Genomic DNA, 56,031 nt, shown 5'->3' with positions numbered 1-56,031 from the left:
CGTCCTCAACAATCCGCCGTTCCACTCCCACCAGGCGACGACCGACGCCACGGCCCGGCGGATGTTCACCGGGGCGCGGCGGGCGCTGCGGCCGGGCGGTGAGCTGTGGGTGGTCGGGAATCGCCATCTGGGCTATCACGTCACCCTGCGGCGGCTCTTCGGCAACAGTGAAGTCGTGGCGAGCGATGCGAAGTTCGTGGTGCTGAAGGCGGTCAAGCGGGCTTCCTGATCCCCGGGGTCAGGACGCGGCCCCGCGCAGGGCTCGTGGTGAGGCGCCCAGTTCCCGGCGGCAGGCCTTGTTGAAGGCCTGGAGGTCGGGGATGCCGACGGAGGCGGCCACGGCGGGGATGGAGAGGGTCGTGGCGCGGAGCAGATGGTGGGCGCGCTCGAGTCTGCGGCGGCGGATGTAGGCGACGACCGTGCCACCCGTCTCGGCGCGGAACAGCCGGGTCAGATGGTTGTGGGAGACGCCGGCCACGCGGGCCACCTCCGGGATGGTGAGCGGGGCGGCGAGGTGGGCCTCGATATGGGCTATGGCGGTGGTGACGGCGGGGTGCGGGCCCGGGTCGGCCGCGCCCGGCGGGGTCAGATGGGCGACGCGCCACAGGGTGGTCCAGATCTCGGCCCGGGTGCGGTCGGGCTCGCTCGGGGCGGCGGCCACCGCCTGGAGCAACAGGCCGGTCAGCGTGGGGAGTTCGGGGCCCGCGTCCTGGACGACCGGAACCGTGCGGGGCGGCCCGGCAGGGGCGATGCGCAGATGGGCGAAGAGGTGTTCGGAGCGGCCCCGATAGCGGTAGCGGACCGTGGTGCCGGGCGGTACGAGGCTGACCCGGCCCGGGCGGATGGTGTGGGCCGTGCCGTCGACGGTCAGGTCGGCCTCGTACTGGTAGAGGTGCAGCTGCCACAGCTCGGGAAGCCGGAACACGTCCGTGCGCCCCGCGACGCCGTGTACGCCGACGCCGATGAGGGCGACGACAGGCGGCTCACCGAGGTGGATCTCCGTCTCCCGCATGACCGAAAAATATCAGTGACGGGCGTCACACTCCGATCCCGGCTGCCGCGCTCGGCGAGACGGTCACATTCCCAAACCGGACGGACTCGTACGGACTGCCGACGCGGACGGAAGGGCCTCTTCCACGCGCAGGACGCGGATGAGCCGGGCCACCGACTCCGCCATCGCCTCCCGGCCCCGCCGCGAGGTACTCGCGCGGGTCCACCACCTCGGGGTGGGCGGCCGGGAAGCCACGGATCGCGCCGGTCAGGGCGATGGTGAGCGCGGTGCCGATGTCGACCATGGCGCGGCGGCGCACGACGAGGTGGAGGCCGCCGTCAACCGGCTGCGGTGCGAGCGCGCCGAGCGGGTCGTCGTCGCGGCCGACTCCAGCAAGCCGGGGCGGCGGGCGTTCGCGCGGATCTGCGCGGCCGAGTCGGTGGACACGCTGGTCACGGACACGGACACGGACACGGCCGCGGAACCGGAGACGGTACGGCGGTTCGAGGAGGCCGGGGTACGGGTCGTCGCCGTCTGAGGCCGGGGTACGTACGGGTCGTCGCCGTCTGAGGCCTGCGAGGCGTGCGGTCAGTCCCGCAGCCAAGGGGCCGGCAGACCGCCGCGTTTCAAGGTGGTGAGGACGAGGTTGACGTCGATCGACGCCACCTCGTGGAGCCACGGGGAACGGGTGACGAAGTCGTGGAGGGCGGTCTCGTCGGGGAACGCGGTGAGGATCAGGAGCTGGCGTTCGCCGGTGACGAAACTGGTGTAGCGGACGTGCGCGGACTCGGCGAGGGCCGCTGTCACGGAGTCGACCTTGGCCGGGGGTGTGCGGACCCAGAGGACCGCCTCGACCGGCAGCCCGAGCACCGCGGGTTCGATCACGGCGCGGATACGGACCTTGCCCTCGCGCCGTAACGCGCCGAGGCGGCGTCTCGCGGTGGCCTCCGAGACGCCCGCGATGCGCGCGAGTTCGTCGTAGGTGCGGCGCCCGTCCTCGGCGAGGGCGTGCAGCAACAGCCGGTCGACGCGGGAGAGTTCGGAGGACGTCTCGCCGGTCGGCAGCGGATCGGTGATCGGCGGGGACGCGGCGTCGGAGGGAGCCGTGCCCTTCAGCGCGGCGATCTCGGCCTCGGTGAGCAGACCGGCGTGCCACTCGCGGATCGTGCGGACATGGCGCAGTACGGGCAGGGTGTGGGTCTCCGTCACGCCCGGCAGCCCGGCGAGTTCGTCCAGGACGAGGCCCGCCAGTCGCTCCCGGGGCCAGCGCAGTTCCGCGACGCAGTCCGGGGTGCCGGTCAGGACGTGGACGAAGACGCAGTCGGGCCGGCGGGCCAGCGCGGTCGCCGTGACTCGTGCCCGGCCGGGGGCGCAGCGGACGCCGACCACCACGCTGCGGCCGCGCATCGCCATGGCCCCGATCCGTACGAGGCCGGACTCCAGGAGCCGGGTGCCCCGGCGGACGACCGTGCGTTCGGGCTCGCCGAGGGCCGCCGCGATGCGGTGCCAGGCGGCCCGGCCGTCGATCTGCAGCGCGCTGATGATGCGCCGGTCCAGCGAATCCGTCACGGGGCCGGTCTGCGGTGCGTCCATCGGACCCAGCCTATGGCGGATTCCGTCAACTCCCCAGGGCTTCTTGTTCCCTTCCGTCGCCGTGGCCCAGCCTGCCGGGAAGTGGAATCGCATGTCCCGCACGGTCTCCCCGCCGTGCGGGCGCGTCCACCGTCCCCCTCGGCCCGCACGCCGCACGAACCCATGACTCCCGTAACTCCCCGATGTACGGAGATGGTTGACGTGACCGTGACTCCCGGCAGTCCCCCACGTTCCCCGGCCGCCGACTCCACCGCCCCGGCGCCGTTCCGGCCCGCGGGTACCCGGCGCGGCCGGCTGGCCCTGCTGGGCCCCGGTCTGGTGCTGGCCGCCGCGAGTGTGGGCGCGGGCGACATGGTGACGTCGCTCGCGGGCGCGGCCGGGTACGGAATGGCGCTGATGTGGGCGATCGTCATCGGTGTCGTCCTGAAGTACGCGCTCACCGAGGCGGTGGGCCGGCTGTACCTGGCCACCGGGCAGACCGTGATCGTGAGCCTGAAGTCGGCCGCCCGCTGGCTGCCGTTGGTGTTCATGCTGTTCGTGCTGGTCATCGGGCTGCTCTACGGGGCCGCGCTCAGCTCGGTGGCGTCGTTGGCGCTGTCGACGCTGTTCCCCGTGCTGCCGGTCAGGCCGGTCGCCGTGGCGATCGCGCTGGCGGCGGCCGTGATCGTGTACGTCGGGCGGTACGCGCTGTTCGAGCGGGTGATGAGCGTCTTCATGCTCGCCAAGTTCCTCGGCATGGCCGTCCTGGCGGTGGCCATGCTCGCCACCGCCGACGATCTGCCCGGCCTGCTGGGCACGTTGCGCCCACGGCTGCCGGAGGGTGACGTGGTGACGGTGCTGGCGCTGATCGGCGGGGTGGGCGGTACGGCCGGGATCGCCTCGTACAGCTACTGGGTGCGGGAGAAGGGCTGGGCGGACCGGAGCCGGCTGCGGCTCATGCGGGCCGATTCGGCGGTGAGTTACGGCCTCACCTTCCTGTTCGTGCTGTGCACGACGGTGGTGGGCACGGGTCTGCTGTACGGCACCGGCGGGAGCATCACCGGCAGCGAGGGTCTGGCCGCGCTCGCCGATCCGCTCGGCGCCGATCTGGGGTCGGTGGCGCGGGTGCTGTTCCTGGGGACGTTCTTCCTGGTGACGCTGAGCGCGCTCGTCGGCGGCTTCAACGGCCTGTGCTACATGATGGCCGACTCGCTGCGGGCGCTGCGCGGCATCCCGGACGCCGAGGCGGAGCCCCACATCGCGCAGAACGGCCGCCCGTTCCGGGCCTTCGTCCTCTACTGCGCCGTCACCGCGGTCGTCGTCACCTTCCTGGGACGGCCGGTGTCCCTCGTCCTCACCTACGCCGCCGTCGGCTCGCTGATCCTGCCGCTGCTCTCCGGCGCGCTGCTCGTGCTGCTCAACCGCCGGAGCGTGGAACCGGCGCTGCGTAACCGCATCACCTCGAACGTACTGCTGGGCGGCTCCTTCGTGCTCTTCGGAAGTCTCGCGGTCGTCCAGCTCAAGGACTCCCTGGGAGGGGCGTGAACCACCTCGTGAACCACCTCGTCGACCACCCCACGCAGTACCCCGTGAACCCGACGGGCGACGCGGACCCGACGGACGACCTGTGCTTGCGGACCGCGTACGAACTCTCCGTCGCGCTCACGCGCCGCGAGGTGTCCGCGCGGGAGGTGGTGACCGCCCACCTGGAACGGATCGAGCGGGTCAATCCGACGGTGAACGCGATCGTGACGCTGGTGGCCGACCGGGCGCTGGAACAGGCGGCCGAGGCGGACGACCGGATGGCGGCCGGGGAGCCGGTCGGCCCGCTGCACGGGCTGCCCGTCGCGCACAAGGATCTGCACGACACGGCGGGCATCCGGACGACGTCCGGTTCGCCGATCTTCACCGACCGCGTCCCCGACCACGACCACCTGGTCGTCGAGCGGCTGCGGAAGGCGGGGGCGATCACCCTCGGCAAGACCAACGTGCCCGAACTCGGCCTGGGTTCGCACACCGTCAACCCCGTCTTCGGGGCCACCCGCAACCCGTACGACCTCTCCCGCAGCGCGGGCGGCAGCAGCGGCGGCGCGGGGGCGGCCCTCGCCTGCGGGATGCAGCCCATCGCCGACGGCAGCGACACCGGCGGCTCACTGCGCAATCCCGCCTCCTTCAACAACGTCGTCGGTCTGCGCCCGTCGCCGGGCCGGGTGCCGTCCTGGCCCGACAAGGCGCCGTGGGGCCAGCTGTCGGTGAAGGGGCCGATGGCCCGGACGGTGGCGGACGTCGCCCTGACCCTGTCCGTACTGGCGGGTCCCGACCCCCGCGACCCGCGCTCCCTCCAGACGCCCGGCTCCACTTTCGCCTGGCAACTCGACGGCAACCTACGGGGGTTGCGGGTCGCCTGGTCGCCCGATCTCGGCGGGGCCGTGCCCGTGGATCCGGAGGTACGGGAGGCGCTGCGCCCGGCGCCGGAGGTGTTCTCCGCGCTGGGCTGCGAGGTCGAGGAGGCCTGCCCGGACCTCAGGGGCGCGGACGAGGTGTTCCTCGCCCAGCGCGCCTGGCAGGTGGAGCTCTCCTACGGGCCGCTGCTGGACGAGCACCGCGACCGGCTGGCCCCGGACGTGATCTGGAACATCGAGGAGGGCCGCAGGCTCGGCGGCCCCGACCTGGGGCGGGCGCAGGCGCTGCACGGCGCGCTCTTCCACCGGGTCCGCGAGTTCTTCGAGCGGTACGACCTGCTGTTGCTGCCGGTCAGCCAGGTCGCGCCCTTCGACATCGACCTGCCGTACCCGACGGTCGTCGACGGCACCCCCATGGAGACGTATCTCGACTGGATGCGCTCGGCGTACCTGATCTCCGTCACGGGCTGCCCCGCCCTGTCCGTCCCGGCCGGTTTCACCCCGGAGGGCCTGCCGGTCGGGCTGCAGATCGTCGGCCCGCACCGCCGGGACTGGTCGGTCCTGAAGGCCGGCCACGCCTTCGAACGGGCGACGCGGGTGGGTGAGCGCCGGCCGCCGGTGGTGAACGCTCCGCTGCGGGCGCGGTGATTCAGCTGCGGGTGATTCGTGGTTGCTCGCGCGGTGCACCCGCGCCCCTGACGGGGCGCGGGTGCACCGTCAGTGCGCGTGATCAACCGAAGGTGGCTCCGACTCTTCCGCTGCCGCCGCTCCTCCGGTCCCGACCGTGAACGCCGCCGTGTGGACGCTCCCTTGGTGCTTGAAGTCGAGGAAGAGGCGGTAGGTGCCGGTGCTGGGGGCGGTGGCCGTGAAGGAGATGTCCGGGCCGGGTTCGGTCTTTCCGTCTCCCGGTTCACCGTTGGGGTGGACGTGCAGGTAGGCGAGGTCGCCGGAGCGCAGGGCGACCAGGTGGCCGTAGGCGCCGAGGTAGGGCTGGAGGTCGGTGACGGGCCGGCCGTCGCGGGAGACCTTGAGCTTGAGTTCGCTCGCCGCGCCCGGCCGCAGGCCGCCGTCCAGCTCGACCTCGTAGCCGTTGACCTCGGCGGTGTCGCTCGCCGCCGGGAGCTTCTCCGGCTTGAACGTGCCCGAGGCGGCCAGGTCCGCGCCGAGGGTGAGGTTCTCGGTGTTCTTCCCGGCCGGGGTGAAGTCGGCGAAGACGCGGTAGCCGCCCGCCCGGGGCAGGTCGACGGGGATGCTCCAGGTGCCGTCTGCGGCGCGGGTGGGGTGCAGATGGCGGTAGGTGACCAGGTCGCGTGAGGCGAGGATGAGGTGGAGTTCCTTGTCGTGCTCGCGCTGGTACGCCGTGACGGCACGGCCGTCCTCGTCCCGGATGACGAAGCGCAGGTCGGCGCGGCGCCCGGCGGTGACGCTCGGGGTCCGGAGGTCGAGCGTGTAGCCGCCCTCGGAGATCTGCAGCCCGCCGGCCGGGGCCGATGCGTGCTCCTCCGCGTGGCCGCCGCCTCCGTCGGGTTCCGGTGACGTTTCCCCGCCGTGGCTGTCGTGGCGTGCGGGCGCGCTCTCCGGGGTGTCCGAGACGACGGGTTCGACGCCCTTGCCCACGCCGTAGGCGGCGCCGAACGTCGCGGCCAGCGCGGCGGCGAACGCGGTGATCCTCAGTCCGGTGTCCATGGCCGTCTCCTTCGGGGTCGGGGGTCTCCACACACAGCTCACAATACCCCGGGGGGGTATAGAGTCAAGCACTGCCGGCGACTTGGAGTCTGTATACCCCTCGGGGGTATACAGACTGTGGGAACGAAGATTACCCCCACCCCGTACCTGACCGCCGCCCACCACGCACGAGGAGCAGCCATGACCACCACCAGGACCGGCACCGCCGCCGAGGTTGAGCTCTCCATCGGCGGCATGACCTGCGCCTCCTGCGCGGCCCGTGTCGAGAAGAAGCTGAACCGCATGGAGGGCGTCACCGCGACGGTCAACTACGCCACCGAGAAGGCGAAGGTCAGCTACGCCGATGACGTCTCCGTGCGGGACCTGATCGCCACCGTCGAGGCGACGGGTTACACGGCCCGGGAGCCCGCGCCACCCGTACCGGCCGAGCCCGAGGGCGACGGTGAGGCGGCGGACGACGAGCTGCGGCCGCTCAGGGAGCGCTTGATCACGGCGGTGGCCCTGGCCGTCCCGGTCGTCGCGATGGCCATGATCCCGGCGTTGCAGTTCGAGTACTGGCAGTGGCTCTCCCTGACGCTGGCGGCGCCCGTGGTGACGTACGCGGGATGGCCCTTCCATCGGGCCGCCTGGACGAACGCCCGGCACGGTGCCGCCACCATGGACACGCTGATCTCCATCGGCACACTGGCCGCGTTCAGCTGGTCGCTGTGGGCGCTGTTCTTCGGTACGGCGGGCACGCCGGGCATGAAGCACCCCTTCGAGCTGACCATCGTCCGAGGTGACGGCGCCGGGAGCATCTATCTGGAGGCGGCGGCCGGAGTGACCGCCTTCATCCTGGCCGGGCGGTATTTCGAGGCCCGCTCCAAGCGCAAGGCGGGTGCGGCGCTGCGGGCGCTGCTGGAGCTGGGTGCCAAGGACGTCACCGTGCTGCGGCCCGACGGCGGCGAACAGAGTGTTCCCGTCGCCGAGTTGAAGGTCGGCGACCGCTTCCTGGTGCGGCCCGGCGAGAAGATCGCCACCGACGGCACGGTCGTCGAGGGCTCGTCCGCCGTGGACGCGTCCATGCTCACCGGCGAGTCCGTGCCCGTGGAGGTCGCGGCCGGCGACCCGGTCACCGGTGCCACGGTCAACGCGGGCGGCCGGCTCGTCGTCGAGGCCACCCGCGTCGGCGCCGACACCCAACTGGCCCGGATGGCGAGGCTGGTGGAGGACGCGCAGAACGGGAAGGCCGCGGCGCAGCGGCTCGCGGACCGGATCTCCGCCGTCTTCGTGCCGATCGTGATCGCCCTTGCCCTGGGCACCCTCGGCTTCTGGCTCGGTAACGGCGCCGGCCTGACGGCCGCGTTCACCGCCGCGGTCGCCGTACTGATCATCGCCTGCCCCTGTGCCCTGGGACTGGCCACCCCGACCGCGCTGCTGGTCGGCACCGGGCGCGGCGCCCAGCTCGGCATCCTGATCAAGGGCCCGGAGGTCCTGGAGTCCACGCGCAAGGTCGACACGGTCGTCCTCGACAAGACGGGCACCGTCACCACCGGCCGTATGACCCTGCTCGCCGTGCACACCGCCGACAACACCGACGAGGCCGAAGTCCTGCGGCTGGCGGGCGCGTTGGAGCACGCCTCCGAGCACCCGGTCGCCCGGGCCGTCGCCGAGGGGGCGTTGGCGAAGGTCGGTGCGCTCCCCACGCCGGAGGACTTCGCGAACGTACCCGGGCTCGGTGTGCAGGGGATCGTCGACGGCCACGCGGTCCTCGTCGGCCGCGAGCGGCTCCTCGCCGACTGGGCCATGGAACTGCCCTCGGAACTCCGGCGGGCCAGGTCCGAGGCCGAAGCGTCCGGACGTACGGCCATCGCGGTCGCCTGGGACGGCGAGGCGCGTGCGGTCCTCGAGGTCGCCGACGCGGTGAAGGCGACCAGCGCGGAGGCGATCACCCGGCTGCGCGCACTGGGCCTCACGCCGATCCTGCTGACCGGCGACAACCGGGCCGTCGCCGAGTCCGTCGCCCGCGAGGTCGGTATCGCGCCCGAGGACGTGATCGCTGAGGTCCTGCCGCAGGACAAGGTCGACGTCGTCAAGCGGCTGCAGGACGAGGGCCGTTCGGTCGCGATGGTCGGCGACGGCGTCAACGACGCGGCCGCGCTCGCGCAGGCCGACCTGGGCCTGGCGATGGGGACCGGCACGGACGCCGCGATCGAGGCCGGCGACCTGACCCTCGTACGAGGCGACCTGCGCGCGGCGGCCGACGCCATCCGCCTCGCCCGCCGGACCCTCGGCACCATCCGGTCCAACCTGTTCTGGGCCTTCGCCTACAACGTGGCCGCCCTGCCACTCGCCGCGGCCGGCCTTCTCAACCCGATGATCGCCGGAGCGGCCATGGCCTTCTCCTCGGTCTTCGTCGTGGGCAATTCCCTGCGGCTGCGCACGTTCCGAACCGCCGACTGATTACCCCGCGGGCATGGCGCCGCTGCCCCTGGAGCGAAAATCGTGTCGAATGCCAGGGATCGATTTTCCGACCTGGGCACTCCCGCCGAAAACGATGAGTGCGTCCCTGGGCCATTCCACGGAGACATCTCGGAGGTTGTGCCGACGGACCGTTACGGGCCAAATCGGCGAATTCCATTGCCCACGCCCGCGAGAATCTCGTCGAGGACGGCAAGGGGAAATTCGATGCGATCGTTCAGCGGTCGTGGTGTTCACCGAGGTGGGCGAGGAGCAGGTTCGGGTCCTCCATGGTGAAGAAGGCGCCGCTGGGTACGTGGACCGTCCGGTGGCGTACGGCCACGGGGGCTCTCCTTGGACGGGCTGGAGAGGTCAGGGAGCGCCGGGTGCGGCGCCACTCGAACACGGCGGTGCGTCAGCCGATGGCGGTGGCAGTCACGGCCTGTGGAGGGCCACGACCTCCGGCCCCGGCATCCGGTCCGGAGCCCTGGAGGGCCGGCGGCGATCGGCGGAACGGCCGTCCTCAGCATAGGCGGGATCCGACGACCGTCGTGGGTCATGTCGTGGGTCACGTCGACGAGGGCTTCGTGCTGAAGGGCGTGATCGGGCGTTCCTGGAGTTCGCCGTCGACGGTGATGTCGACCTCCTCGTTGTAGAAGGCGAGGAGTCCCTTGATCGCGCCCACGGCGGGCAGCGGGTCCGGATAGCTCCAGACGATGTTCGGCGGTACGTCGGCCTCGCCGCGCCACGACCAGTACTCGGCGGTGCCCTTGTACGGGCAGCCGGTGCGGCGGTCGGTGGGGGCGAACAGGTCCAGGCGGACGTCCTCGCGCGGGATGTAGTACCGCGTGGGCAGACCGGTCTCGAAAAGCAGTACCGGGCGGCGCGTGTCGGCGACGACGGTGCCGTTGATCTCGACCCGGACATGGCGGCTGCCGGCGATGGCGTCGACGCGTTTGTGCGGGTCACGGGGGTGGATGAAGATCTCTTCCTCTTCCTCGTACCAGTGGTCGAGGCCCCGGCCGACGCGCCGGAACCACTCGAAGGCGATGTGGTCGGCCAGGTCCGCGGCGGGGAACGTCCAGGCCGCGTTCTCGGTACGCTCGCCGGCGACTTCGAGGTCGTAGAAGACCCGTGACCCGGTGTGGGCGTCCGTCGGTGGGTTCTTCGCCGGGCGGAGCAGATCCTCGCGGACCTCCTCGCGCGGGAACGCGTACAGCGGTACGGGCACGCCGGGCTCCCACACGAGTACGGGGTGGCGGCTGTCGACGACCGTCACATCGCCCTTGGCTCCGCGTACCCAGCGCTCGCTGGGCTCCCACAGCAGCCCTTCGGGGGTGGTCCGCACGGCGTGCTCGGTGGGGAACATCGGCATGAGCGGCTCTCCTTCGGCGTCCTACAGCCACCTTGCCCCAGCCGTTCGCTCGCGCCTAGCCTCTGTTTTGTGCCGCGAATAAACAAAGCCCGACCGCACAACGCCGTGCCGGGCCACGACAGCGACCTCTCCCACCTCCGTGTCCTTCGTGTTCTCCGTATCGCCATCACCGCCTTCTTCGCCCTCGACGGCTTCGTCTTCGCCGGCTGGGTGGTCAGGATCCCCGCGATCAAGGAGCAGACCGGCGCGTCGCCCGGCGCGCTGGGGCTCGCACTGCTGGGCGTGTCCGCCGGAGCGGTGGTCACGATGATGCTCACCGGCCGGCTCTGCCGCCGTTTCGGCAGCCATCCGGTGACGGTCGTGTGCGCCGTTCTGCTGTCGCTCAGCGTGGCGCTGCCCCCGCTCACCCACTCGGCGCTCGCGCTGGGCGGGGTACTGCTGATCTTCGGCGCGGCTTTCGGCGGGATCAATGTCGCTTTCAACAGCGCCGCCGTCGACCTCGTGGCCGCGCTGGGGCGGCCGATCATGCCCGGTTTCCACGCCGCGTTCAGCCTCGGCGGCATGGTCGGGGCGGGAGCCGGCAGCCTGGTCGCGGACTCCCTGTCCCCCACCCACCATCTGCTCGGCATCACCGTGCTCGGCCTACTGGTGACCGCCGTCGCCGCGCCCACCCTGCTGCGCCACGAGCCCCCGGCACCGCCGGACCGCCCCCTCGCTCGGAACGACCTGGAGTCCCGCCAGGACGACGACCGGGAGGCCGGTCCCCGCCGCCTCGACGGCCGTACCCGCGGACTGGTGGTCGTCCTCGGCCTGATCGCCGGGTGCACGGCGTACGGCGAGGGGGCGCTGGCCGACTGGAGCGCCCTGCATCTGGAGGAGGACCTGGACACCTCCTCGGGTGTCGCGGCGATCGGTTACACGTGTTTCGCGCTCGCCATGACGATCGGCCGGCTCACCGGGACGACCCTGCTCGAACGTCTGGGCAGGACCACCGTGCTCGTGGCCGGCGGCGCGACCGCGGCGGCCGGCATGCTGCTCGGCTCCCTCGCCCCCTCGGTCTGGGCGACCCTGCTCGGCTTCGCGGTCACCGGTCTGGGCCTCGCCAACATCTTCCCCGTCGCCATCGAACGCGCCGGCGCGCTGGCCGGTCCCAGCGGCGTGGCCACCGCCTCCACCCTCGGCTATCTCGGCATGCTCCTCGGTCCGCCCGCGATCGGTTTCATGGCCGAATGGTTCTCCCTGCCCACCGCCCTCACCAGCGTCGCGGTGCTCGCCGCGTTCGCCTCCGCCATCGCGTTCGCCACCCGTCACTCGGCCGCGAAATGACCACTCACCGTTGCCCCGTGACACCTCGTGGTGCATGAAGTCAGCCCGCCGAGAACATGAGGCAACCATTCAGTCGTTCGATTCGTATAACTCCCTGGAGGCACTGCGACCCGGCCGAACAGAGGACGGCCGGAGCGTCACCATCCGGTTTTCCGGATGGTCCCGAACAAGGAGAAACGATGCGACTGTTCGTGCTCAACTACGCTCGCGCCGCTGAGCAGTTGGAGTTCAGCGCTCCGTACACCTACGACTCCGGGCTGCAGTTGAACGTGCTCGCCGACGGGCGGATAGCCGCTCATGACCAAGGTCTGATGAGGGAATTGGGGGCGACGACGTCCACCGCGGGCTCGAAGACCCATTTCGACGACTGAACACGGACCGGCGACGATGACCGTGCTGATCCTGACCTGCGAACAGGATGTGACGGCGGACCTGGTGGTGGCACAACTGAACAGGACCGGCGTACCGGTGGTCCGGCTCGACCCCGCCGACCTGCCCGGCGAGGTGGCGCTCTCCGGCGAGTACGTGCACGGCGCCTTCCACGGGCATCTGTCCGCCGGGGGGCGCCTGGTGAGCATGAGCGGGCTGCGGTCCGTCTGGCTGCGCCGGCCGGGGGTTCCGGCCGGCCGGGTCGCCGAGCCGTCCGCCTGGCTGACCGAGGAGTCCTCGCAGGCCCTGTACGGCATGCTGCGCGGCACGGACGTCCGCTGGATGAACGACCCCGACGCGGCCCGGCGGGCCCGCCACAAGCCCTGGCAGCTCCGGCACGCCCAGCGCTGCGGGCTCCCCGTACCGGCCACGCTGATCACCACGTTCCCGCAGGCCGCCCGCGACTTCGCGCAGCGCTTCCCCGACCTGGTGGTGAAGCCGGTCTCCGGCACGCATCCGCAGGAACCGCCCAGGACGGTCCCCACCAGCCGGATCGCGCCCGGCACCGATTTCACCGCCGTCGCGTTCGGCCCGACGCTGCTGCAGCGCCGGATCGCCAAGACCGCCGACATCCGGCTCACCGTCGTCGGCGACCGCATGCTGGCCGCCCGCAAGGCGGTCGCCCCGGACGCGCACCCCGACGAGGTGGATGTCCGCTTCGCCACCTCCACCGCGCCCTGGCAGCCGGTCGACGTCCCGGCGCGCACCGCCACCGCCGTACGCGTCTATCTGCGGGATGCCGAACTCTCCTACGGGGCCTTCGACTTCGCGGAGGACGCGGACGGGATCTGGTGGTTCCTGGAGTGCAACCAGTCGGGACAGTTCGGATTCGTGGAGATGGACACCGGCCAGCCGATCGCCCGCAGCGTCGCCGACTGGCTGGCGCGCGAGGAGCCGGGGGCGGGGACCCGCGGCGACGGCCGGATACGGGCGACACCCTGACGAGCCGAAGCGCCCGCCCGCTGCCCGGGCGGGCGCTTCGAGCGCACTTCATCCGGCAGACTCACCCCATGGAGACTGCCGAGCACATCAGAGCCCTGGACGAGGAGGGCCGACTGCTGGCCGCGGCCGCCCGGAAGGCCGGTACGGACGCCGAGGTGCCGACCTGCCCCGACTGGCGGATACGGGACCTCGTGCGGCACACAGGCGTGGTGCACCGCTGGGCCACGGCCTTCGTCTCCGAGGGCCATCCCTCGCCCCGCCCCATCGGGACCGGCCCCGACCTGGACGGTGACGCCCTGCTGACCTGGTTCGAGGAGGGGCACCGGCGCCTCGTCGACACCCTGCGCGCCGCCCCGGCCGATGTCGACTGCTGGACCTTCCTGCCCGCCCCCTCCCCGCTGGCGTTCTGGGCGCGCCGCCAGGCCCACGAGACGGCCGTGCACCGCGCCGACGCGGACGCCGCGCTCGGCGGCCCGCCCGGCGAGCCCCCCATGGAGCTCGCGGTCGACGGCATCGACGAACTGCTGCTCGGCTTCCACGCGCGCGGCAGGAGCCGGGTGCGCACCGAGACGCCGCGTGTCCTGCGGGTGCGGGCGACGGACACCGGCGCCGTCTGGACCGTACAACTGTCGTCGGAGCCGCCCGTGGCGCAGCGGGCCGAAGCGTCGGACACCAAGGGCGCCAAGGGCGCCAAGGGCAGCGAGGATGCCGAGGACGCCGAGGACGCCGACTGCGAGATCTCGGGCCCGGCGCACCGGCTGTACCTGTCCCTGTGGAACCGGCTCCCCTTCCCCGCCGTCACGGGCGACCCCTCGCTCGCGGAGCTGTGGCGGGAGACCTCGGGCATCGTCTGAAACCGGGTCCGGCCCGCACGCCGATTGCCTTGTCCGGTGCGCCCACCGCCCCCACACTCGACCCATGGGGAGACGAACGCAGGCCGAGCGGGACGCGATGACCACGGAGATCGGTTTCGCGCTCTTCGCGGGGGCGGTGCTGGCGGGCGCGGCCTACTTCGGCGTGACGGAATTCCTGCCGAGCGTCTTCGGCTCCCTGCGCGGCCGGTGGAACCTGCTCGGCCCGATCGCGCTCTCGGTGACCGTGGTGGTGTTCGTGGCGGTCGTCACGGCGGTGCTGACCCGTTTCCGGCGCGCCGCCCGGTCCGACCGACAGCAGCCCGCCCGACCAAGCCCCGCTCAACCCAGCCAGCCCGGCCGCACCAACCCCGACTCGTAGGCCAGCACGACGAGTTGGGCCCGGTCGCGGGCGCCCAGCTTCACCATCGTGCGGCTCACATGCGTCTTGGCGGTCAGCGGGCTGACGACGAGCCGACGGGCGATCTCGTCGTTGGTCAGACCGATGCCGACGAGGGCCATCACCTCCCGCTCCCGCTCGGTGAGTTCGGCGAGGGAGGCGACGGCCGTCGGCTCCTTCGAACGGGCCGCGAACTCGGAGATCAGCCGCCGGGTCACGCTCGGCGACAGCAGCGCGTCGCCCTCCACCACCGCCCGTACCGCGCGCACGAGTTCCTCCGGCTCGGTGTCCTTCACCAGGAAGCCCGACGCCCCGGCGCGGATGGCCTCGAAGACGTACTCGTCGAGCTCGAAGGTGGTCAGCATGACGACCTTGACCTCTTCGAGATCCGGGTCGTCGGTGATACGCCGGGTCGCGGCGAGACCGTCGAGCAGGGGCATGCGGATGTCCATCAGGACGACATCGGGGCGGAGTTCGCGCACCTTGCCGAGCGCCTCCTCCCCCTCAGCCGCCTCCCCGGCGACCTCGATGTCGGGCTGTGCGTCGAGCAGCGCCTTGAACCCCGCCCTCACCAGAGACTGGTCGTCAGCGAGCAGTACGCGGATCACCGGTCCTCCTTGACCTCGCGGGACGCCCGTACCGGCAGTACGGCGAGCACCCGGAACCCCCCGTCGGCGCGCGGGCCCGCCTCGATCGTGCCACCCAGCGCGGCGGCCCGCTCCCGCATTCCGACGAGTCCGCTGCCGCTGCCGCCCGCGTCGGCGGAGGTCGCGGGCCCGTCGTCGTCGATCCGCAGCCGCAGCTCACGCCCGTCGTGCTCGAGGGCCACGCGCGCGTGCCGTGACCCCGAATGCCGTACGACGTTGGTGAGGGCCTCCTGGACGATGCGGAAGGCGGCGAGATCCGTGCCCGGCGGCAGCTCGGGCGCCCGGCCCTCGATGGCGACGGTCAGGCCCGCGCCCGCCGCCTGCTCGACGAGTTCGGGGAGCCGGGCGAGCCCCGGGGCCGGGGCGCGCGGGGCGTCGCCGGGCGTCCGGAGGGTGTCGAGGACCTGGCGGACCTCGCCCAGGGCCTCCTTGCTGGCCGACTTGATGACGGTGAGCGCGGTGCGCGCCTGTTCCGGGTCGGAGTCGAGGAGTGCGAGGCCGACGCCCGCCTGGACGTTGATCACCGAGATGCTGTGCGCGAGGACGTCGTGCAGTTCGCGGGCGATCCGCAGCCGTTCCTCGTCGGCCCGCCGCCGGGCGGCCTGCGCGCGCTCGGCCCGCTCCCGGGCCCACTGTTCACGCCGGGCCCGGGCCAGCTCCGAGACCGCGACGATCGCCACGCCCCAGGTCACGACGACGATCTCCTGCCCCCAGCTCGCGGCGTCGTCCCCACCCGGCGGCAGCCACCGGTACAGCCAGTGCGCCACCAGCACATGCCCCGCCCACAGCGCGCCCATGGCCGTCCAGGCGGCCTTGCGGTGCCCGGCGACGATCGCACTGAAGCAGCCGGCGGCGACGGTGAGGAACACCGGCCCGTACGGATATCCGGCACCCAGATACACGAGGGCCGTCACGGCCGTCCCGAAGGCGACCAGCACAGGCCTCCGCCATCGCCACAGCAGCAGCAGGGCACCCACGAGCAGCAGGACGCGCGCGAAGGGGTCGAGCGAGGCGCGTTCGTCCTTCTGGAACTCGGCGGCCGCGTTCGAGCCGACCATGACGAAGACGGTGAACGCCGCGGTGGAGCGCCACGGCCAGCGAGGACCCGCCTCGTCGCCGTCCGGCCGGTTCCACCACGGCGGCCCACCCCCGCCCCACCGCCGCCAGGGCGGCCCGCCCCACATCGGGGGGCCACCCGCCTGCGCACCCTGCTCCGCCATACCGGCCACGCTAGACGCCGACCACCGAGCACGACGTCACCCGAGCGAGGTGATCACCGCTACTCCCGCCGAAGTACGCCCCGCCGGTCCTGAGGACTTCAGCGCACCGCGGTCTCGGACCGCGGGAACACCAGACCGACGTGGTGAGCGAGTTGGCCCGCCGCGTGCCGGAAGAACACCCCTCGGTCCTCGACCACCCGGTTGAACTGCCCGAACACCTCGAAGCTGACCAGCCCGAACAGCTGCGCCCACGCCCCGACCAGCACCGCGACCACCTCCGGCGGCAGATCGGGCGCGAATTCCTCGGCCATCCGCCGCGCCTCGGGCCGCACCTCGGCGGGCAGTTTCCACTGGGCCACGCCCTTGTCCTGGTAGGCGCCGCGCACGATCCGGATCAGCAGCTGTCCGACCCGGGAGGCGGCCGGCACGGTCGTGTCGGGCGCGGTGTACCCGGGCACGGGCGAACCGTAGATCAACGCGTACTCCTGCGGCCGCGCCAGCGCCCACTCCCGCACCCCTTCACACACCGCGACCCACTGCCGAGCCGGGCTCTCACCGGCGGCCTTCGCATACGCGGCCTCGGCGGCCTCGCCCAGGGAGTCGAAGGCGTCGATGATCAGCGCGGTGAGCAGCTCGTCGCGGCTGGGGAAGTACCGGTACAGCGCGGAGGAGACCATGCCGAGCTCGCGCGCCACAGCACGCAGTGACAGCTTGGCGGCGCCCTCGGCGGCGAGCTGTCTACGCGCCTCATCCTTGATGGCGGCGGTGACCTCGATGCGGGCCCGGGCGCGAGCCCCTCGTGCTGTGCTCATGCGAAGCAGTGTGCCACAGGCGCAGAGCACTGCACACAATTCAGAGCAGCGCTCTCCAAGCAGAGCACCACCCACAAGCGAGAGCACCGCTCTTGCTTTGGAGCACCGATCTCGTGCACACTGCCCTCAGGCGAGAGCAGTGCTCTCTGATCCACTCGGCGAGCCGCTCCACCACAACGGGAGGAACCCATGTCGTCGTCGCCCCACTACATCAAGGCCAACCCCTTCGACCGCGCGCTGAACGGCTTCATCGGCTGGCTCGCCCGCCGCGGCGTCAGCCTCCTCGGCACGGCCGAGCTCTCCGTGCGCGGCCGCAAGAGCGGCGAGTGGCGACGGCTGCCGGTCAATCCGTTGCCGTACGAGGGCGGCCCCTACCTCGTCTCGGCGCGCGGCCACTCCGAGTGGGTGCGCAACATGCGCGCGGCGGGCGGCGGACGGCTTCAGGTGGGCCGCCGGGTGCAGGAGTTCACGGCGGTCGAGCTGCCCGACGAGGAGAAGCCCGTCGTGCTGCGCACCTACCTGAAGAAGTGGGGCTGGGAGGTGGGCCGGTTCTTCGGCGACGTCAACGCCGACTCCAGCGACGAGGAGTTGCTCGCCGCCGCGCCGAAGCACCCCGTCTTCCGGATCACCGTCACGCGGTGACCGGCCGGGGTACCGGCGGACCGGCCTGAGTGCCGGGAAACCGGGGCGGGGCGGTCGGCAGCCTGGGCGTCGGCGGGCCGGCCGGCCGGGGCGGGCCGACGCGACCTGTCGAACGGGCCCGCGCCTACCTGTCGAATCTGGTCAGCGCGCGCTGGGCCATCGGGTGCGTGCGGACCATCTCTCCCAGGGAGGTCGAGCCGCGCGTGATGTCGACGAAGGCCCGCCAGGCGGGACGGAAGCCGGTGATCGCCGCGTGGAAGAGCCCGGGCCGCCGCTCGAACGCGATCAGCAGCCGCTTGCCGACGCTCATCTCGACGCCGAGCCCCGCCTTCACGGCGAACGCGTAGTTCAGAGCCTGCCGGCGCGCGTCCACCGCGTCGTGCGCCTCGGCGATCCGCACCGCCCACTCCCCCGCCAGCCGCCCCGACCGCAGCGCGAAGGAGATGCCCTCCCGAGTCCACGGCTCCAACAGCCCCGCCGCGTCCCCGCACACCAGCACCCGACCCCGCGAGAGCGGCGAGTCGTCGGCGCGGCAGCGCGTCAGGTGCCCGGAGGAGATGCTCGGTTCGAAGCCGGCGAGGCCGAGCCGACCGATGAAGTCCTCCAAGTACCGCTTGGTGGCGGCGCCTTCACCGCGCGCGGAGATCACGCCGACGGTCAGCGTGTCGCCCTTGGGGAAGACCCACCCGTAACTGCCGGGCATCGGGCCCCAGTCGATGAGGACGCGGCCCTTCCAGTCCTCGGCGACGGTCTCCGGCACGGGGATCTCCGCCTCCAGGCCGAGGTCGACCTGTTCCAGCTTCACCCCGACGTGCGCTCCTATGCGGCTGGCGCTGCCGTCGGCGCCGACGACGGCCCGCGCGAGCAGCGTCTCGCCGCCCTGCAGGACCACGGCGACCGTACGCCGGTCCGGCACGGCCGAGCCGTGCTGCTCGACCCGGGTGACCGTGACGCCCGTACGCAGCTCCGCACCCGCCTTCTGGGCGTGCTCGACGAGTTGCTGGTCGAACTCGGGCCGGTTGATCAGCCCGAACAGCATCTGCTTGGACTTGCGCGTCCGGGCGTAGCGGCCGTCGAGGGAGAAGGTGACCGCGTGCACCCGGTCCTTCAAGGGCAGTTCGAAACCGGGGGGCAGCGCGTCGCGCGAGGGGCCGATGATGCCGCCGCCGCACGTCTTGTACCGCGGCAGTTCCGCCTTCTCCAGCAACAGGACGCTGCGTCCCGCGACCGCCGCCGCGTAGGCGGCCGAAGCCCCCGCGGGGCCCGCCCCCACCACGACGACGTCCCACACCCGCTGCACGTCGTCCGCCGAAGAGTTCTCGCTGCTCACGATGGTCTACTGCTCCCGATCCAGCCGCCTGCCGCACCTGTCCCACGCATCCTACGGCGGGTGACGCCGAGCCCTGCTGTGGGAGGATCGGCAGCGCGTGCGCCCTACACCGACACACCGGGCAAGGGCGTACGCGGCCCCCTACCCAATAGGACAACGTCGCACCCACGAGGAGCGTGCCCATGCCGTCGAACCCGGTCGCCGAGACCGTCGCCTCACTGATCCCCCGGGCGAGGGCGGAGCTCACCGAACTGGTGGCCTTCAAGTCGGTGGCGGATTTCGACCAGTACCCGAAGAGCGAGAGCGAAGGCGCCGCGCACTGGGTCGCCGACGCGCTGCGCGCCGAGGGTTTCCAGGACGTGGCCCTGCTCGACACCCCCGACGGCACCCAGTCCGTGTACGGCTACCTGCCGGGGCCCGAGGGCGCGAAGACGGTCCTCCTCTACGCCCACTACGACGTGCAGCCGCCGCTGGACGAGACGGCCTGGCTGTCGCCGCCGTTCGAGCTGACCGAGCGCGACGGCCGCTGGTACGGACGCGGCGCGGCCGACTGCAAGGGCGGCGTGATCATGCACCTGCTGGCGCTGCGGGCCCTGAAGGCGAACGGCGGGATCCCCGTCCACATCAAGGTGATCGCCGAGGGATCCGAGGAGATGGGCACCGGCGGTCTCCAGCAGTACGCCGAGGCGCACCCGGAGTTGCTCGCCGCCGACACCGTCGTCATCGGCGACGCCGGCAACTTCCGCGCCGGGCTGCCGACGGTCACCTCCTCCCTGCGCGGCATGATCCTCATGCGCGTGAGCATCGACGCCCTCGAAGGCAACCTGCACTCGGGCCAGTTCGGCGGCGCGGCCCCCGACGCGCTGGCCGCGCTGATCCGCGTACTGGACTCACTGCGCGCCGAGGACGGCACGACGACGGTCGACGGACTCGCGAGCGACGGCGCGTGGGACGGCCTTCAGTACGACGACGAGCAGTTCCGCAAGGACGCCAAGGTCCTCGACGGCGTGGACCTGGTCGGCTCCGACACGGTCGCCGACCGCGTCTGGGCCCGCCCGGCCGCCACCGTGCTCGGCATCGACGCTCCGCCGGTCGTCGGCGCGACCCCGTCGATCCAGGCGAGCGCCCGCGCCCTGATCGGGCTGCGCGTCCCGCCCGGCGTCGACGTCACGGACGCCATCAAGCTCCTCGAAGCCCACCTGGTGGCGCACACCCCGTGGGGCGCCCGGGTGAGCTGCGAACCGATCGGCCACGGCCAGGCGTTCCGCGCCGACACCACCAGCCCGGCCTACGAGGCGATGGCCTCCGCCATGGCCGTCGCCTACCCGGGCCAGGAGATGCAGTACGCGGGCCACGGCGGCTCCATCCCCCTGTGCAACGCCCTCGCCGCCCTCTACCCGAACGCCGAGATCCTCCTCATCGGCCTCAGCGAACCCGAGGCCCAGATCCACGCGGTCAACGAGAGCGTGTCCCCGGAGGAACTGGAGCGCATGTCGGTGGCGGAGGCGCTGTTCCTGCGCAACTACGCGGCAAACTGACCGAACATGTCGACGCCGGTGCGGTACCGCGCCCCGTCAGGGGCGCGGGGCTGTTACATGTGCGGCTCCGCCGCGTGGGCGCGAGCAACCACGAACAACCCGCAGTCGCCCCACGGCCTCCCCGAGACGCGACGGCGAACCGTCACACCGGCACCCCAGCCTCCAAGTACAACGCAGCGCCCCTCTCCCGTGCCCGCAACGCCCACCGCAACCTTTCATACCGAACCGGCGGCAGCAGATCCTCGGCCTCCTCCTCCGTGACGAATCGCCAGCCGCGCAGCTCGGGCCCGGGCAGAACGGGCCGCTGAGCACCGCTGGTATCGATTCGACCCCCGTCGAAAAGGAGGCGCAGTCCGCCGTATCTGGGCGGCGCGGGTGCCTCCCAGTCCACGACCAGCATCCGGGGCACGTCGGCCAGCCGTATCCCGGTCTCCTCAAGAACCTCACGCACCCCCGCACGCGCCGGCGCCTCACCGGCCTCCACGACCCCACCGGGGAACTCCCATCCGGCCTTGTAGGTCGGATCGACGAGCAGAACCCGGTCGTCCTCGTCGAACAGCAGGACCCCCGCGGCGACCGTCTCGGCGGTCGGCTCGGGGGTCTGCACGATGTCGCACACGGGTACGTCGTCGGCGGCCACGGCATCGGCGATGCGCCGCGCGGTCTCGTACGGGGTGAGGGCGCCGGTGTCGACGAGGTGGGCATCGGCGGTGAGCCAGCCGCCCAGGGCGGCGCGGTAGGGCGCGATGTGGTCGTACGCCCATTGGCGCAGCCGCATCTCACCGTCGGGGAGGTCGGGCGGTACCTCCCGCCCGGCTATTCGCTCTCGCAGTATCGTTTCGGCCGGGGCCAGGAGCAGATGCCGGACGGTGATGCGGCGGGCGGCGAGGCCGCCGAAGATCTCGTCGCGGTACTCCTGGCGGAGCAGCGTCATGGGGACCACGAGGGTGCCGCCCAGCTCGGCGAGCAGGGCGGCGGCGGTGTCGACCACGAGCCGTCGCCAGCTCGGCAGGTCCTGGAAGTCGCCGACCTCGGCGAGGCGTTTGGCCGGCAGCATGTGTGTCAGTGCGCCGCCGATGACCTCGGGGTCGAAGAGTGTGCTGTTCGGGATCAGTTCGATCAGTTCCCGTGCGGTGGTGGTCTTCCCCGCACCGAACGCGCCGTTGATCCAAACGACGGTCACGGTTCCCCCTCTTCTGTTGACCCCCTGAGGCTTGCCCTCCACTCCGCCACGGAAACCAGCCGCTGATAAGGAGCCGAAATACGACGACGGCGGGTCCCCCACCGAGTGGGGGACCCGCCACCTGCGATGCGATGGGGAACGAAAGGGAATCCGCTGCCCGCTGCCAGGCCGTCAGCCCTCCTTGCCGCCCTTGGCGCCCTTGCCTTCCTGACCCTCCTGGCCCGCCTTGCCGCCCAACGCGTCCTCGTCGACGGCCAGGCTGTCGCTGGAGACCGTCTTGCCGACCTTGCCGAGCGTGCCCTCGACGTCCAGTTTGCTCAGTGCGTCGGTCTTCCCGAGCGTGTCCGCGGCGTCGAGGCCGTGCGACGGCGTGATGGCCGCGACGACGAACCCGGTGGCGAGGGAGGCGATGGCGAGCATGCTGCGCTTCTTCATGCCCCGCTCAACTGCGGAACCGGGCGAGGGGTCACGCCCCGATTTCCGGCTCTTCCGCGGCCACCCCCGGCGGCGGCTGTCACCCTCCGGCCACCGGCGTGCTGGGCCGACGCGCCAGCGCCGCCGCGGCCGCGCCCACCAGGCCGGCGTCCGTGCCCATGACGGCCGGGGCGATGGTCAGGTCCTGCACGAAGGACAGCGTGGCGTAGTCCTTGAGGGCAGTGCGCAGGGGGGCGAACAGGATGTCGCCGGCGCCCGCGACACCGCCGCCGATGACGGCTATGTCGATCTCGACGAGGGTGGCGGTGGCGGCGATACCGGCGGCGAGGGCCTGCGCGGCGCGTTCGAAGGAGGCGACCGCCACGGGATCCCCGGCACGGGCGGCGGTGGCGACCGCGGCGGCGGAGGTGTCGCCGTCGGGGCCGGGCCGCCAGCCGTTGTCCAGCGCGCGGCGGGCGATGTTGGGGCCGCTGGCGATGCGCTCGACGCAGCCACGGGCACCGCAGGGGCAGCGGTCACCGTCGAGGTCGACGCTGATGTGACCGATGTGGCCGGCGTTGCCCGTGGGCCCGGCGTGCAGCTTCCCGCCGAGGACCAGGCCACCGCCGACACCCGTCGACACCACCATGCACAGCGCGTTGTCGTGGCCGCGGGCCGCGCCCTGCCAGTGCTCGGCCGCCGTGATGGCCACGCCGTCGCCGATCAGCTCGACGGGGAGCCCGCCGGTCACGGCCCGCACCCGCTCGACCAGGGGGAAGCCGCGCCAGCCGGGTACGTTCACGGGGCTGACCGTGCCGGCCGAGGCGTCGACCGGGCCCGCGCTGCCGATCCCGACGGCCGTGGCCCCGCCCCACAGCGGGGCGGCGGTGAGTTCGCCGAGGACCTCCTCGACGGCCCGCATCACGGTGTCGCCGTCCTGCTGGGCGGGCGTCGGGCGCTGGGCGCGCACCAGGATCCGGCCGTGGCCGTCCACCAGCGCCCCGGCGATCTTGGTGCCGCCGATGTCGAGCGCGGCCACGAGGTCGGTCTGCATCAGTGTCAGTTCTCCCGCTGCGAGTCTCCTACCGGGCGCCCGAATCCAGCGGCACCCGGATCTCCGGCCGGAAAACTGGCAGCACGACGCTCGCCTGGTGGGGGGCGCCGGCCAGAGAATGCGATAGACAGTCTCTCCCGGCTGTGACAACGTTGTCCAGGCTCTATGCTCGACGCCACATCCTCAATAACCGCACCATTCCGACACGGCACCACCGACCACACCCCGTGGACGACAGGACAGGACAGCGCACAGTGCCCGAGACCGCCAACGGCATCGCCCGCCGCCCCGAGAACCGCTACGGCAACCGTCCCACGATGAAGGACGTCGCGGCGCGGGCCGGTGTGGGTCTGAAGACGGTCTCCCGGGTGGTGAACGGCGAGGCGGGCGTCACCCCCGACACCGAGCGCCGCGTCCAGGAGGCGATCGAGGCACTCGGCTTCCGGCGCAACGACAGCGCGCGGGTGCTGCGCAAGGGCCGTACGGCCAGCATCGGCCTGGTCCTGGAGGACCTCGCCGACCCGTTCTACGGCCCCCTCAGCCGGGCGGTGGAGGAGGTGTCCCGCGCCCACGGCTCGCTGCTGATCAACGGGTCCAGCGCGGAGGACCCGGACCGTGAGCAGGAGCTGGCGCTGGCGCTGTGCGCGCGCCGGGTGGACGGGCTGGTCGTCATCCCGGCGGGGGACGACCACCGCTATCTGGAGCCCGAGATCAGGGCGGGTGTCGCCACGGTGTTCGTGGACCGCCCGGCCGGGCGGATCGACGCGGACGTGGTGCTCTCGGACAGCTTCGGCGGCGCCCGTGACGGCGTGGCCCACCTCATCGCCCACGGCCACCGCCGGATCGGCTTCATCGGCGACATGCCCCGCATCCACACCGCCGCCGAACGGCTGCGCGGTTACCGGACCGCCATGGAGGACGCGGGCATAGCGGTCGAGGACGCCTGGATGTCCCTCGGCGTCACCGACCCGGAGCGGGTCCGCAGGGCGGCCGAGGAGATGCTGTCCGGCCCGGCGCCCGTCACGGCGGTCTTCGCGGGCAACAACCGGGTGACGGTCACGGTCGTGCGGGTCCTCGCCGAGCACTCCCGCCAGGTCGCCCTCGTCGGCTTCGACGACTTCGAGCTGGCCGATCTGCTCCGGCCGGGCATCACCGTGGTCGCCCAGGACCCCGCCCTGCTGGGACGCACCGCCGCCGAGCGCCTCTTCCGGCAGCTGGACGGCTCCCTCCTCACGCCGGAGCGCATCGAGCTGCCGACCCGGCTGATCGCCCGCGGCTCGGGCGAACTGCCGCCCGCGGACTGACCGTTGGAAGCCCCCGATCCCCGTACGCTCGAAGCGCTCGACCTCGCCGTGGCGCCGCGCGAGGACCCGCTGAGCTATCCGGGTAGGTGGCCCCCGGAGTCCGCGCTCCTTGACGGCAACCGGATACTGCCGCTGGACACGCTCGTCTTCGAGGACCGTGTCCCCGTCCTCTCGGTCGGCTCCAACGCCTGCCCCGCGCAGCTCGTGCACAAGATGGCGGAGCACGGCGTGGAGTGCCGGATCCCCATGGTCAGGGCCAGGGTCACCGACATCGGGGTCGGCGTCTCGGCCCATGTCAGCCTGCTCGGCTACATGTCCGCGTCTCCCTTCCACTCCCCCGGCTCCACCCGCGAACTGTTCCTCACCTGGCTCAACGAGGCACAGCTCGCCGTGGTCGACACGAGCGAGGGCGTCGACTCACCGACCGGCAACTTCCACCGGGCCGTCCTCCCCGCCGCCGACTTCCGGATCGAGCTGGAGTCGGGCGACGTCCTCGACCAGGCCTGGATCTACGTCAACCGGTGGGGTGTTCTGCACAACGGCGGCCCGGGCCCGCGTCCCCATCCGGGCCGGCAGCGCCCGCTGATCAGCGAACTCCTCGCCGCGTCGGCGGAGTTGCGCGAACTGTTCGGCACCACACCGGACGAGTTCTGCGCCCGGGCGCGCGGCAATCGCGGTCTGTGCGTGCGGGGCCGGGAGGTGTTCGCCGAGAAGAGGTGGACGACGGTGTCCGGTCTGGAGCAGTACGTACGGCCGCATCCGCGGTCGCAGGCCCGACTGGGCACCGCCCGGGCTCAGCAGACCGGGAGGCCGGGCACCGGGGCGTCGTTGTCGCCGCCCTGGATATAGACGTCGCTGACGAAGACGTTCGTGTTGCCCCTGTCGTCGTCGGTCTTGGCCCACCAGACGTTGGTCCACTCGCCGTAGGTCTCGCGGCGGCCGAGGTTCTGCTGGCAGTAGAAGTAGTTGGTGCCCTGGTTGAGGACGCCGACCTTGGTGCCGGAGGCGGTGTAGGAGTCGGCGGTGCGCCAGACCGTGCAGTTGTACTTGCCTCCGCCGATCGAGACGCAGGACGGTTCCGGCGTGGACTCGCCTCCGCCGGGTGCACCGCCGGTGGTCGTACCACCGCTGGTGGAGCCGCCCGAGCCTGCCGAACCGCCGCCCGTGGTACCGCCGTCGGCGTTCTTCGACGGGGAGGCGGACGCCTCGGTCTCCTTCTCCTTCTTCTCGGCCTCCTCGGTCGGGCTCGGGGACACCTTGTCGTCCTTCCCCTTCCCCTTCTCCTTGGCGTCGGAGTCGTCGGAGAGATCGACGGTGCCCTGGCTGGGGCCCTTGGAGGGGGTGGCGGTGGTCGAGTCGGTGGGCGAGGGCTGGGCGCCCGTCTCGGTGTCGTCGTTCCCGTTGAGCAGCGCGACCGTGACGCCGGTGGCGGCGAGGACGACGGCGACGGCCACGGCGGCGAGCAGCGCGCGGCCCTTGCCGGGGCGGTCGCCGGTCGGGGCCACCGTGGTGGCGGGTCCCGACGCGGGGCCGGCTGTCTGTGGGGCGCCGGCACCGTGGCCGACGATCTCGGAGGACGCCCCGGTGCCGGGCCCGGCGACCGGCTGGGGCGGCCCGAAGCCGGGGGTCGGGACCGTCGAACCGAACCCGGATGCCGCGCCCGTCCCGCCGGATGCCGCGCCCGCCGTCGGCGGCCCGAACCCCGGCGGCACCGAAGGAACGATCCGCGTGGTCTCCGCTCTCGGCCCGTTCGACCCGGCCGTCGGGGAGTCGAGCGGGCCCCCGGCGGCCACCGTCTCCAGCAGTTCCCGGGCCGCGTCGGCGTCCGGGCGGTGCTCCGGGCGCTTGTCCATCAGCTGTTGCAGGACGGGTTCGAGCGGTCCCGACCGCTGTGATTCGGGCAGCGGGTCGCCCACGATCGCGGTGAGCGTCGACCAGGTGGACGTACGCCGGAACGGGGACGAGCCCTCGACGGCCGCGTACAGGGTGGCGCCGAGTGCCCAGATGTCGGAGGCGGGGCCGGGGTCGTGGCCCTGGGCGCGCTCGGGGGCCAGATAGTCGAGGGAGCCGACGAGTTCGCCGCTGCGGGTGAGGTGGGTGGCGGAGCCGTCGCCCGGGTCCTCCATGGTGGCGATGCCGAAGTCGGTGAGGACGACCCGGCCGGAGCGGTCCAGGAGGATGTTGCCGGGCTTGACGTCACGGTGCAGTACGCCGACCCGGTGGGCGGCGGCCAGGGCGTCCATGACCTTGGCGCCGATGGCGGCGGCCTCGCGGGGGTCGAGGAGACCCCGGTCGCGCAGGACGTCGTCCAGGGACGGGCCGTCGACGAGTTCCATGACGATCAGCGGGCGCCCGTCGACCTCGGCCACGTCGTGCACGGCGACGACTCCGGGGTGCCGGACGCGGGCGGCGGCCCGGGCCTCGCGCTGCATCCGCAGGCTCAGGTCGGCCAGTTCGGGCCCGGCCGCGTCCGTGTAGGTGCGCAGTTCCTTGAGGGCGACCTCGCGGTGGAGCACCTCGTCCACGGCCCGCCAGACGACGCCCATGCCGCCGCGTCCGAGTTGCTCCACGACCCGGTACCGCCCGACGAGCAACCGCCCGGCACCGTCCGCCTGTTGGTTCGCCCCCGAAGACACCTACGCCCCGTTCCTGTGACCGACCGATGAGTGGGCGTACAGCGTACGACGCGGGGCGGGGCGCCTCGGACCGGCCGCGACGGCTGTCACAGGACCACCACGTACCCGCCGCCGTCCGACCCGCCCGCCTACTGGCCGGAGATCGTCGGATCCGCCCGCCGGGGTGCCGCGAAGCCCTCCAGGCCGGCGCGGTCCAGGCCGGTCGCCTTCGCCACCTCGTCGAGGTCGAGCGCGCCGCAGTCGAGGCCCCGCAGCAGGTAGCCGCTGAGCGCCTTGGCCGTCGCGGGCTCGTCCATCACATCGCCGCCGGCGCGGTTGGCGTACCGGGAGAGGCGGGCGGCGGCCTGTTCGTAGCCCTCGCGGTAGAAGGCGAAGACGGCCGCGTAGCGGGTGGGGAGGTGGCCGGGGTGCATGTCCCAGCCCTGGTAGTAGGCGCGGGCCAGGGCGCGGCGGGTGAGGCCGTGGTGCAGCCGCCAGGCGTCGTGGACCTTCTCCGTGGGCCCGACCGGCAGGACGTTGGTGGAGCCGTCGCAGACGCGTACGCCGGTGCCCGCCGCGGCGACCTGCATGATCGCCTTGGCGTGGTCGGCGGCGGGGTGGTCGCTGGCCTGATAGGCGGCGGAGACGCCGAGGCAGGCGCTGTAGTCGAAGGTGCCGTAGTGCAGGCCGGTGGCGCGGCCCTCGGCGGCGTCGATCATACGGGCGACGGTGGCGGTGCCGTCGGCGGCGAGGATGGACTGGCTGGTCTCGATCTGGATCTCGAAGCCGATCCGGCCGGGCTCCAGGCCGCGCGCCTTCTCGAAGGCCTCGAGGAGCCGGACCATGGCGGTGACCTGCTCGGCGTAGGTGACCTTGGGCAGGGTCAGGACCAGCCCGTCGGGCAGGCCGCCGGCCTCCAGCAGGCCGGTGAGGAAGATGTCGAGGGTGCGGATGCCCCGGTCGCGTACCGGCGCCTCCATGCACTTCATACGGATGCCCATGTACGGGGCTGCCGTGCCCTTGGCGTAGGCGTCGGCGATCAGCCGGGCGGCGCGGGCGGCGGTCTCGTCCTCCTCGGCGTCGGGGCGCGGCCCGTAGCCGTCCTCGAAGTCCACGCGCAGGTCCTCGATGGGCTCGCGCTCCAGCTTGGCGCGAACGCGGTCGTACACGGGGCCGGCGAGGTCGTCGCTCAGACCGAGGACGGCGGCGAAGGAGGCGGCGTCCGGGGCGTGTTCGTCGAGGGCGGTGAGTGCCCGGTCGCCCCAGGTGCGGAGGGTGTCGGCGGCGAAGACGTCACCGGGCACGTAGACGGTGTGCACGGGCTGACGGGTGCCGGGGTCGCCCGGGTAGCGGCGCGCCAGCTCCGCGTCGACGGGGGCGAGGGAGGCGCTGATCTCCTCGCTGACGGCGCCCGCGAGACTCGTCGCCACGTTCTCCTGCCGGCCCTGCCCCATTCCACATCCTCCATTTTCCGCACTGCGGAATCATCAATCCGTATAACGAAGCTAGCTGTCGATCTTCGCCTCGGTCAACACTGTCTCGAAGTGCGATTCCCCATCTCTTCCCCCTGATCACTGCCGACCCGGCGTCTTCTTCCGTATTCAGTGGGCAAGGTTCATCCTGACTCCCAAGGGGAGGAGATCGCGTGCCGAAAGAGGTCGGAGTGACGCGCCGCCAAGGACTCAAGTCCGCGGCGGCCGCCGCCATCGCCGTGCCGCTGCTGACCACGGCGGGCTCGTCGCAACCGGCGTCCGCCGGCGAGTACGCGGGCGCCCTGAACGTCATGACGTTCAACGTGCGCTTCGCGACCGTCGTCGACAAGACACCGCGCTGGTCCGTGCGCCGCCCGGTGATGCGGGAGCTGTTGCGCCGCGAGCGCCCCCATGTCATCGGCACCCAAGAGGGCCTCTACCAGCAGCTGCGCATGATCGAGAAGGATCTCGGCGGGCACTACGACTGGATCGGCACCGGCCGAGGGGGCGGCAGCAAGGACGAGTTCATGGCGATCTTCTACGACACGCGCAGACTCGACCCGATCGAGTTCGATCACTTCTGGCTGTCCGACACCCCGTACACGATCGCCTCCAATACCTGGGACGCGGACTGGCTGCGCATGGTGACCTGGGTCAGATTCGCCGATCTCGCCGACGGGGGGCGGGAGTTCTACGTGCTCAACACCCATCTGGACAGCGTCAGCCAGTACGCCCGGGAGCGCTCCGCGGGGCTCATCGGCGAGACGATCGCCGGGTGGGACCGCTCTCTACCGGTCATCGTCACCGGCGACTTCAACGCGACCGCCCACGACAACCGGGTGTACGACCTGATGCTGGAGGGCGGGCTGGTCGACGCGTGGGACGAGGCGGCCACACGCAGCCCGGCGTACTCGACGTACCACGGCTACCGGGGGCTCAGGCCCGGCGGCCGGCGCATCGACTGGATCCTCACCTCGCCCGGGGTGACCACGCACTGGGCGGCGATGAACACCTTCTCCATGGACGGGGTGTACCCGAGCGACCATCTGCCGGTGCAGGCCTCGCTGACCCTGGGATGAGCCGAGGCCCCCGTGACCGTTCGTGCGGTCGCGGGGGCCTCGGGCGGACTGGAGCCTCAGCCCTTGCGGGTGTTGATCTCCTCGGTGAGCTGGGGGACGACGTCGAAGAGGTCGCCGACGACGCCGTAGTCGACGAGGTCGAAGATCGGGGCCTCGGCGTCCTTGTTGACGGCGACGATGGTCTTGGAGGTCTGCATGCCGGCGCGGTGCTGGATGGCGCCGGAGATGCCGGAGGCGATGTACAGCTGCGGCGAGACGGACTTGCCGGTCTGGCCGACCTGGTTGGTGTGGGGGTACCAGCCGGCGTCGACGGCGGCGCGGGAGGCACCGACGGCCGCGCCGAGGGAGTCGGCGAGGGCCTCGATGACGCCGAAGTTCTCAGCGCCGTTGACGCCACGGCCGCCGGAGACCACGATCGCGGCCTCGGTCAGCTCCGGGCGGCCGGTCGACTCGCGCGGGGTGCGGCCGGTGACCTTGGTGCCGGTGGCCAGCGCGCCGAACGTCACCTCCAGTGCCTCGACCGCGCCGGCGGCCGGGGCGGCCTCGACGGCGGCGGAGTTGGGCTTGACGGTGATGACCGGGGTGCCCTTGGCGGCACGGGACTTGGTGGTGAAGGAGGCGGCGAACACCGACTGGGTGGCCACCGGGCCCTCGTCGCCGGCTTCGAGGTCGACGGCGTCGGTGATGATGCCGGAGCCGATGCGCAGCGCGAGGCGGGCGGCGATCTCCTTGCCCTCGGCGGAGGAGGGGACGAGAACGGCGGCCGGGGAGACGGCCTCGTACGCGGCCTGGAGGGCGTCGACCTTGGGGACGACGAGGTAGTCGGCGTACTCGGCGGCGTCGTGGGTGAGGACCCTGACCGCGCCGTGCTCGGCGAGCGCGGCGGCGGTGTCGGCGGCGCCGTTGCCCAGCGCGACGGCGACGGGCTCGCCGATACGGCGGGCCAGGGTCAGCAGTTCGAGGGTGGGCTTGCGGACGGCACCGTCCACGTGGTCGACGTAAACAAGAACTTCAGCCATTACTACTCCTGGGCGAGAACCCCGAACTTCGGCCGGGGGAAGACATGTTGACTGCTACGCTCGGCGCGTGCCGTTCGGCATCGGGCAGGGCTTGTCCGTCGTGAGGCCGTCTCGGTCGAGCGAGAAGCCCCTTCGGGCGGAGTCACGGGAATGCTCTCCTGCGATGAGCAATCCACCGGGGCGCGGGTCGTGTTGCAACCGGCCCGCGCCACCGACCCCTAGATGAACTTCTGGCCCGCGAGGAACTCAGCGAGCTGCTTGCCGCCCTCGCCCTCGTCCTTGACGATCGTGCCGGCGGTACGCGCCGGGCGCTCGGTCGCGGAGTCGACGACCGTGAAGGCGCCCTCCAGACCGACTTCCTCGGCCTCGATGTCGAGGTCGGACAGGTCCCAGGACTGAACCGGCTTCTTCTTCGCCGCCATGATGCCCTTGAAGGACGGGTAACGCGCCTCACCCGACTGGTCGGTGACGGAGACCACCGCCGGAAGCGAGGCCTGAAGCTGCTCGGAGGCGGCATCGCCGTCACGGCGGCCCTTGACCACACCGTCCTCGACGGAGACCTCGGACAGCAGGGTCACCTGCGGGACACCCAGACGCTCGGCGACCAGCGCCGGGACGACACCCATCGTGCCGTCGGTGGACGCCATGCCGGAGATCACCAGGTCGTATCCGGCCTTCTCGATCGCCTTCGCCAGCACCAGCGAGGTGCCGATGGCGTCGGTGCCGTGCAGGTCGTCGTCCTCGACGTGGATCGCCTTGTCCGCACCCATCGACAGCGCCTTGCGCAGCGCGTCCTTGGCGTCCTCCGGACCCACGGTCAGCACGGTGATCTCGGCGTCGTCGGCCTCGTCGGCGATCTGCAGCGCCTGCTCCACCGCGTACTCGTCCAGCTCGGAGAGCAGACCGTCCACATCGTCACGGTCGACGGTCAGGTCATCGGCGAAGTGCCGGTCGCCAGTGGCGTCGGGCACGTACTTCACAGTGACAACGATCCTCAAGCTCACGCCGGCTCTCCTACTGCATCGTCTTTTCCGGGCTGCCTTCTTGCAGGCAGCATAGGCGCCTGAAGCGGCCGATCCCGAGCGGGGCGACCTGCGCTCCGTCGAAATATTACTCGCCAGTACGACGCCTACGTTCCCGCATTCCGTTCCCGCTGAGCAAGCGCTTTGAACTGTGAGGTAGGCAACCCTGCGTAATCGTGCGGGAATCAGTCTCGCAGACCGTTGAAGGCGCCCTGGTGGTACAGCAGCGGCCGGCCGGCGCCCGACGGGTCACCCATGACCACCTCGGCGAGGACGATCCGGTGTTCGCCCGCCGGAACGCGTGCCACCACCCGGCAGACCAGCCAGGCGAGCACGTCGTCGAGGACGGGAACTCCCTCCGGGCCGCTACGCCATCCGGTGGGCGCCCCGAACCGGTCGGCGCCACTGCGGGCGAAGGTCGCGGCCAGGTCCCGCTGATGCTCCCCGAGTATGTGCACGCCCACGTGCTCCGCCTCGGAGATCACCGGCCAGCTGGAGGCGCCGGTGCCGATGCCGAACGAGAGCAGCGGGGGCTCGGCGGAGACAGAGGTGAGCGAGGTGGCGGTGAAGCCGACCGGGCCGGCGCCGTCCTGCGCGGTGATCACGGCGACGCCGGCGGCGTGACGCCGGAAGACGGAGCGCAGGAGATCGGGGGAGGCGAGCTGGGGCGAACCGAGGCCGGGGGTGGCCGTCATGGAGTTGTCCTTCTGCTGGAGTCGAGGGGCTGGTCCGTGGCTGCTCAGGATCCCGGACAGCGCGAACTCGCCGTGCGGACCAGGAACGCCCTAGACATGGCGACACGCTCGAAGAGAAGGAGTTCTCGGGGCATACGGTCAGGTTGACGATAGGTGAGGCGTACAGTCAAGTGCGTCCCGGAATCCGGAAGACACGTCACAAGTCGCCCCGTGCACTGCCCTTCGGCTCCGCCGCGTGCCACCGCTGCTTCACACGGCCTCGCCGAGCGCGGCGATCACATCCGCCTTGCGCGGCTGCCCGGTGGCCCGGCGCACGATCCGGCCGTCCGCGTCGAGCACGAGCACGGTCGGCGTCTTGAGGATGTCGAGGCGTCGTACGAGATCGAGGTGATCCTCGGCGTCGATCTCGACGTGGGCGACGCCGGGGACCATCCCGGCCACTTCGGCGAGCACCCTGCGGGTCGCCCGGCAGGGGGAGCAGAAGGCGCTGGAGAACTGGACGAGCGTGGCCCGTTCGCCGAGCCCCTCCCCCAACTCAGCCGCGCCGATCCGCTTGTCGCCGTCCCGCCCGCGCACCCTTACTCTCCCGCTCCGCCGCTGATGCAGCACTCCGTAGGCGCTCGCCGCCGCGAGCACCAGCCCACACACCACAAGTCCGGTCACAGCGTGCTTCAGCGTTCACGAGACCGCAAAGATTCCCGGTTCCCCACCGGGGTTGGCCTGCGGAATGCTTGACGCATGGACATTGATGTGAGGGGACCGCGCTTCGGGGCGGTCGTGACGACCGTCGTACTGGCGGTCGCGCTGATCACCGGCAGCGCCTGGCTGCTGGCCTGGCAGACGTTCGCGTTCGCGCTGGGCGCGGCGGGTGGAGTGGGGCGTTCGCCGTACGGCTGGGTCTTCCGCACGCTGCTGCGGCCGCGGCTCGGTCCGCCGACGGAGTTCGAGGCGCCGGAGCCGCCGCGCTTCGCGCAGGGCGTCGGGCTGGTCTTCGCGGCGGTGGGCCTGGTCGGTTTCGCGGTGGGGCCCGAGTGGCTGGGCCTGGCGGCGACCGGCGCGGCGCTCGCAGCGGCCTTCCTCAACGCGGCGTTCGGGTACTGCCTGGGGTGTGAGATGTACCTGCTCGTCCGTCGGGTGACCGTACGAGCGGAGTAAAGGCGGGGTGAAGTCCAGCCGTGGAACACATGACCGACGTGACGAGAATCTCGCCCGCGCCCTGCGTAGGGACTGGCTACTCATGCGTTCTTGGGGCACGATCTGCGGGATGCCGTAAACCTACGGCTGCGTAACTTTCCCGCCGGGAGCCTCCTTCCCAGGCAGAGAGAAGGGTCCACTCCGCCCATGGCAGAGCTCGTCTACCCTCCCGCAGTCGGTCTCGCCCGCACGCTGTTCAAGGCGTGGGACCTGAAGATCGACTGCAAGGGGTCGGAGAACATCCCGCGCTCGGGCGGCGCCGTACTGGTGAGCAATCACATCAGCTATCTGGACTTCATCTTCGACGGCCTGGCGGCGCTGCCGCAGAAGCGGCTGGTGCGCTTCATGGCCAAGGAGTCGGTGTTCCGGCACAAGATCTCCGGTCCGCTGATGCGGAACATGCGGCACATCCCGGTGGACCGCAAGCAGGGCGAGGCGGCCTACGCGCACGCGTTGGACTCACTGCGCTCCGGCGAGATCATCGGAGTCTTCCCCGAGGCCACGATCTCGCAGTCGTTCACCCTGAAGACCTTCAAGTCGGGCGCCGCCCGGCTGGCCCAGGAGGCGGGCGTCCCGCTGATCCCGATGGCCGTGTGGGGCACGCAGCGGCTGTGGACCAAGGGCCACCCGCGCAACTTCAAGCGCAGCCACATCCCGATCACCATCCGGGTCGGCGAGGCGATAGAGGCTTCCAAGGACAAGTACGCGGGCGCCATCACCCGTCAACTGCGCGAGCGTGTCCAGGAGTTGCTGGAGGCCGCGCAGCGCGCCTACCCCGTCCGCCCCAAGGGCCCGGACGACACCTGGTGGATGCCCGCCCACCTCGGCGGCACGGCCCCGACCCCGGAGCAGGTCCGCGAGGCCGAGGCTCGCTGATCCGCCCCTAGAGCGCCACGGGGAGCGTCTTCCAGAGGTACGGCCGGTCCGGGGCGGCCTGGAGGGCGCCGAGCACGGCCGGGTGCGGTTCGGCGTACAGAGTCGGATAGTCCAGCTCGTCGACGCGGGGGTCGGGCACCCAGGCCAGCCGCTCCCCGGTCAGGGAGAACTGGGCGTTCACGCCGGGCTTGTTGCCGCGCGGGTCCTGGCGGTGCCAGTCCCCGTTGAAGCGCACCGCGACCAGGCCGTGCACGGCGTGTCCGTCGCCGTCGTCGTGCGCCAGCCGCTGGTAGCAGAGCGCCGTCGGGATGTCCTCGGCACGCAACAGCGCGGCCAGGGCATGGGCCTTGGCATAGCAGATGCCTGTGCCCTGTTCCAGGACGTCGGAGGCGCGCCAGGTGACGCGCGGATCGCCCGAGTCCGCCGAGTGGGGAATGGTGTCGCGCACGAACTCGTACGCCGCTCGCGCATAGTCATACGAGTCGGTTGCACCCTTGGCGAGATGGGCGGCCACCTCCCGCACTTGGGGGTGGCCATGGTTGATGACCTCGTCGGCCGCCAGATACGCGGACAGGTCAGGGGTTTGCTGGATCAGCTCCATGCCCGTAGAGCATAGGAAAACGATCACCCGAGAGTCAATGACTTTTCGGGTGACCGTATATGTATGCAGCCAGTCAGCGCGCCATTTCCTCCTTGAGGGCCGCCACGAACCCGTCCACGTCGTCCTCGGTCGTGTCGAAGGCGCACATCCAGCGGACGTCGCCCGCGGCCTCGTCCCAGAAGTAGAAGCGGTAGCGCTTCTGGAGGCGTTCGCTCACGTCGTGCGGGAGGCGGGCGAAGACGGCGTTGGACTGCACGGGGTGAAGGATCTCCACCCCGTGGACCGCGCGGACGCCCTCGGCGAGCCGCTGGGCCATCTCGTTGGCGTGCCGGGCGTTGCGCAGCCAGAGGTCCTTCGCCAGCAGGGCCTCCAACTGCACGGACACGAAGCGCATCTTGGAGGCGAGCTGCATGGACAGCTTGCGCAGATGCTTCAGGTGGCTGACGGCGTCCTGGTTGATGACGACGACCGCCTCCCCGAACATCGCGCCGTTCTTGGTGCCGCCCAGGGAGAGCAGGTCCACGCCGACCGCGTTGGTGAACGTCCGCATCGGGACGTCGAGCGCGGCGGCCGCGTTGGCTATCCGGGAGCCGTCCAGGTGCACCTTCATGCCGTGCGCGTGGGCGTGGTCGCAGATCGCTCGGATCTCCTCGGGCGTGTAGAGGGTGCCGAGTTCGGTGCTCTGGGTGATCGAGACGACCTGCGGCATCGCCCGGTGCTCGTCGTCCCAGCCGTACGCCTGGCGGTCGATCAGCTCGGGGGTGAGCTTGCCGTCGGGCGTGGGCACGGTGAGCAGTTTCAGGCCGCCGACCCGCTCGGGCGCCCCGCACTCGTCGACGTGGATGTGCGCGCTCTCGGCGCAGATCACCGCGCCCCAGCGGTCGGTGACCGCCTGGAGGGCGACGACGTTGGCGCCGGTGCCGTTGAAGACGGGGAACGCCTCGGCCGTGGCGCCGAAGTGGCTGCGGACGATCCGCTGGAGGTTCTCGGTGTACTCGTCCTCGCCGTACGCGACCTGGTGCCCGCCGTTGGCCAGGGCCAGGGCGGCGAGCACCTCGGGGTGGACCCCCGCGTAGTTGTCGCTGGCGAAGCCGCGGATCTCCGGGTCGTGATGGCGTCGGGCGTCGGTCTTCGGAGGGTTCACGGCTTGTCGGTCAGCCACAGACGTTTTCCGTTCACTTCGGCGGCGGGCTGCTCCCAGACACCGGCGATGGCCTCGGCCAGCTCCTTGACGTCGGTGAAGCCCGCGAACTTCGCGTTGGGGCGCTCGGCGCGCATCGCGTCGTGCACCAACGCCTTCACGACCAGGATGGCAGCCGCGGAGGTCGGCCCCTGCGGCCCGCCCGCCTTGCGGAAGTAGTCCGCCGTGGCCAGCGTCCACGCCTCGGCGGCGGCCTTGGCGGCGGCGTAGGCGGCGTTGCCGGCGGTGGGCTTGCTGGCGCCGGCCGCGCTGATCAGGACGTACCGGCCGCGCTCGCTGCGCTGCAGGGCCTCGTGGAAGGCGAGGGAGGTGTGCTGCACGGTGCGGATGAGCAGCATCTCCAGGAAGTCCCAGTCGTCGAGGCTGGTCCTGGTGAAGGTCTCGCTGCCGCGCCAGCCGCCGACGAGGTGGACGAGGCCGTCGACCCGGCCGAAGTCCTTCTCGACGCGGGTGGCCCAGTCGCGGGTCGACCGGAGGTCCAGCAGGTCGACCGTGTCGCCCACGACGGTGGCGCCGCCGTGCGCGTAGCGGGCCGCGTCCACGGCCTCGGAGAGCCGCTCGGGGTCGTTGTCGGAGCCGACGACGATCGCCCCCGCGTCGGCCAGCCGCAGCAGCGTCGCCCGGCCCGCGGGTCCGCCCGCGCCCGCCACCGCGATCACCGCGCCGCTCAGTGCACCGTTGCCGTTCTGCATGGTCTTCGCCTCCTGAGCAGCATGTACGACTCGGGCGCTCACGCGGCGGCCCGCTCGGCGTTCGCCGCGGTGATGCCCTTGGTGGAGGCGATCACGGTCTTCAGCTTCTTGGCGAGCGCCTCATAGAACATGCTGAGCGGAAACTCGTCCGGAAGCACGTCGTCGACGAGCTTGCGCGGCGGCTGCGTCAGATCCAGCGCGTCCGGGCCCTTGGCCCAGCGGGAGCCGGGGTGCGGGGCGAGGTAGGTCGCGACCAGCTCGTACCCGGCGAACCAGTGGACGAGTTTGGGGCGGTCGATGCCGTCGCGGTAGAGCTTCTCGATGTCGGCGCAGAGCTGGTTGGTGACCCGCGGGGCGCGCTGCCAGTCGATGAACAGCTTGTTGTCGGTCCAGCGGACGACATCGTGCTTGTGCAGGTAGGCGAAGAGGAGCTGGCCGCCGAGGCCGTCGTAGTTGCGGACGCGCTCGCCGGTGACCGGGAAGCGGAACATGCGGTCGAAGAGCACGGCGTACTGCACGTCACGGGCTTGCGGGACGCCGTCGGCCTCCAGTTTCACGGCCTCCTTGAAGGCGGTGAGGTCGCAGCGCAGCTCTTCGAGGCCGTACATCCAGAACGGCTGGCGCTGTTTGATCATGAAGGGGTCGAAGGGCAGGTCGCCGTGGCTGTGGGTGCGGTCGTGGACCATGTCCCACAGGACGAAGGCCTCCTCGCAGCGCTTCTGGTCGTGGATCATCGCGGCGACGTCCTCGGGCAGGTCGAGGCCGAGGATGTCGACGGCGGCCTCGGTGACGCGGCGGAAGCGGGCGGCCTCGCGGTCGCAGAAGATGCCGCCCCAGGAGAAGCGGGAGGGGGCCTCGCGCACGGCGATGGTCTCCGGGAAGAGGACGGCCGAGTTGGTGTCGTAGCCGGCGGTGAAGTCCTCGAAGGTGATGCCGCAGAACAGCGGGTTGTCGTAGCGGGTGCGCTCCAGCTCGGCCAGCCAGTCGGGCCAGACCATGCGCAGCACGACCGCTTCGAGGTTGCGGTCGGGGTTTCCGTTCTGCGTGTACATCGGGAAGACGACCAGGTGCTGGAGGCCGTCCGCGCGGCCCGCGGCGGGCTGGAAGGCCAGCAGCGAGTCGAGGAAGTCGGGCACCTTGAAGCCGTCGTCGGCCCAGCGGCGCAGGTCCTTGACGAGCGCCTCGTGGTACGCGGCGTCGTGCGGCAGCAGCGGGGAGAGCGTCTGGACGGCCGCCATGACGTCCTGGACGGCCAGCTCGGCGTCCGACGGATCGGGGGCGTGCTCGGCGTCGAAGTCGATGGAGCCGTCCTTCGACTGCCACGGCCGGATCCGCTCCACGGCATCCTTGAGCACGGGCCAGGCCGGGTGCTCCACCACCCTACCGACCGGAGGAACTCCGCCCTCCGTACCCACCTGCACAAGAATTTCCGTCATGACCCATCCTCCACGGGAGAACCTTTCGTAGGGACACCGTATGTAGGGGAGGTTCCCTCTCGCAAGGCCGATCAAGAGCGTTCCGCCGGAAATCCTCCCGCCACTCCCTCTACCTAACCGATGAATCTCCTGTCACACGTCGGGTGAATCACAGTTCATGCGTCGCCGTGTGCGCGAGGAAGCCGCCGGGGTCAACGCGCGCCGGACTCGCCCACTCAGGGATGACCCGATTCACCCGGGCAGGTGCGGAAACGGTCCTGTTCTCCGACGTGACACGGCATGAAACGGCTCGAAAGGGCTCCTGCACGTACGGATGCATCGCACGGCGGGAGGACTACGCTGCGCCCCAGCCGCGTGCCGCCCCCTCCCGGTCACGCGGGCCGAGCCGCCGTCGACGGAAGCGAGTCAACCTTGAACTTCCTCACCATCGGTCACCGCGGAGTCATGGGCGTCGAGCCCGAGAACACGCTCCGTTCCTTCATCGCCGCCGATCGCGCGGGCCTCGACGTCATCGAACTCGATCTGCATCTGAGCAAGGACGGCGCCCTCGTCGTCATGCACGACGCGGACGTGGACCGGACGACGGACGGCACCGGCCCGATCGCCGACAAGACCCTCGCCGAGCTGCGCGCCCTGGACGCGGGCCGCGGAGAGCGCGTCCCGACCTTCGAGGAGGTCCTGGACGCGGTACGGGCACCGCTCCAGGCCGAGATCAAGGACACGGCGGCGGCCCGCGCCCTCGCCGAGATCCTGCACCGGCGCGACCTGGTGGGACGGGTCGAGGTGCTGTCCTTCCACGACGAGGCGGTCGCCGAGATCGCCCGGCTCGTACCCGGCGTCCGCACCGCGCTGGTCGCCAGCCGCTACGGCACCGACGTCGTGGACCGGGCGGTGGCGGTGGGCGCCACCACTCTCGTCCTGAACATCCGGCGGCTGACGCTGGAGGTCGTGGAGAAGGCCCGCAAGGCGAACCTGAGGATCATCGGCTGGGTGGTGAACACCCAGGACCATCTGCGGCTGGTCCGCGCGCTGCAGCTGGACGGCGCGACGACCGACTACCCGGACATCAAACGCACGGGCCGCTTCACGGCGTGACTCAGCCGAGCTCCTTGACCAGCAGCTCGAACCGCAGGTCGTCCCGCTGCGGAATACCGAAGCGCTCGTCGCCGTACGGGAACGGGGTCATCCGGCCCGTACGGCGGTAGCCGCGCCGCTCGTACCAGGCGATGAGGTCGTTCCGTACGGAGATCACGGTCATGTGCATCTCCTTGGCGCCCCAGGTCTCGCGCACGATCCGCTCGGCCTCGGCGATGATCACCTTGCCGAGGCCGCCGCCCTGGAGGGCCGGACTCACCGCGAACATCCCGAAGTAGGCGTGCTCGCCACGGTGTTCGAGCTGACAGCAGGCGACGACCGTGCCGTCGCGCTCGACCGTGAGCAGTCGGCTGTCGGGCGACTTGATGACCTCCAGGACGCCCTCGGGGTCGGTGCGCTGCCCCTCGAGGATGTCCGCCTCCGTGGTCCAGCCGGCCCGGCTGGCGTCCCCTCGGTACGCCGACTCGATCAGCGCGACGAGGGCATCCACGTCGCCGTCGGTGGCGTCACGGAAGGTCAGGCCGGTGGCGGCGGTCTCCATGGGCTGCTCCTGACGGATGTCTACGCGGCTCGAACACGCAAGAGGGTAAGGGCAACCACGCCCCGCGAGGGGCGCGGTGAACCGCGCGAGAAGCCCCACACACCCGCAGCCGAAAACACGGCGCCCCCAGCCGAGCACCTACGCTCGACCACATGATCCACGTACTCAGCAGCCGCACCCTCCTGCGCCCCACCGACCCCGAGCGGTCGCGCGTCTTCTACGGCGAGAAGCTGGGACTTCCCGTCTACCGCGAGTTCGGGACGGGCGATCGCCGGGGCGTCGTGTACTTCCTCGGCGGCGGTTTCCTGGAGGTCGCGGGCCGCTCGGAGACCCCGCCGTCGCCCGCGCTGAAGCTGTGGTTGCAGGTCGCGGACGTGTCGGTGGCGCACGACGAGCTGGTGGCGGCCGGGGTGGAGGTGCGACGGGCGCCGGTGAAGGAGCCGTGGGGGCTGATCGAGATGTGGATCGCCGACCCGGACGGCACGGAGATCGTGCTGGTGGAGATCCCGGCGGACCATCCGCTGCGGTACCGGCCGGGGATCTGAGGCGCCGCATCCCGGTGGCCGGGGCGGGGTCGCGGGCATAGCGTGCTGGAAGAGGACTCTCGTTTCCGAACTCTCCCGATCCCCTCCCGATCCCTCCTGATCTCCTCCCGATCCCTCCTGATCTCCTCCCGATCCCTCCTGATCTCCTTCCGGAAGGAACGCCATGAAGCTCGACGAGCCGGTGACCGGCGGGCCCTGCTGGGCCGAGCTGGGGACCAGCGACCTGGAGGCGGCGAAGCGGTTCTACACCGAGCTGTTCGGCTGGCGTCCGGAGACCGATCCGCGCCAGGAGGCAGGCGGCTACAGCGTCGCGCACCTCGGTGACGCGGCCGTCGCCGCCCTCAGCCCGCTGTACCAGGAGTCACAGCCGGTGGCGTGGAACGTGTCGTTCGCGGTGCGCGACGCGGACGCGGCGGCCGAAGCGGTACGGGCGGCCGGCGGGAGCATCGTGCTGGAGCCCATGGACGTCTTCGACATCGGGCGGTTCGCGGTGGCCCTCGACCCGGGCGGCGCGGCCTTCCAGCTGTGGCAGGCGCGGACCTTCCCCGGCGCCGGGCTGTTCAACGCGCCCGGCGCGCTCGGCTGGGTGGAGCTGCTGACCCGCGCGCCGGAGCAGGCCAAGACCTTCTACACGGCGGTGTTCGGCTGGAGCGTCAACGCCTCCGAGCACTACACGCAGTGGGGCATCGAGGGCGCCGACTTCGGCGGCATGATCACCATGGACGAGAAGTTCCCGCACGAGGTGCCCTCGCACTGGCTGCCCTACTTCGCCGTCGAGGACGTCGACGACACGGCCCGGATCGCCACCGAGGCGGGCGGCACCATCCTCATGGAGCCCACCTCGGTACCGGAGGGGCCGCGCATCGCGGTGCTGCGGGACCTCCAAGGGGCCATGTTCGGCGTGTACTTGGCGGGCGAGGAAGGCTGACACCCACCGGCCCGCGCTTGTATTGAAGTGCTCTCCAACTCCTAGCGTCGTACCCACGAACCGCTCGGAGGAGATACATCGTGCGTTACACACTGTTCGGCAGGACCGGCCTGCGCGTGAGTGAACTGGCCTTCGGGACCATGACGTTCGGCTGGGGAGCCGTGGACCTCGACGCGAGCCGGCCACTCCTCGACGCCTACGCGGACGCCGGCGGCAACTTCGTCGACACGGCGAACAACTACTCCGAGGGCACCTCGGAGACCATCGTCGGCAAGCTCCTCGAAGGCCGCCGCGACCGGTTCGTGCTGGCCAGCAAGTACACCTGCGCGACCAGCGCGGACGACGTGAACTCTGCGGGCAACCACCGAAAGAGCCTTGTGCGGTCGGTGGAGGCGAGCCTGGAACGGCTGCGCACCGACCGGCTCGACGTCCTGTGGGTGCACGCGCGGGACGACTTCACGCCGGTCGACGAGGTGATGCGGGCCCTCGACGACCTCGTACGGTCCGGGAAGGTGCTCTACGTCGGCGTGTCCGACTGGCCCGCGTGGGAGATCGCGCAGGCCAACACCCTGGCCGAGCTGCGGGGCTGGACCGCGTTCGCGGGCTCGCAGCTGCGCTACAACCTGCTGGAGCGCACCCCGGAGCGTGAACTGCTGCCGCAGGCACGGGGGTTCGACATGGCGGTGTTCGCGTGGGCGCCGCTGGCGGCCGGGAAACTGACCGGCAAGTACCGGCGCGGCGAGACGGGGCGGCTCGGCGACGACGGGGCCGCTGCGGACCCCCGGGAGGACGCCGTGGTCGACGCCGTGCTGGAGATCGCCGAGCAGGGTGGCTGGAGCCCGGCGCAGGTGGCCCTGACCTGGCTGCTCGGCCGCCCCGGCGCCATCGTGCCGATCGTCGGCGCCACCAGCGAGCGCCAGCTCGCGGACAACCTGGGATGCGTCGACGTACGCCTCGACGCGGACGCGATCGCCCGCCTGGACGAGGTGAGCGCACCCTCCCTGGGCTTCCCGCACGACTTCCTGCGCGAGCCCGTGATCCGGGAGAACGTGTACGGCGCCCGCTGGGCCGACATCCGCAACCCGCGCGCCAGGGCCCGCTAGGGGGTGTTTTGAAAGTCCAGCGCGGGTGCTGTGCGGGGCTTTCAAAACACCCCCTAGGGCCCTTCTGATGGATCGACGGCGCGGAGATCCATCAGAAGGGCCCTAGGCGCGCGGCAGGCCCAGTCGGCCCTCCAGCTGGATCAGCAGCTCCCCCAGGAGTACCGCGAGTTCGCGGCGGTCGTCGGAGTCGACACCGGACAGGACGGCCGTCTCGTAGGCCAGTTGCTCCGGCAGGACGCTGTCCACGAGGTCGCGGCCGGCGTCGGTCAGGCGGACGTGGGCGACGCGGCGGTCGCGGGCGTCGCCGCGTCGCTCGACCAGTTCGCGCTCGGTGAGCAGCTTGAGGCGTTTGGTCACGGCGGCGCCGGAGGCGAAGGTCTCCCGGGCGATCTCACTGGGGGTCAGCTCGTGGCCCGTGCGGCGCAGGGTGCCGAGGACGTCGAACTCGGGGCGGGTGAGCCCGGCGCGGCGCAGCGGGGCGTCCTCGGCCTGTTGGAGGAGCGCGGCGCAGCGGTTGACGCGGCCGATGATCTCCATCGGTGCGGTGTCGAGACCGGGGTGCACCGTCTGCCACTGGCGCACCACCTTGGCGACCGTGTCCCCGAGAGTCGCGCCGCTCCCCGTCGCCGTCCGCCCGTTGCCTGCCGTCATGCCCGTGCGCCCTCCGATGCCTGGAACCCGTGCCGTCGTACCGTCGCCGCGAGCGTACGGTGTCCGGCCTGCTCGGCGTGCGTCACCCGCTCCGACGGCCGTGCGCGTTGCCACCATTCGCCCGCCGCGGCGTCGCTGGTGGCGCGCAGTTCGACGAGGGCACCGGCGAGGGCACGGCGGGCGGCGCCCAGTGCGCCGGGCGCGGCGTTCGGGTCGGCGGCGATGCGGACCGTGTGCTCGCGGGCGCGCTCCACGGCGGCGAGGTCGTGTTCGACACGGTCTCCGGCACGCCGGTTGGTGACGGCGACCGCCGCGAGGAAGCCGACCAGGACGCCGACGAGGGTGTCGAGGAGCCGGTCGGTGATCAGCTCACCCGGGTTCTCGAGGCGGACGAACTCGGTGACGAGCAGGGCCATCGGTGTCACGCAGATCGTGCCGAGCCAGTAGTTGCGGCTGATCAGCGCCTCGGCGCCGAAGCTGAGGGCGAGGCAGCACAGGACGAGCGCCGCCGGGCCGAGGTGGGCGAGCGGGACCAGGGCGGCGAAGGCCGACAGACCGGCGAGGTTGCCGACGACGCGCTGCACGCCGCGGTTCCAGGTGAGGGTGAGGTTCGCCTGGTAGAGCGAGGCGGCGGTGACCAGGGCCCAGTAGGGGCGGCCGACACCGATCGCGAGGGAGGCGTACCCGGCGAGGGCGCAGCCGACCGCGGTGCGTACGGCGATGGGGGTGAGCGGGCCGAGCCTGCTCCACAACGGGGCCCGTCCGCCCGCGCGTCGGCACTCCACGTCGAGCAGTTCGTCGGCCGCCTCAGCCGGGGCGGCGGCCCGCGGGAGGCGTCCGGTGCCGCGCAGTTCCCGCGCCCAGGCGCGCAGTCGGCCGGGGTCGGCGTCGGCGGGCGCGGCGAGGGCGACCTCGGCGCGGACCAGGAGCGCTTCGAGGGCGCGCCGGGGCTCGGTCCGGGCGCCTGCGGAGAGCAGTGTCTGCCAGGCGGTGTGCACGGCGGTCGTGGCGGCCGTGCGGGCCCCCGGCCGCTCGGGGTGCGCCGCCTCGATGTGGGCGGCCACCGCGTTCAGGGCCTGTGCGGTGGCGCGGCGTTCCGGCCCGTGCGGTCGTGCGAGGCCGGGGGCCATGCAGACGAGCCACGCCCACAGGCCTGCCACGGCGGACGCCGCGAGATGGCCGGGGACCTGGGCGAGGCCCTGCGGTACGAAGAGGGCCGCCGAGGTGACGAAGGTGAAGATGACGTTGGCGGGCGGCCCGATCCGGCTCACGTCGCAGAGCGCTTTCTGCGCGGCGGCCAGCAGCGCGCCGACGGTGACCAGCACCGCCGCGTTCGCGGTGAGCGAGGCGGTGACCAGGGCGACCGCGAGGCCGCCGACCATGCCGAGCACCACCCGTGCGAGGACTCCGGCGCGGGCCGCGTACGGCCGGTTGTGGGCGTAGAGCGCGCACAGGGACCCGGCCATCGTGTACATCGCCAGGTCGAGGCGGTCGAGGGCCAGCAGCGTCAGGTTGGGCGGGGCGGTCGCGACGACCACGCTCAGCGCGGGCTTGAACCAGATCTCGGAGGGCCGGTTCACCCGCAGGACACCGGAGAGCGGAAGCCGACGGGCACGGGGAGGTCTGACGCTGCTCATGCCCTAACCTTAGCTGGTGTTTTACTCGTGAAATACATCGGGCGCTGTGGCGCTCCTGTGGCACTCCTCTCCGTGGTGCACCTCGCGCGCTCCCCCGCATACACCCTTGCGCTCGTATGCGCGCCATCGGGCCCGGGCATGCCCTGACCGACTGTCCGACCTCACTCTCAGCACTGTCCGACGTCGTCGAACGGGGAGGTGCGTGGTGCACGGACCGATGTCGCCCGGCTGGCTGCTGGTCGCGCTGTGCGCGGTGAGCGGGGGCTACTGCCTGCTGCGGATGCGCAGCGCCGTCGAGGAGCAGCGCCGGGCCGCGGGCGGCGAGGCGCTGATGGGATTCGGCATGGCCGTGATGGCCGTGCCCGCCGCGGCCGTGGCGCCACCGCGCTGGGCCTGGCTCACGTACACCCTCGTGTTCGGCGTGGCCGCCGTGCGCGCCCTGTGGTCGGCCCGGACGAGCCCGCATCATCTGCATCACCTGGTGGGCGCGCTGGCGATGGTCTACATGGCGGCCACGATGGCGGCCTCGCCCGGCGGCGGCCACGGCGGCGCGGGACCGCCCCTGGTGACCGGGGTGCTGCTGGTGTACTTCACCGGCTATGTGCTCTGGGCGGGCGTCCGGCTCATCCCCGTACCGGCGGCGGTGGGGGCGCGGGTCGTGGCGTCCCGGGCGACCGGCTGGGGCGACCGGCCCGAGTTGGCACGAGCCTGCCGGCTCTCCATGGGCATCGGGATGCTGGCCATGCTGCTGACGGTCTGAGCGGCGCGGACAGCCGGTCCGCACTGACCGTGGGGGTACTGGCCACGGGTCGTACGGCCGTGGTCCGTTCGGCCGTGGTCCGTTCGGCTGTGGCACGTACGGCCGTGGCACGTACGAGATCGTGGCCTGCGTCACTTCGGTGGCGCGGCCCGTGTCGCCGCGCCCCGGCCCGCTCATAGGCTGCGCCCCATGATGGTCCCCGGGGCGTTGCTGCTGCTCGGCGCGTTGATCGCCGTCGTCGCCCCGCGGCTGCTCGCCCGGGCCGACTGGCCGGACCGTGAACCGGTGGTCGCCCTGTGGGTGTGGCAGTGTGTCGTGGCGGCCGTACTGCTGTGCTGCGCACTGTCGATGGCCCTGAGCGCGGCCGCCGCCTGGACGGCGGTGCGCGGGCGGGTGTTCGCGCCCGCGCCGCCGGCGGTCGTGGAGGCGTACGCGCTGGGCACCGGGGGCTCCTGGGCCGTGACCACCGCCGTGCTCCTCGCCTGCGGCGGTCTGTGGACCGGGGCGATGCTGGTCCGCGAGGTCGTGCGGGCCCGGCGGCAGCGGCATCGGCGCCACGCCGAAATCCTGTTGCGCTCCCCCCTGCTGCCCGGCGAGGAGCCGGACGGCGACCGGCTCGTGGTGGTGGAGGGCGAACGGCCAGACGCGTGGTGGATGCCCGGTCCGGTGCCCCGACTGGTCATCACCACGGCCGCGTTGCGCCGGCTGAAGGGGCGGCAGGTGGACGCGGTGGTCGCCCATGAGCAGGGGCACGCGCGGGCGCGCCACCACTGGCTGCTGCACTGTTCGGCGGCGCTGGCGGGCGGGTTCCCGCGGGTGCCGGTGTTCGCCGCGTTCCGTGAGGAGATGCACCGCCTGGTCGAACTCGCCGCCGACGACACGGCCTCCCGTCGCCACGGGCGCCTCAGCATCGCCCTGGCGCTCGTCGGCCTCAACGAGGACCGGGGTGTGTTCGGGCCCTGTCCGACGCCCGAGGACCATGTGCCGCAGCGGGTCCACCGGCTGCTCGCTCCCCCGGAACGGCTCACTCCCGCGCGGCGGCTGCGGCTGACCGCGTGCGCGGCTCTGGTGCCGGTCGTGCCGGTGGTGGTGGCTTTCATCCCGGGGTTGCGGGCACTCGGTGGGGCGTGACAGGGCAAAGAAGGGGCGAAGAACAGCCCAGGAACAACGGCCGACGCGAAGGCTTTGCTCCGGTCGCGACGCGTGACAGTGATCTCACGCCCCGGCGTTGGCCTGACGCCCCGGAAGTCGGCAAGGATCGCTGTATGCACACCCCCACCGTCGACGCGCCGCCCCACCGGCCGTCGACCACCCGTACCGCCCGCGTCGCCGCGGCCTTCGCGGCACCCTCCGTCCTGCTGCTCGTCCTGGTCGCGCTCTCCTGGGGGCCGCTCATGTCGCTGGACGAGAGCATCGCGCACACCACGCACCGATGGGCCGTCGCCGAATCGGGCATGACCCACGCGTTCCGCATCCTGACGGACTGGGTCTGGGACCCGGTGACGATGCGCCTGCTGGCCGCGGCCACCGCGATCTGGCTGGTGTGGCGCCACAGAGAGTGGTGGCTCGCCACCTGGCTGGCGGTCACCAGCGCGGCCGGTACGGCGGTGCAACAGGGTCTGAAGGCGGCCGTGGGCCGGGAGCGGCCCGCGTGGCCCGACCCCGTCGACTCCGCCCACTACGCCGCGTTCCCCTCGGGCCACGCCATGACGGCCACGGTCGTCTTCGGCCTGCTGCTCTGGCTCCTCCATCTGTACGGCGCCGGCCGCGTCCTCATGCGGACGGCCCTGGCGGTGGCCGTGGTCTCCGTCGTCGGCGTCGGGGTGACCCGGATCTGGCTCGGCGTGCACTGGGCGTCGGACGTGCTGGGCGGCTGGCTCCTGGGCGGGCTGACCATCGCGCTGGCGGTGCTGACGTTCGAGAAGTGGCGTGGTCCGACGCGTACTTGACCGGGTGCGGGCCGGCACGAAGGATCACGGCATGACGATCGAAGGGGTGCTGTTCGACTTCTCCGGGACCCTCTTCCGCGTGGAGTCCACCGAGTCCTGGCTCCGTGCGGCCCTGGCGGACGCCGGTCTCGCCCTGCCCGAGCCGGAGTTGGTCCGGGCGGCCGAGGCCCTGGAGCGGGCGGGCGCGCTGCCGGGCGGGGCGTTCCCCGTGGAACCGCCGACGGGCGCACTGGGTGAGCTGTGGGCGGTGCGGGACCGGAGCGCCGAACAGCACCGGGCCGCGTACACGGGCCTCTCCCGACGGGTGGCACTCCCCGACCCCGTGCTCCACGACGCGCTGTACGACCGCCATATGACGCCGCCCGCCTGGAGCCCCTACCCGGACGCCGCCGACGTCCTCGCCTCCCTGCGGGCACGCGGGGTGGCCGTCGGTGTGGTGAGCAACATCGGCTGGGATCCGCGGCCGGTGTTCCGCGCGCACGGCCTCGACCCGTACATCGACGCGTATGTGCTGTCCTACGAGCACGGCGTCCAGAAGCCGGACCCGCGACTGTTCGCCCTCGCCTGCGAGGCGCTGGGCGTCGACGCGCGGGACACCCTGATGGTCGGCGACGACCGGCGGGCCGACGGTGGTGCGGCGGCGCTGGGGTGCGGGGTGCACTTCGTGGACCATCTGCCCGCGGCTCAGCGGCCGGACGGACTGCGGCCGGTGCTGGAGCTGGTGGGCTAGGGCCCTTCTGATGGATCTCCGTGGGAGACGGAGCGGCGTTCGGTGCGTGCGCTCGGCGTGCGGTGTGGAGGGACAGGTGGCTCCGCCACCTGTCCCTCCACGCCGTGCGGCGAGAGTGCGTGCCGGGCGTCGCGACGCCGCGGAGATCCATCAGAAGGGCCCTAAGGGGCCGTCGGCCGAGGCCCGGTCGACGAGGGACCTTCGCTCAGGTCCCCTTCGGCGATCGGCTGTTCGTCTCCGCTGGACGTCCGTCCCGGACCGTCCCCCGTGCGGCCCGGGACGAACTGCGGCCGGGAGGGAGCACATAGGGTCGCCGCCCGGAAGCGCTGAGTATAGTTGGCCGGCAGCCAGTCAACGCAGGAGTTACAGGATGTCCCCGCGCAGCGCCTCGGTCAATGAAGAGTTGCGGCGGCGTTCCCGGGAGCGACTGCTGCAGGCCGCCGTCGAGTTGGTGGACGAGCGGGGCTATGAGGCGACGACGCTCGCGGACATCGCGGACCGCGCCGGCTCGGCGCGCGGACTGGTGTCGTACTACTTCCCGGGCAAGCGCCGGCTCGTCCAGTCGGCCGTGCACCGGCTGATGCACCGGACGCTGGAGGAGGCGCTGGAGCGCGAGCCGCGCGGGGCGGACGGGCGGGAGCGGATGGCCCGGGCCATCGACGCGATCCTCCGACTGGCCCGGGACCGGCCGGTGCTGATGCGCCAGCACATGGCCGGGATGATGCAGAGCCCCCAGGGCTTCGTCCAGTGCCCCGAGCAGCAGCGGCTGCGTGACCTGCTGTGGGACACGGTCACCCGGTACGGCTCCACCGACCCGGACACCGACTACCCGCTGCTGCGGGCCCTGTTGATGGGCGCCGTGTACGCGATGGTGCTGCCGAACGTACCGCTGCCCCCGACCACCCTGCGGACCGAATTGTTCCGGCGCTACGGGCTGGACTGGGAGTCGGGTGTCCCGCCGGTCCCCGAAGGGCCCGGCGGGACGGGCGACAGGGATCTGTCGCGGTTCTTCTACCAGCCGAAGTAGTCCGGCTGCGTCTGCACATTCAGCTCGCGCAGGTGGACCCACTTGGCCGGGTCCGTGCGTCGGTCATTGATCTTCAGGACGTCGAAGCCCTTCGCGATGTCGTTCGAGTAGATGTAGCCGTTGTAGTAGTACGCCGACCACGCGCCGCCACCGACGAGGGTGTCGGTGGAGATCGGACCGCGCTCGAAGTAGGCGATCTCCTTGGGCTTGGCGGAGTTGGTGAAGTCCCAGACCGAGACACCGCCCTGGTACCAGGCCTGGACCATGATGTCCTTGCCCAACACCGGGATCAGCGAGCCGTTGTGGGCGACGCAGTTCTCGGTGGCCGCCTGGTGGCGGGGGATCTTGTAGTAGCTCTTGAAGACGAGCTTCCGGTTGTCGCCCTTGCCGACGATGTCGTAGATGCCGTCGGCACCGCGGTTCGGCCCGATCGCCTCGTTGCAGGTGGCCGCGCCGCCACCGCCCAACTCGTCGGTGAAGACCACCTTGTTCGCCTTCTGGTTGAAGGTGGCCGAGTGCCAGAACGCGAAGTTCACGTTGTCCTGGACCTGGTCGATGATCTTCGGGTTCTCCGGGTCCTTGATGGAGAAGAGGATGCCGTCACCCATGCACGCGCCGGCGGCGAGGTCCTTCGACGGCAGCACCGTGATGTCGTGGCAGCCGGTGGTCTTGGAGACGCCGGGGTTCGTGGGCGAACCCGGGTTGCCGCCGCCGTCCGCGCCCTCACCGGGGAAGAGGACCGGGAAGCCCACCACGGCCGCCTTCTCGGGGGACTTGCGCGGCACCTTGATGATCGAGATGCCGTCGTGCGGCGGCTGACAGTCGGGGAACGTGGCGTTCGGCGAGTACGAGGAGACGTATACGTAGACGTTCTTGCGCTCGGGCACCAGCGTGTGGGTGTGTGAGCCACAGGCGGTCTCGACAGCGGCGACGTACTTCGGGTTCGCCTTGTCGCTGATGTCGAAGATCTTCATGCCCTCCCACGACGACTTCTCGGTCACGGGCTGCGTGGTGCTGTTGCAGGAGTTGTCACTGCGCGAGGAGTCGGTGGAGAGGAAGAGCAGGTCGCCGGAGACGGAGATGTCGTTCTGCGAGCCCGGGCAGAGCACCTGGGCGACCGTCTTCGGAGCCTTCGGGTTGCTGATGTCGAAGATACGGAAGCCGTCGTAGTTGCCGGAGAAGGCGTACTTGCCCTGGAAGGCGAGGTCGGAGTTGGTGCCGGGCAGCGCCTCCTTCGGGATGTTCGTCAGGTGCTGGATGTTGGCGGAGTGGACGATCTCGTCCTTGCCGGGGATCTCGCCGGCGGCTATCGACGCCCGCGCCTCGGCGGCGTCGCTCTTGGAGACCTCCTTCTGCGTGGCGGGCGAGTCCCCCGGGTCGGGGGTCGCGGCCGCCGGCCCGGCCGTGAGTAACGCGGCCAGGAGGCCGGCCGCAGTCGCGGCGACACCCAGACGTCTGCGCCGCGTCCGAAGGTTGTTCAACAGGGTCACTGTGTCCTCCCGTGTAGCCGTTCGCGGTGGAACGGTTCAAGCACCTCCGCAGTATCGTCTTCATCATGCACAGATCAACAGACGGCAATGCACTTGTAACGAACAAATTTGATCACCAGAGCGCCAAAGCGTGTTAGGAACGTTTGTCAACACTCATGAGGTGTACGCCCGTTGCTGTGCCCCAGGAGGTCACTGTGCTCGTTCGCCGCACATCCCGCGCGCCGCTGGTCACGGCCTCGCTGACGGCCGCTCTGCTGGCGCTGGCGGGCTGCGACTCGGGGTCGGACGCGGCCCCGGACGGCGGTTCCGCCCGGTCGAGCGGGCCCGCGGTGATCGCTCCCGGAAAACCCGGTGAGGCGGCTCAAACCCTCTCGCCGGAAGAAGTCGAGAAGCAGCGCGCCGAGGACGACTCGCCGAATTCCGCGGACCGCGACTATGCGCGCATGATGATCGAGCATCACACCCAGGCCCTGGAAATGACCGAACTCGCCCCCGAGCGGGCGAAGTCGACTCAGGTGAAGCGGCTCGCCGAGCGCATCTCGGCCGCCCAGAAGCCGGAGATCGCGGCCATGGAGGGCTGGCTGAAGTCCAACGACGGTGACGGGCGGGGAACTTCGCACGACCACGAGGCGATGCCCGGCATGGCGACGGAGGACCAGCTGAAGGAACTCGGCACGCTCGACGGGGAGAAGTTCGACCAGCTCTTCCTGAAGCTGATGATCATCCATCACGAGGGGGCGATCACGATGGCCACGGATGTGAAGGCGCAGGGCAACAACATCCTGATCGAGGAGATGGCCGACGACGTGATCGCCCAGCAGACGACCGAGATCAGCCGGATGCGCGACCTGACGGCGTGAGCCTCGCGCCTCCGGGTTCCCGCCTCAGCGCCGGGCGTGACGAGGGCCGAGCAGGCCCTCGTCACGCGCCCCGGCGATCAGCCGGAGCGACTTGCGGCGGCTGTGCCCGGTCGCGCACATCACCGCGAGCACCGGGTCGTAGCCCGCCCGCTGCGCCGCGAGGTACTCCTCGGCCACCAGCCGCCGCCCCTCCACACCACGCGGCCACGCGGGCCTCGCCCGGCGGCCGGGTCCGTACGACGACTCCGACAGCTCCTCGTCGAAGACCTCGGGCGCGGTGCCGCACGCCTCGAACAGCGGGCCCTCGATCCAGTCGGCCAGCTCCGCCAGGTCGTCCAGGGACAGCGGCGGCTCGGCGCGCACGTCCTCGAGGGACAGCCGCCCCTCGCAGACCACGGCGAGCATCTCGACCTCGGCCCCGTCCGGGAAGGCGAGCCGGGCGTTGAACCAGGCCGTGGCCCCGTCCTGCTCCTGCACCTCCCAGGCGGGCCGCACGGACACCGTGCCGTCCTGCCAGTGGCGGTCGGAGAGATTGAGAAAGGATGCTTCCAGCACCTACGCAACGTAAGCGCATGATCACATTCGCTGGGCACAGCCACGCGTGCCCGGCGCGCACGGCACCCCGACGGCGCAGCAGGACCTCCCTCGCCTCCGCGCCCCTCCCCCGGTACGCCCAGCGGTGCCATCCTGGAGATATCAGCGATCTCCTCGCGTAAGGAGTTCCGCCGTGCTGCGTGTCGCCGTCATCGGTTCCGGGCCGAGCGGGTGCTACACCGCCCAGAGCCTCGTCCAGCAGGATCCCGAGGTGCTCGTCGACGTCCTGGACCGGCTGCCGTGCCCGTACGGCCTGGTGCGCTACGGGGTGGCGCCGGACCACGAGAAGATCAAATCGCTGCAGAACAACCTGCGCACCGTGCTGGAGCACGAGCGGGTGCGGTTCCTCGGCGGCGTCCAGGTGGGCCCGCACGGTGTGCCGGCCGCCCGGCTGCGGGAGCTGTACCACGCGGTCGTGTACTGCGTGGGCGCCGCCACCGACCGCCGGCTCGGCATCCCGGGCGAGGACCTGCGCGGCAGCTGGTCGGCGACCGAGTTCGTCTCCTGGTACAGCGCGCACCCCGACGCCGTGGCGGACGGTTTCGTCCTCGGCGCACGGTCCGCCGTGGTCATCGGCGTCGGCAACGTCGCGGTCGACGTCACCCGTATGCTCGCACGCGGCACGACCGAGCTGAGCCCCACCGACATGCCCCAGGCGGCCCTCACCTCCCTCGCCGCCAGCGAGGTCGGCCAGATCCACATGGTGGGCCGCCGCGGCCCCTCCCAGGCCCGCTTCACCACGAAGGAACTGCGCGAGCTGAGCACGCTCCCGGACACCCAGGTCACCGTGAACCCGGCGGAGCTGGAACTGGACCCCGACTACGTCGACCCGTCGTCCCTCCCCGCCGCCCAGCGCCGCAACGTCGAGGTCCTGCGCGGCTGGGCCACCGCGCCCCCCGCGTCCGGCCGCCACCACATCCGCCTGCGCTTCTTCCTCCGCCCCGTCGAACTCCTCGCCGACGGCGACCGCGTCTGCGGCGTACGCCTGGAACGCACGGCCCCGGACGGCCACGGCGGCCTGACCGGAACCGGCCGCTACGAGGAGATCGAGGCCCAACTCGTCCTGCGCTCGGTCGGCTACCGAGGGGTCCCCCTGGGGGGCCTCCCCTTCGACCCTGCCCGCGGCACGGTCCCGAACGTCGCCGGACGCGTGGTGCGGGACGGCGTGGCAGCACCGGGCGAGTACGTGGCCGGCTGGATCAAGCGGGGCCCGACCGGAGTGATCGGCACCAACCGCCCGTGCGCGAAGGAGACGGTGACATCGCTGTTGGAGGACGCCCCGGCACTGGTGAGCAGGTCGGTTCCGGACGGCCCACTGTCGGCACTGAGGGCAGAGGGCTGCACGCCGGTGGAGTGGTCGGGTTGGCAGGCGATCGAGAGGGCTGAGGCGGAGTTGGGCGCCTCACTGGGCAGAGGGGTCGTGAAACTCCCGGACTGGGAGTCCCTGATGACCGCCGCACAAGGCAGCGGGCCCCTTTAGGGGCGCGGGCTGTGACATGTGCGGCTCCGCCGCGTGGGCGCGACAAGCCCCCACCCACCCGCGCTCTGAACACAGACAGGCAACACCCCAGAAATCAACAGACTGTTTAAATCGCCTAGGGTCTCGCCCATGGCAACCACCACCCCCGCCCATCCCGTCGACGAAGTACCCCCCATCCGCCAACTCGCGGCATTCGGCCTCCAACACGTCCTCGCCATGTACGCGGGAGCCGTCGCCGTCCCCCTCATCGTGGGCGGCGCGATGCGACTCCCACCCGCCGACCTCGCCTATCTGATCACCGCGGATCTCCTCGTGTGCGGCATCGCGACACTGATCCAGTGCGTCGGCGTATGGCGCTTCGGCGTACGGCTCCCGATCATGCAGGGCTGCACCTTCGCGGCCGTCTCCCCCATGGTGCTGATCGGGACGGAGGGCGGCGGCCTCCCCGCGATCTACGGCTCGGTCATCGTGGCCGGCCTGGCGATCATGCTGCTGGCCCCGGTGTTCGGCAGACTCCTCCGCTTCTTCCCTCCGCTCGTGACCGGCACGGTGATCCTGATCATCGGCCTCTCCCTCCTGCCGGTGGCCGGCAACTGGGCGGCCGGCGGAGTCGGCGCGAAGGACTTCGGTGAGCCCAGGAACCTGGCGCTCGCGGCGTTCGTCCTGCTCGTCGTGCTGGGCGTGCAGCGGTTCGCCCCCGTGTTCCTCAGCCGGATCGCCGTGCTGATCGGCATCGTCGTGGGGCTCGCGGTCGCGGTGCCGCTGGGGTTCACGGACTTCGGCGGGGTGCGGGACGCCGACTGGGTGGGCATCAGCACGCCCTTCCACTTCGGGGCACCCACGTTCCACGTCTCGGCGATCGTGTCGATGCTGGTCGTCGCCCTTGTCACCATGACCGAGACCACCGGTGACCTGATCGCGGTCGGCGAGATGACGGACCGCAAGGTGGAATCGCGTTCCCTCGCCGACGGGCTGCGGGCCGACGGCTTCTCCACGGTCCTCGGAGGTGTCTTCAACACCTTCCCGTACACGGCCTACGCGCAGAACGTGGGCCTGGTCGGTATGACCCGGGTGCGCAGCCGCTGGGTCGTCGCGGCGGCCGGCGGCATCCTCGTGCTGCTCGGTCTGCTGCCCAAGCTGGGCGCGGTGGTCGCGGCGATCCCGGCGCCGGTGCTCGGCGGCGCGGGGCTGGTGATGTTCGGTACGGTCGCCGCGAGCGGGCTGCGCACGCTCACGCAGGTCGACTTCAAGGGCAACCACAACCTGACGATCGTGGCCGTCTCGGTGGCCGTGGGCATGCTGCCGGTCGGCGTGCCCACGGTCTACGCGAAGTTCCCGGACTGGTTCCAGACGGTGATGAACAGCGGCATCAGCGCGGGGTGCCTCACGGCGATCGTGCTGAACCTGCTCTTCAACCACCTTCCGGCGAGGTCCGGTTCAGCTGCCGCCGAGGCCGGCGGCCCACCGGGCGGCAACGTCCCCGAGGGTGTCGAGAAGCCCCGGGAAGAGGCCGTCTAGAGGGTGCTGTGCGGGACTTTCACCACACCCCCTAGGGCGTCCCGGCCGGGATGCGTCCCCGCACCAGCCGCTGGACGGTCCGCTCCAGGTCGGGCAGTGTCCGTTGGCCCGCCACCGCGAGGGCGATCGCCGTGGCGACGCCCGCCCAGGCGACCGGGCCGAGGGGGGTGCAGCCGAAGAAGTGGCTGGCGCCGGGGATCTGGATCAGGGCGACGAGGGCGGCGGCGGAGCCGAGCGCCGTGGTGCGGACCAGCGGGCTGTGCCGGCGGTCGGCGAGGGTCTGGGCCAGCTGGGTGCCGACCACGCCGCACAGGGCCATCGTCGTCGAACGGCGCGCGGTGCCCGGGGTGAAACGGCCGATCAGCCAGGCGATGGTCGCGCCCAGGCAGGTGGTCAGGGCGCGGTGGCGGATCTGACGGATGAGAGGTGCGCCGAGGAGCGAGGTGCCCAGGGGTTCGGTGCCCGGGGCGTCGCCCTCGTGCGCGTCCCCGTCCTCGTCGGACGGCTCCTCCTTCGGTGTCACGGCCACCGCCATCGCGGGGAACAGGTCCGTGAACAGGTTCACGAGCAGCATCTGGCGCGTGGAGAGCGGGGCCGAGCCCGCGAGGAGGGTGCCGAGGATGCCGAAGCCGACCTCGCCCGCGTTGCCGCCGATGAGGATGGC

General features: G+C 71.6%; 55 protein-coding genes and 1 pseudogene (2 of these 56 only partly in view). 29 read left to right on the top strand and 27 right to left on the bottom strand.

The features are described 5' to 3' along the window. Positions 1–229 carry the 3' end of a methyltransferase gene (locus tag JIX56_RS42835; protein WP_257549202.1) on the top strand. Its footprint begins 923 nt before the window's first position, so only the last 229 of its 1,152 coding nucleotides appear in the window; its start codon lies off the left edge, out of view; its stop codon occupies positions 227–229. A gap of 9 nt (positions 230–238) precedes the next feature. Here the strand turns inward: JIX56_RS42835 and JIX56_RS42830 are convergent, their stop codons facing one another. Next, positions 239–1,012 carry an AraC family transcriptional regulator gene (locus JIX56_RS42830; RefSeq protein WP_257549200.1) on the bottom strand — a complete coding sequence of 258 codons (774 nt, stop codon included), beginning with the start codon at positions 1,010–1,012 and terminating at the stop codon, positions 239–241. A gap of 271 nt (positions 1,013–1,283) precedes the next feature. On the opposite strand from JIX56_RS42830, the pseudogene JIX56_RS42825 reads away from it, so the two are divergent. Then, positions 1,284–1,529 (top strand): annotated as a pseudogene (locus JIX56_RS42825) (alkaline phosphatase); the annotation flags it as partial. Between the two features lie 50 nt (positions 1,530–1,579). Here JIX56_RS42825 and JIX56_RS42820 read toward each other — a convergent pair. Continuing rightward, positions 1,580–2,584: an Lrp/AsnC family transcriptional regulator gene (locus JIX56_RS42820; protein ID WP_257549198.1), complete on the bottom strand. Its 1,005-nt coding sequence runs from the start codon at positions 2,582–2,584 to the stop codon at positions 1,580–1,582. Between the two features lie 192 nt (positions 2,585–2,776). On the opposite strand from JIX56_RS42820, the gene JIX56_RS42815 reads away from it, so the two are divergent. After that, positions 2,777–4,108 carry an Nramp family divalent metal transporter gene (locus JIX56_RS42815; protein WP_257549196.1) on the top strand — a complete coding sequence of 444 codons (1,332 nt, stop codon included), beginning with the start codon at positions 2,777–2,779 and terminating at the stop codon, positions 4,106–4,108. Beyond that, a complete protein-coding gene (locus JIX56_RS42810; protein ID WP_257549194.1) occupies positions 4,105–5,613 on the top strand; it encodes an amidase in 1,509 nt (502 codons plus the stop codon). Before JIX56_RS42815 ends, JIX56_RS42810 begins: the two co-directional genes overlap by 4 nt. A gap of 69 nt (positions 5,614–5,682) precedes the next feature. On the opposite strand, the gene JIX56_RS42805 is transcribed toward JIX56_RS42810, so the two are convergent. Continuing rightward, the gene (locus JIX56_RS42805) at positions 5,683–6,651 is read right to left on the bottom strand and encodes a DUF748 domain-containing protein (RefSeq protein WP_257549193.1); all 969 of its coding nucleotides are present in this window, start codon (positions 6,649–6,651) and stop codon (positions 5,683–5,685) included. A 180-nt stretch (positions 6,652–6,831) separates the two neighbouring features. Here JIX56_RS42805 and JIX56_RS42800 point away from each other — a divergent pair, with 180 nt between their 5' ends. Further along, entirely contained in the window at positions 6,832–9,093 is a 2,262-nt protein-coding gene (locus JIX56_RS42800; protein ID WP_257549191.1) for a heavy metal translocating P-type ATPase, read from the top strand. A 565-nt stretch (positions 9,094–9,658) separates the two neighbouring features. Here JIX56_RS42800 and JIX56_RS42795 read toward each other — a convergent pair. Next, the gene (locus tag JIX56_RS42795; protein ID WP_257549189.1) at positions 9,659–10,465 is read right to left on the bottom strand and encodes a DUF427 domain-containing protein; all 807 of its coding nucleotides are present in this window, start codon (positions 10,463–10,465) and stop codon (positions 9,659–9,661) included. Between the two features lie 105 nt (positions 10,466–10,570). Between JIX56_RS42795 and JIX56_RS42790 the strand changes: the two genes are divergently transcribed. The 5 genes from JIX56_RS42790 to JIX56_RS42770 all read left to right on the top strand — a co-directional run bounded on the left by JIX56_RS42790 (position 10,571) and on the right by JIX56_RS42770 (position 14,395). Then, positions 10,571–11,791, top strand: coding sequence for an MFS transporter (locus JIX56_RS42790; RefSeq protein ID WP_257551444.1), 1,221 nt, complete (start codon positions 10,571–10,573; stop codon positions 11,789–11,791). A gap of 179 nt (positions 11,792–11,970) precedes the next feature. Further along, positions 11,971–12,162, top strand: coding sequence for a putative ATP-grasp-modified RiPP (tgmA, locus tag JIX56_RS42785; protein WP_013005676.1), 192 nt, complete (start codon positions 11,971–11,973; stop codon positions 12,160–12,162). 16 nt (positions 12,163–12,178) lie between these two features. Next, entirely contained in the window at positions 12,179–13,162 is a 984-nt protein-coding gene (gene tgmB / locus JIX56_RS42780) for an ATP-grasp ribosomal peptide maturase (protein WP_257549187.1), read from the top strand. 68 nt (positions 13,163–13,230) lie between these two features. Next, the gene (locus JIX56_RS42775; protein WP_257549185.1) at positions 13,231–14,016 is read left to right on the top strand and encodes a maleylpyruvate isomerase family mycothiol-dependent enzyme; all 786 of its coding nucleotides are present in this window, start codon (positions 13,231–13,233) and stop codon (positions 14,014–14,016) included. A gap of 64 nt (positions 14,017–14,080) precedes the next feature. Then, complete coding sequence (locus tag JIX56_RS42770; protein WP_257549184.1) at positions 14,081–14,395, top strand: DUF6332 family protein; 315 nt, start codon at positions 14,081–14,083, stop codon at positions 14,393–14,395. On the opposite strand, the gene JIX56_RS42765 is transcribed toward JIX56_RS42770, so the two are convergent. The 3 genes from JIX56_RS42765 to JIX56_RS42755 all read right to left on the bottom strand — a co-directional run bounded on the left by JIX56_RS42765 (position 14,356) and on the right by JIX56_RS42755 (position 17,092). Beyond that, a complete protein-coding gene (locus tag JIX56_RS42765; protein ID WP_257549183.1) occupies positions 14,356–15,021 on the bottom strand; it encodes a response regulator transcription factor in 666 nt (221 codons plus the stop codon). The genes JIX56_RS42770 and JIX56_RS42765 overlap by 40 nt on opposite strands. Next, positions 15,018–16,280 (bottom strand): sensor histidine kinase, encoded by a 1,263-nt coding sequence (locus tag JIX56_RS42760; protein ID WP_443031974.1) that lies wholly within the window; start codon positions 16,278–16,280, stop codon positions 15,018–15,020. The genes JIX56_RS42765 and JIX56_RS42760 overlap by 4 nt, the downstream gene beginning before the upstream one ends. A 98-nt stretch (positions 16,281–16,378) precedes the next feature. After that, positions 16,379–17,092 (bottom strand): TetR/AcrR family transcriptional regulator, encoded by a 714-nt coding sequence (locus JIX56_RS42755; RefSeq protein WP_257549176.1) that lies wholly within the window; start codon positions 17,090–17,092, stop codon positions 16,379–16,381. A gap of 189 nt (positions 17,093–17,281) precedes the next feature. On the opposite strand from JIX56_RS42755, the gene JIX56_RS42750 reads away from it, so the two are divergent. Next, entirely contained in the window at positions 17,282–17,734 is a 453-nt protein-coding gene (locus JIX56_RS42750) for a nitroreductase family deazaflavin-dependent oxidoreductase (RefSeq protein ID WP_257549174.1), read from the top strand. Positions 17,735–17,858: 124 nt separating this feature from the next. On the opposite strand, the gene JIX56_RS42745 is transcribed toward JIX56_RS42750, so the two are convergent. Next, positions 17,859–19,064 carry a geranylgeranyl reductase family protein gene (locus JIX56_RS42745; RefSeq protein WP_257549172.1) on the bottom strand — a complete coding sequence of 402 codons (1,206 nt, stop codon included), beginning with the start codon at positions 19,062–19,064 and terminating at the stop codon, positions 17,859–17,861. Between the two features lie 182 nt (positions 19,065–19,246). Between JIX56_RS42745 and JIX56_RS42740 the strand changes: the two genes are divergently transcribed. Next, positions 19,247–20,602: a dipeptidase gene (locus JIX56_RS42740; protein ID WP_257549170.1), complete on the top strand. Its 1,356-nt coding sequence runs from the start codon at positions 19,247–19,249 to the stop codon at positions 20,600–20,602. A gap of 142 nt (positions 20,603–20,744) precedes the next feature. On the opposite strand, the gene JIX56_RS42735 is transcribed toward JIX56_RS42740, so the two are convergent. The 3 genes from JIX56_RS42735 to JIX56_RS42725 form a co-directional block, all read right to left on the bottom strand. Then, positions 20,745–21,785, bottom strand: coding sequence for an NUDIX hydrolase (locus JIX56_RS42735; protein ID WP_257549168.1), 1,041 nt, complete (start codon positions 21,783–21,785; stop codon positions 20,745–20,747). A 171-nt stretch (positions 21,786–21,956) separates the two neighbouring features. Beyond that, a complete protein-coding gene (locus JIX56_RS42730) occupies positions 21,957–22,220 on the bottom strand; it encodes a hypothetical protein (protein ID WP_257549166.1) in 264 nt (87 codons plus the stop codon). 79 nt (positions 22,221–22,299) lie between these two features. Continuing rightward, positions 22,300–23,253 carry an ROK family protein gene (locus JIX56_RS42725; protein WP_257549164.1) on the bottom strand — a complete coding sequence of 318 codons (954 nt, stop codon included), beginning with the start codon at positions 23,251–23,253 and terminating at the stop codon, positions 22,300–22,302. Positions 23,254–23,507: 254 nt separating this feature from the next. On the opposite strand from JIX56_RS42725, the gene JIX56_RS42720 reads away from it, so the two are divergent. Continuing rightward, positions 23,508–24,557, top strand: coding sequence for a LacI family DNA-binding transcriptional regulator (locus JIX56_RS42720; protein ID WP_257549162.1), 1,050 nt, complete (start codon positions 23,508–23,510; stop codon positions 24,555–24,557). 3 nt (positions 24,558–24,560) lie between these two features. After that, complete coding sequence (locus tag JIX56_RS42715; protein ID WP_257549160.1) at positions 24,561–25,406, top strand: hypothetical protein; 846 nt, start codon at positions 24,561–24,563, stop codon at positions 25,404–25,406. Here the strand turns inward: JIX56_RS42715 and JIX56_RS42710 are convergent. Together JIX56_RS42710 and JIX56_RS42705 are read right to left on the bottom strand one after the other, a co-directional pair. Further along, entirely contained in the window at positions 25,352–27,193 is a 1,842-nt protein-coding gene (locus JIX56_RS42710; RefSeq protein WP_257549158.1) for a serine/threonine-protein kinase, read from the bottom strand. The genes JIX56_RS42715 and JIX56_RS42710 overlap by 55 nt on opposite strands. 128 nt (positions 27,194–27,321) lie before the next feature. After that, positions 27,322–28,626 carry an HpcH/HpaI aldolase/citrate lyase family protein gene (locus tag JIX56_RS42705; protein ID WP_257549156.1) on the bottom strand — a complete coding sequence of 435 codons (1,305 nt, stop codon included), beginning with the start codon at positions 28,624–28,626 and terminating at the stop codon, positions 27,322–27,324. A 191-nt stretch (positions 28,627–28,817) separates the two neighbouring features. On the opposite strand from JIX56_RS42705, the gene JIX56_RS42700 reads away from it, so the two are divergent. Beyond that, the gene (locus JIX56_RS42700) at positions 28,818–29,723 is read left to right on the top strand and encodes an endonuclease/exonuclease/phosphatase family protein (protein WP_257549154.1); all 906 of its coding nucleotides are present in this window, start codon (positions 28,818–28,820) and stop codon (positions 29,721–29,723) included. A 56-nt stretch (positions 29,724–29,779) separates the two neighbouring features. Here the strand turns inward: JIX56_RS42700 and JIX56_RS42695 are convergent, their stop codons facing one another. The 4 genes from JIX56_RS42695 to JIX56_RS42680 form a co-directional block, all read right to left on the bottom strand. Then, positions 29,780–30,742: an electron transfer flavoprotein subunit alpha/FixB family protein gene (locus JIX56_RS42695; protein ID WP_257549152.1), complete on the bottom strand. Its 963-nt coding sequence runs from the start codon at positions 30,740–30,742 to the stop codon at positions 29,780–29,782. Positions 30,743–30,960: 218 nt separating this feature from the next. Next, complete coding sequence (locus JIX56_RS42690; protein ID WP_257549150.1) at positions 30,961–31,746, bottom strand: electron transfer flavoprotein subunit beta/FixA family protein; 786 nt, start codon at positions 31,744–31,746, stop codon at positions 30,961–30,963. Positions 31,747–31,949: 203 nt separating this feature from the next. Beyond that, positions 31,950–32,459 (bottom strand): flavin reductase family protein, encoded by a 510-nt coding sequence (locus JIX56_RS42685; RefSeq protein ID WP_257549148.1) that lies wholly within the window; start codon positions 32,457–32,459, stop codon positions 31,950–31,952. Positions 32,460–32,708: 249 nt separating this feature from the next. Next, positions 32,709–33,122, bottom strand: coding sequence for a thioredoxin family protein (locus JIX56_RS42680; protein WP_257549146.1), 414 nt, complete (start codon positions 33,120–33,122; stop codon positions 32,709–32,711). Between the two features lie 75 nt (positions 33,123–33,197). Between JIX56_RS42680 and JIX56_RS42675 the strand changes: the two genes are divergently transcribed. Both JIX56_RS42675 and JIX56_RS42670 read left to right on the top strand, forming a co-directional pair. Next, positions 33,198–33,614: a DUF4395 domain-containing protein gene (locus JIX56_RS42675; protein ID WP_257549144.1), complete on the top strand. Its 417-nt coding sequence runs from the start codon at positions 33,198–33,200 to the stop codon at positions 33,612–33,614. Positions 33,615–33,800: 186 nt separating this feature from the next. Continuing rightward, entirely contained in the window at positions 33,801–34,529 is a 729-nt protein-coding gene (locus JIX56_RS42670) for a lysophospholipid acyltransferase family protein (RefSeq protein WP_257549142.1), read from the top strand. 7 nt (positions 34,530–34,536) lie between these two features. Here JIX56_RS42670 and JIX56_RS42665 read toward each other — a convergent pair whose 3' ends face one another. From JIX56_RS42665 to JIX56_RS42650, 4 genes are all read right to left on the bottom strand, one after another. Continuing rightward, the gene (locus JIX56_RS42665; protein ID WP_257549140.1) at positions 34,537–35,130 is read right to left on the bottom strand and encodes a transglutaminase-like domain-containing protein; all 594 of its coding nucleotides are present in this window, start codon (positions 35,128–35,130) and stop codon (positions 34,537–34,539) included. 73 nt (positions 35,131–35,203) lie between these two features. Next, positions 35,204–36,274, bottom strand: a complete 1,071-nt coding sequence (locus tag JIX56_RS42660) for a threonine aldolase family protein (protein ID WP_257549138.1) — start codon at positions 36,272–36,274, stop codon at positions 35,204–35,206. Next, complete coding sequence (locus JIX56_RS42655; protein ID WP_257549136.1) at positions 36,271–37,023, bottom strand: SDR family NAD(P)-dependent oxidoreductase; 753 nt, start codon at positions 37,021–37,023, stop codon at positions 36,271–36,273. The genes JIX56_RS42660 and JIX56_RS42655 overlap by 4 nt, the downstream gene beginning before the upstream one ends. 38 nt (positions 37,024–37,061) lie before the next feature. Beyond that, entirely contained in the window at positions 37,062–38,459 is a 1,398-nt protein-coding gene (locus JIX56_RS42650) for a DUF6421 family protein (protein ID WP_257549134.1), read from the bottom strand. 411 nt (positions 38,460–38,870) lie between these two features. Here JIX56_RS42650 and JIX56_RS42645 point away from each other — a divergent pair, with 411 nt between their 5' ends. Next, positions 38,871–39,554, top strand: a complete 684-nt coding sequence (locus JIX56_RS42645; RefSeq protein WP_257549132.1) for a glycerophosphodiester phosphodiesterase — start codon at positions 38,871–38,873, stop codon at positions 39,552–39,554. Between the two features lies 1 nt (position 39,555). Here the strand turns inward: JIX56_RS42645 and JIX56_RS42640 are convergent, their stop codons facing one another. Further along, on the bottom strand, positions 39,556–40,095 hold the full coding sequence (locus JIX56_RS42640; protein WP_257549130.1) for a GNAT family N-acetyltransferase: 540 nt from the start codon (positions 40,093–40,095) through the stop codon (positions 39,556–39,558). A 152-nt stretch (positions 40,096–40,247) separates the two neighbouring features. Between JIX56_RS42640 and JIX56_RS42635 the strand changes: the two genes are divergently transcribed. From JIX56_RS42635 to JIX56_RS42625, 3 genes are all read left to right on the top strand, one after another. After that, positions 40,248–40,640 (top strand): VOC family protein, encoded by a 393-nt coding sequence (locus JIX56_RS42635; protein ID WP_257549128.1) that lies wholly within the window; start codon positions 40,248–40,250, stop codon positions 40,638–40,640. A gap of 163 nt (positions 40,641–40,803) precedes the next feature. Continuing rightward, the gene (locus tag JIX56_RS42630; RefSeq protein WP_257549126.1) at positions 40,804–41,568 is read left to right on the top strand and encodes a VOC family protein; all 765 of its coding nucleotides are present in this window, start codon (positions 40,804–40,806) and stop codon (positions 41,566–41,568) included. 80 nt (positions 41,569–41,648) lie between these two features. Next, on the top strand, positions 41,649–42,671 hold the full coding sequence (locus JIX56_RS42625) for an aldo/keto reductase (RefSeq protein WP_257549124.1): 1,023 nt from the start codon (positions 41,649–41,651) through the stop codon (positions 42,669–42,671). 102 nt (positions 42,672–42,773) lie between these two features. On the opposite strand, the gene JIX56_RS42620 is transcribed toward JIX56_RS42625, so the two are convergent. Beyond that, on the bottom strand, positions 42,774–43,322 hold the full coding sequence (locus tag JIX56_RS42620; RefSeq protein ID WP_257549123.1) for a MarR family winged helix-turn-helix transcriptional regulator: 549 nt from the start codon (positions 43,320–43,322) through the stop codon (positions 42,774–42,776). After that, positions 43,319–44,959 carry an FUSC family protein gene (locus tag JIX56_RS42615; RefSeq protein ID WP_257549121.1) on the bottom strand — a complete coding sequence of 547 codons (1,641 nt, stop codon included), beginning with the start codon at positions 44,957–44,959 and terminating at the stop codon, positions 43,319–43,321. Before JIX56_RS42615 ends, JIX56_RS42620 begins: the two co-directional genes overlap by 4 nt. 205 nt (positions 44,960–45,164) lie before the next feature. Between JIX56_RS42615 and JIX56_RS42610 the strand changes: the two genes are divergently transcribed. The 5 genes from JIX56_RS42610 to JIX56_RS42590 all read left to right on the top strand — a co-directional run bounded on the left by JIX56_RS42610 (position 45,165) and on the right by JIX56_RS42590 (position 49,425). Beyond that, on the top strand, positions 45,165–45,719 hold the full coding sequence (locus JIX56_RS42610; protein WP_257549119.1) for a DUF5134 domain-containing protein: 555 nt from the start codon (positions 45,165–45,167) through the stop codon (positions 45,717–45,719). Positions 45,720–45,908: 189 nt separating this feature from the next. Next, positions 45,909–46,850 carry a M56 family metallopeptidase gene (locus tag JIX56_RS42605; RefSeq protein ID WP_257549117.1) on the top strand — a complete coding sequence of 314 codons (942 nt, stop codon included), beginning with the start codon at positions 45,909–45,911 and terminating at the stop codon, positions 46,848–46,850. Between the two features lie 134 nt (positions 46,851–46,984). After that, entirely contained in the window at positions 46,985–47,668 is a 684-nt protein-coding gene (locus JIX56_RS42600; protein ID WP_257549115.1) for a phosphatase PAP2 family protein, read from the top strand. A gap of 31 nt (positions 47,669–47,699) precedes the next feature. Then, positions 47,700–48,398 (top strand): HAD family hydrolase, encoded by a 699-nt coding sequence (locus tag JIX56_RS42595; protein WP_257549113.1) that lies wholly within the window; start codon positions 47,700–47,702, stop codon positions 48,396–48,398. Positions 48,399–48,768: 370 nt separating this feature from the next. Continuing rightward, positions 48,769–49,425 (top strand): TetR/AcrR family transcriptional regulator, encoded by a 657-nt coding sequence (locus tag JIX56_RS42590; RefSeq protein WP_257549111.1) that lies wholly within the window; start codon positions 48,769–48,771, stop codon positions 49,423–49,425. On the opposite strand, the gene JIX56_RS42585 is transcribed toward JIX56_RS42590, so the two are convergent. After that, on the bottom strand, positions 49,410–50,915 hold the full coding sequence (locus JIX56_RS42585; RefSeq protein WP_257549109.1) for an LVIVD repeat-containing protein: 1,506 nt from the start codon (positions 50,913–50,915) through the stop codon (positions 49,410–49,412). The two genes, JIX56_RS42590 and JIX56_RS42585, sit on opposite strands and share 16 nt — an antisense overlap. 194 nt (positions 50,916–51,109) lie before the next feature. Between JIX56_RS42585 and JIX56_RS42580 the strand changes: the two genes are divergently transcribed. Next, positions 51,110–51,775 carry a DUF305 domain-containing protein gene (locus JIX56_RS42580; protein ID WP_257549107.1) on the top strand — a complete coding sequence of 222 codons (666 nt, stop codon included), beginning with the start codon at positions 51,110–51,112 and terminating at the stop codon, positions 51,773–51,775. 24 nt (positions 51,776–51,799) lie between these two features. Here JIX56_RS42580 and JIX56_RS42575 read toward each other — a convergent pair whose 3' ends face one another. Further along, positions 51,800–52,276, bottom strand: coding sequence for a DUF6214 family protein (locus tag JIX56_RS42575; RefSeq protein ID WP_257551442.1), 477 nt, complete (start codon positions 52,274–52,276; stop codon positions 51,800–51,802). Between the two features lie 226 nt (positions 52,277–52,502). Between JIX56_RS42575 and JIX56_RS42570 the strand changes: the two genes are divergently transcribed. Beyond that, a complete protein-coding gene (locus JIX56_RS42570; protein ID WP_257549105.1) occupies positions 52,503–53,849 on the top strand; it encodes an FAD-dependent oxidoreductase in 1,347 nt (448 codons plus the stop codon). Between the two features lie 129 nt (positions 53,850–53,978). After that, positions 53,979–55,367: a nucleobase:cation symporter-2 family protein gene (locus tag JIX56_RS42565; RefSeq protein WP_257549103.1), complete on the top strand. Its 1,389-nt coding sequence runs from the start codon at positions 53,979–53,981 to the stop codon at positions 55,365–55,367. Between the two features lie 31 nt (positions 55,368–55,398). Here the strand turns inward: JIX56_RS42565 and JIX56_RS42560 are convergent, their stop codons facing one another. Then, positions 55,399–56,031, bottom strand: partial view of a cation-translocating P-type ATPase gene (locus tag JIX56_RS42560; protein WP_257549102.1) — the 3' end only. Its footprint extends 3,909 nt past the window's final position; the window shows 633 of its 4,542 coding nt (coding positions 3,910–4,542); its start codon lies off the right edge, out of view — the gene reads right to left on this strand; the stop codon is at positions 55,399–55,401.

Origin of the sequence: Streptomyces sp. CA-210063 (genome assembly GCF_024612015.1) — a bacterium.
Lineage (GTDB): Bacteria > Actinomycetota > Actinomycetes > Streptomycetales > Streptomycetaceae > Streptomyces.
Note: the sequence above shows the minus strand (reverse complement) of the source record. Positions and strands in the feature narration are given on the sequence as shown.

Bases quoted from the DNA above. Each gene is read 5' to 3' on its own strand.
- JIX56_RS42830 (WP_257549200.1), bottom strand. From the start codon at position 1,012: ATGCGGGAGACGGAGATCCACCTCGGTGAGCCGCCTGTCGTCGCCCTC.
- JIX56_RS42820 (WP_257549198.1), bottom strand. From the start codon at position 2,584: ATGGACGCACCGCAGACCGGCCCCGTGACGGATTCGCTGGACCGGCGC.
- JIX56_RS42815 (WP_257549196.1), top strand. From the start codon at position 2,777: ATGGTTGACGTGACCGTGACTCCCGGCAGTCCCCCACGTTCCCCGGCC.
- JIX56_RS42805 (WP_257549193.1), bottom strand. From the start codon at position 6,651: ATGGACACCGGACTGAGGATCACCGCGTTCGCCGCCGCGCTGGCCGCG.
- JIX56_RS42800 (WP_257549191.1), top strand. From the start codon at position 6,832: ATGACCACCACCAGGACCGGCACCGCCGCCGAGGTTGAGCTCTCCATC.
- JIX56_RS42795 (WP_257549189.1), bottom strand. From the start codon at position 10,465: ATGCCGATGTTCCCCACCGAGCACGCCGTGCGGACCACCCCCGAAGGG.
- tgmA (WP_013005676.1), top strand. From the start codon at position 11,971: ATGCGACTGTTCGTGCTCAACTACGCTCGCGCCGCTGAGCAGTTGGAG.
- tgmB (WP_257549187.1), top strand. From the start codon at position 12,179: ATGACCGTGCTGATCCTGACCTGCGAACAGGATGTGACGGCGGACCTG.
- JIX56_RS42775 (WP_257549185.1), top strand. From the start codon at position 13,231: ATGGAGACTGCCGAGCACATCAGAGCCCTGGACGAGGAGGGCCGACTG.
- JIX56_RS42770 (WP_257549184.1), top strand. From the start codon at position 14,081: ATGGGGAGACGAACGCAGGCCGAGCGGGACGCGATGACCACGGAGATC.
- JIX56_RS42760 (WP_443031974.1), bottom strand. From the start codon at position 16,280: ATGGCGGAGCAGGGTGCGCAGGCGGGTGGCCCCCCGATGTGGGGCGGG.
- JIX56_RS42755 (WP_257549176.1), bottom strand. From the start codon at position 17,092: ATGAGCACAGCACGAGGGGCTCGCGCCCGGGCCCGCATCGAGGTCACC.
- JIX56_RS42750 (WP_257549174.1), top strand. From the start codon at position 17,282: ATGTCGTCGTCGCCCCACTACATCAAGGCCAACCCCTTCGACCGCGCG.
- JIX56_RS42740 (WP_257549170.1), top strand. From the start codon at position 19,247: ATGCCGTCGAACCCGGTCGCCGAGACCGTCGCCTCACTGATCCCCCGG.
- JIX56_RS42730 (WP_257549166.1), bottom strand. From the start codon at position 22,220: ATGAAGAAGCGCAGCATGCTCGCCATCGCCTCCCTCGCCACCGGGTTC.
- JIX56_RS42725 (WP_257549164.1), bottom strand. From the start codon at position 23,253: ATGCAGACCGACCTCGTGGCCGCGCTCGACATCGGCGGCACCAAGATC.
- JIX56_RS42705 (WP_257549156.1), bottom strand. From the start codon at position 28,626: ATGGGGCAGGGCCGGCAGGAGAACGTGGCGACGAGTCTCGCGGGCGCC.
- JIX56_RS42695 (WP_257549152.1), bottom strand. From the start codon at position 30,742: ATGGCTGAAGTTCTTGTTTACGTCGACCACGTGGACGGTGCCGTCCGC.
- JIX56_RS42685 (WP_257549148.1), bottom strand. From the start codon at position 32,459: ATGACGGCCACCCCCGGCCTCGGTTCGCCCCAGCTCGCCTCCCCCGAT.
- JIX56_RS42675 (WP_257549144.1), top strand. From the start codon at position 33,198: ATGGACATTGATGTGAGGGGACCGCGCTTCGGGGCGGTCGTGACGACC.
- JIX56_RS42670 (WP_257549142.1), top strand. From the start codon at position 33,801: ATGGCAGAGCTCGTCTACCCTCCCGCAGTCGGTCTCGCCCGCACGCTG.
- JIX56_RS42665 (WP_257549140.1), bottom strand. From the start codon at position 35,130: ATGGAGCTGATCCAGCAAACCCCTGACCTGTCCGCGTATCTGGCGGCC.
- JIX56_RS42655 (WP_257549136.1), bottom strand. From the start codon at position 37,023: ATGCAGAACGGCAACGGTGCACTGAGCGGCGCGGTGATCGCGGTGGCG.
- JIX56_RS42650 (WP_257549134.1), bottom strand. From the start codon at position 38,459: ATGACGGAAATTCTTGTGCAGGTGGGTACGGAGGGCGGAGTTCCTCCG.
- JIX56_RS42640 (WP_257549130.1), bottom strand. From the start codon at position 40,095: ATGGAGACCGCCGCCACCGGCCTGACCTTCCGTGACGCCACCGACGGC.
- JIX56_RS42635 (WP_257549128.1), top strand. From the start codon at position 40,248: ATGATCCACGTACTCAGCAGCCGCACCCTCCTGCGCCCCACCGACCCC.
- JIX56_RS42630 (WP_257549126.1), top strand. From the start codon at position 40,804: ATGAAGCTCGACGAGCCGGTGACCGGCGGGCCCTGCTGGGCCGAGCTG.
- JIX56_RS42620 (WP_257549123.1), bottom strand. From the start codon at position 43,322: ATGACGGCAGGCAACGGGCGGACGGCGACGGGGAGCGGCGCGACTCTC.
- JIX56_RS42615 (WP_257549121.1), bottom strand. From the start codon at position 44,959: ATGAGCAGCGTCAGACCTCCCCGTGCCCGTCGGCTTCCGCTCTCCGGT.
- JIX56_RS42605 (WP_257549117.1), top strand. From the start codon at position 45,909: ATGATGGTCCCCGGGGCGTTGCTGCTGCTCGGCGCGTTGATCGCCGTC.
- JIX56_RS42600 (WP_257549115.1), top strand. From the start codon at position 46,985: ATGCACACCCCCACCGTCGACGCGCCGCCCCACCGGCCGTCGACCACC.
- JIX56_RS42595 (WP_257549113.1), top strand. From the start codon at position 47,700: ATGACGATCGAAGGGGTGCTGTTCGACTTCTCCGGGACCCTCTTCCGC.
- JIX56_RS42590 (WP_257549111.1), top strand. From the start codon at position 48,769: ATGTCCCCGCGCAGCGCCTCGGTCAATGAAGAGTTGCGGCGGCGTTCC.
- JIX56_RS42565 (WP_257549103.1), top strand. From the start codon at position 53,979: ATGGCAACCACCACCCCCGCCCATCCCGTCGACGAAGTACCCCCCATC.